Origin of the sequence: Neisseria sp. HMSC070A01 (assembly GCF_001810165.1) — a bacterium.
Taxonomy (GTDB): Bacteria; Pseudomonadota; Gammaproteobacteria; order Burkholderiales; family Neisseriaceae; genus Neisseria.
On record NZ_KV800119.1, the window covers coordinates 308,315 to 350,664 of the forward strand.

The following is a 42,350-nucleotide window of genomic DNA, read 5'->3' on the forward strand; positions in this document are numbered from 1 at the left end:
CCGTCTGAAACTTTCAGACGGCCTTTTATCATTTCAGTTAAAAACGGCGTTTCAGCTTGCAAGCCTGCAAAATATGGACGGCAAGTTCTTCCACAGATTTGTCCGTAGTATTGGTAAACGGAATACCGTGGCGTTTGAACATATTTTGCGCATCGGCAATCTCGCTGCGGCAAGTATCGATTTTGGCATAGGTCGAATTAGGACGACGCTCCTGACGGATAGCCTGCAGACGCTCAGGCTGAATGGTCAAACCAAACAGCTTGTCTTTGTAAGGTTTGACCATACGCGGCAAATCGGTTGATTCCAAGTCATCGGGAATCAATGGATAGTTTGCGGCGCGGATACCGTATTGCAGGGCCAAATAGAGACAGGTCGGCGTTTTACCCGAACGGGACACGCCCATCAAAATTACATCCGCTTCCTGCAGGTTTTTATCGCTGACACCGTCATCATGATTCAGTGAGAAATTGACCGCCTCCATACGCGCATCATAGCGTTGGGTATTGCCGATACTGTGGTGCCCCTGCTGGGCGGCAACCGCCTCCGTATTGAGTTCCTTTTCCAAAAGACCGAGAAAAGTTTCAAAGAAATTAATATGGAACGCATTGGCTTTCTTGATGATTTCACGGATTTCGTCATTGACCACACTGACAAAAGCAATCGGGCGCACTCCGAATTTCTCGGCGGACTGGTTGACTTTATCTACAACAGCACGCGCTTTTTCAGGCGTATCGATAAACGGATAGGTATGGCGTTTGAACTCAACATTGCCAAATTGGTTCAGCAAGGCTTCACCGATATTTTCGGCGGTCAGGCCGGTTCGGTCGGAAATATAGAAGACTTGGCGTGGATCAGTCATAATGAATCCTCTTGAGGGTAACGTTTCAGACGACAATCATAGCAGTTACAGCCTTTGCAATAAAGCGATTCCCGGCAGATTACACAGGATTACAACAAATTTGAACAATTTTTAGATTGGCACAAAATTTTATTTTTTGATTTTTTGTGGAATTTTATTCTAAAATTGCAAAATAAATCTTGTTTGTTAAATTTATTAACTTATTTTGTTTTCCATATTTAACAATAGGATAACTCACAAAAACATGAATCTGATATTCACATTTCAGAAGACTACACGCTTGAAAAGCACAGTATCACAGACGAATTTGTGATTTTAAAAAAGATAAAACACATGACAGCCATCAAACGAATGGCTACAATAAGCAGGCGGATTTGTTTCTTTTTTAACATTTTTGGATTGGATTGGACACACAAATGGCCGAAAACTACGTTATTTGGTTTGAAAACCTGCGTATGACTGACGTTGAGCGAGTGGGCGGTAAAAATGCCTCTTTGGGCGAAATGATCAGCCAACTGACTGAAAAAGGCGTACGCGTTCCCGGTGGTTTTGCGACCACTGCCGAAGCCTATCGCGCTTTCCTGGCTCACAATGGTCTGAGCGAGCGTATTTCCGAAGCCCTGAAACAACTGGATGTTGAAGACGTTGCCGAGTTGGCGCGCGTGGGTAAAGAAATCCGTCAATGGATTTTGGATACTCCGTTCCCTGAGCAGCTGGATGCTGAAATCGAAACAGCTTGGAACAAAATGGTTGCCGATGCCGGTGGTGCGGACATTTCCGTTGCCGTACGTTCTTCCGCAACAGCAGAAGACCTGCCGGATGCTTCTTTTGCCGGTCAACAAGAAACCTTCTTGAACATCAACGGCTTGGAAAACGTTAAAGAAGCCATGCGCCATGTATTCGCTTCCCTGTACAACGACCGTGCCATTTCTTACCGTGTCCACAAAGGCTTCGAACACGACATCGTTGCCCTTTCCGCAGGCGTACAACGCATGGTGCGCTCCGACAGCGGCGCGTCCGGCGTGATGTTCACCATCGATACTGAGTCCGGTTACGACCAAGTCGTTTTCGTTACCTCTTCTTACGGCCTGGGCGAAAACGTCGTACAAGGCGCGGTCAACCCTGACGAATTCTATGTATTCAAACCTACTTTGAAAGCAGGCAAACCGGCTATCCTGCGCAAAACCATGGGTTCGAAACAAATCAAAATGATCTTTACCGACAAAGCCGAAGCCGGTAAATCTGTCACCAACATCGATGTACCTGAAGAAGACCGTCAACGCTTCTCCATTACCGACGCCGAAGTTACCGAGTTGGCCCATTACGCGCTGACCATCGAAAAACACTACGGCCGCCCAATGGACATCGAATGGGGCCGCGACGGTTTGGACGGCAAACTCTACATCCTGCAAGCCCGTCCTGAAACCGTGAAATCCCAAGAAGACAGCAGCCGCAACCTGCGCCGCTTCTCCATAAACGGCGAAAAAGTTGTCTTGTGCGAAGGCCGTGCCATCGGTCAAAGAGTCGGCCAAGGCAAAGTACGCCTGGTGAAAGATGCTTCCGAGATGGATTCCGTTGAAGCAGGCGACGTACTCGTTACCGACATGACCGACCCGGATTGGGAGCCCGTAATGAAACGTGCTTCCGCCATCGTGACCAACCGCGGCGGCCGTACCTGCCACGCAGCGATTATCGCGCGTGAATTAGGTATTCCTGCCGTAGTCGGCTGCGGCGACGCAACCGATCTGCTTTCAGACGGCCAAGAAGTTACCGTATCTTGTGCCGAAGGCGATACCGGCTTCATCTACTCCGGCCTGTTGGACGTACAAATTACCGATGTTGCTTTGGACAACATGCCTAAAGCCCCTGTCAAAGTGATGATGAACGTTGGTAACCCTGAGTTGGCATTCAGCTTCGCCAACCTGCCTAGCGAAGGCATCGGCTTGGCACGTATGGAATTCATCATCAACCGCCAAATCGGTATCCACCCGAAAGCCTTGTTGGAATTTGACAAACAAGACGACGAATTGAAAGCGGAAATTACCCGCCGCATCGCCGGCTACGCTTCTCCTGTCGACTTCTATGTCGATAAAATCGCGGAAGGCGTAGCAACTTTGGCTGCTTCGGTTTACCCACGCAAAACCATCGTCCGTATGTCTGACTTCAAATCCAACGAGTACGCCAACTTGGTGGGCGGCAGCATTTACGAACCGCACGAAGAAAACCCAATGTTGGGCTTCCGCGGCGCGGCGCGTTATGTCGCTGACAGCTTCAAAGACTGCTTCGCACTCGAGTGCAAAGCCTTGAAACGCGTCCGTGACGAAATGGGTCTGACCAACGTCGAAATCATGATTCCATTCGTCCGCACTTTGGGTGAAGCCGAAGCTGTTGTCAAAGCCCTGAAAGAAAACGGTTTGGAACGCGGCAAAAACGGGCTGCGCCTGATCATGATGTGCGAATTGCCGAGCAACGCAGTATTGGCAGAACAATTCCTGCAATACTTCGACGGTTTCTCCATCGGCTCTAACGACATGACCCAGCTGACCCTCGGCCTCGACCGTGACAGTGGCTTGGTATCCGACTCCTTTGACGAACGCAATCCTGCCGTTAAAGTGATGTTGCACTTGGCAATCTCTGCCTGCCGCAAACAAAACAAATACGTCGGTATTTGCGGTCAAGGCCCGTCAGACCATCCGGACTTTGCCAAATGGCTGGTTCAAGAAGGTATCGAAAGCGTATCGCTCAACCCTGATACCGTGATTGAAACTTGGCTGTATCTGGCTAACGAATTGAACAAATAAGTTCGATGATACAAAAATCCCCTGCCCGTCTATCTCGGCAGGGGATTTTTATTGCCTTATTCAATGCCGTCTGAAAGAACTTTCACGTTCTTTTACCTTTTCAAAAAAGTCCCTTTGCATCAAAAAGATATAAAAATATTCAGCCATATCTACAAATTCTCAATGGTACTATATTGCCTTTCCGCATTTTATCCCATGCCTTTTGAGTGAACCTTTTTTCACTCTTCCTATCTATCATACACAGCATAACGATACATTTAGAAACAACCCATGAATACAACCTTTATTTCCACCTTTCAGACGGCCTTGAAACGTCTGGCACTCATCAGCACCATTGCCGTCTTAGCAGCCTGCGCCGGCAACAACACTTCTTCCAACCGCGCCGTACCCGACGGCTACTACAAAGTCCGTCCCGGCGATACCCTGACCCAAATCGCCAAACGCTACGGACAAAACGTCAATACACTGGTTGCATGGAACAATCTTCCCAACGCCTCACAAATCGAAGTCGGCCAAGTATTGCGCGTCCGCCGTCATGTTGCCTCCCGCAATACTGCTACGCAGCAACGCCAAGCAACCGCCGTTACCCCGATCAATCGGTTAAGCTTGCAATGGCCGACCGATAACGCCTCATCCTCCATTATCCAACGCTACAACGGCACAACCAGCAAAGGCATAGATATTGCAGGCACACAAGGCCAACAAATCCGTTCTGCCGCAGCCGGTACCGTTATCTACGTTGGCGAAGAAGTCCGCGGCTACGGCAAGCTAATTTTAATCAGCCACAACGACTACACCATTACCGCCTATGCCCACAACGACACGCTTTTAGTACAAAAAGATCAAAAAGTCCAAGCCGGCCAAGTTATCGCCACCATGGGCAGCAGCGATACAGACAGCGTCAAGCTCCATTTTGAAGTTCGTCTAAACGGCAAAGCAGTCGATCCCCTGCCTTATTTGACCAGAACAAATTAATGTCCCAATCAAAAGGCCGTCTGAAATACTGTTATTTCAGACGGCCTTTTGATTATCTTGCTATAACAGCTATTTCAACAAAATCTTTTCCTATTTAACTTATGTTGATTGAGTGTAAACGCCGTTATACAATAACAACTCTTTTTAACATTCCATTTCAGGTGTTCTACTATGTCTCCTAACCGTATCCTTGCAACCGCATTCTTGTTTGCATCTGCATTTGCCAGCGCGGATGTCCATATTGATGAAAGCATTCCTTACCGCGACAAAGAAGAAATCGATACCCGTATTGTTTCCGAGTGTTTAGAAGTGGGCAGCATCATGTCCAAATCTTTGCAAGAAACCGCAGCCAAAAGCGATGTAACGGTTGTCCGTGACGGTAAAAAACAAGGTACATACGCAGATATCGCCATTACTTCCGCCATGAGTGCAGGCAATGCCTTTATCGGCCACGCCAAAGGGATGGCTGTTTCTGCTACTTTGTATGTTGACGGTAAACAAGTCGGCAAAAAAACCTTTACCCGCAACTCTTCCGGTGGCATGTTTGGTGCTTATAAGAGCTCTTGCGCCGTCCTGAACCGCACTTCTAAAGTATTGGGTTCAGATATTGCCCAATGGGTGGTCCGCGAACAAAAAAATGCTCAAGACAAATAAAACCCCAATTTGATAAAGGCCGTCTGAAAAACCGTATTTCAGATGGCCTTTATATTTTCTATTTCTCTAGAAACAAAGAAATAAATTATCCATTAATCATTATCAGAAATAGAGAATTTTATTTCCAACGCCCTTGATTTTAGAATATCTACCCTCAATTATTAAAACTATAAGAATTTTGTATATGAGCAGTCAAAGGAATAACATGGCAGAAAAAAACTATTATGAAATACTGGGCGTTGCCAAAGATGCGGATGAGGCCGAAATCAAAAAAGCCTACCGAAAACTGGTGCGCAAATACCACCCCGATGTCAGCAAAGAACCTGACGCAGCCGAACGTACGGTAGAAATCAACCGTGCCTACGAAACGCTTTCCGACAAAGAAAAGCGGGCCGAATACGATGAAATGTTGGCTAATCCTTACGGACGCAGCGCCAGAGGCAATCCGTTCGGTCAAGGCGGCAATCCGTTTGGCAATGGATTTAACGGAGGCGGCTTCCGCTATGAACGTCATGAAGGCGAGCCGTTCGGAGCGGGAGATTTCAATTTTGAAGATCTTTTTTCATCATTCCGCCAATCCCACACTCGTTCCGAGCAACCCCGCGGCCCAATAAAAGGCGAGGATCAACATGCTGAATTGAGTATTGATATTTATGCAGCTTATGTTGGCGCAGAACGTAGCATGACTTTGAATGTGCCGACCCTAGACGAATACGGACGTGCGGTTTATCAAAATAAAACCCTCAACGTTAAAATCCCCAAAGGCATTGCAGAAGGCCAACAAATCCGTTTGGCCGGTCAAGGTTTGCCGGGATATAACGGCGGTGAAAACGGTGACTTATACTTAAAAATCAAGTTCCACGACCAACCTGATTTATACGTCAAAAACAGGAAAGACGTATATCAAACAATAGATGTCAAACCTTGGGAAGCCGTATTGGGCGGCAAAATCATCGTCCCTACCGCATCAGGCCGCTTGCAGGTCAATCTGCCTGCCAACAGCCAAAGCGGTAAAAGCATCCGCCTTAAAGGCAAAGGTATTCCAGCAAAAGAAGCCGGAGACCTTTATCTCAATATCCGCATTAATGTTCCGCCAGTAGAGAGCGAAGCCGACCGTGCCGCATGGGAAAAATTGGCCGAACACTTTGCCGCGAAACAAGCATAAGAGAAAGGATAAATTATGATTCAATCCTCCGATGTTACCCTTACTTTTGAAGAAATCGTTGCCGCCAGCCGCTGCCGTCGCGATTGGCTGTTGGAACTTATAGCAGAAGATATCATCAGCATCGATGGTGCTCCCGAAAAAAGCACCTTCAGTGGTTTTCATCTTGCCCGCATCCGTCGCGCACAACGCTTAAGCCGTGATTTTGAAGCCGGCATCCCCGCATTGGGGCTGATTATGCGGCTGTTAGACGAGGTAGAAGAACTCAGAAAAATACAGCGTCCGCTGGTACTGCTCGAAGAAGAGTAAATATTAGCAAGTTGTTCGCTTAAATATTGATGACAAGACAAAATCTTTGATGTTTATTGATATTCCATAATAAAAGGCCGTCTGAAAATATTTTCAGACGGCCTTTTTATGCCTTCATTAACAACAGCGTCCGCCGTTGCCGCCACAACGGCGTTTGCGGCAGTAGTCTTGGAATTGCAGCTCGGTCATGACCGGCGCATTGGGATTATGTTTGCGCTGGCGGGCAACGTAGTTTTCATAATCTGGGACACCGGCCATCAAGTTTGCTGTCAACTTGATGGTTTTCCACCAAGATGCGAGCTTATGCTTCATGCTGAGCCTCCGGCTGTTTACCGTCGCGGTACACTGCTGGAATTTCTTTAGCAGTTGGCCAACCGACTTTCCGGGCTTTCATGGCGGTACGCAAACCGTACACGGCGACAATCACGACAACTGCCAGGAACAAAGCGGTCAGGCCGGCATTGATTTGGTCGTTGAAGATGATTTGTGACATTTCGCCGATGTCTTTAGCAGGGGCAAGGACTTCGCCTGAAGCCAAGGCATCGCGGTATTTGCCTGCGTGCGCCAAGAAGCTGACGCGTGGATCGCTGTGGAACAGTTTTTGCAAACCGGCATAGCAGGTTACGAACAATACGCCGACAGCAGGAACCAAGGTTACCCAAACATAGCGGTCGCGTTTCATTTTCACCAAGACAACGGTACACATAATCAACGCTACGCCTGCCAGCATTTGGTTGGCGATACCGAACAGAGGCCAGAGCGAGTTAATGCCGCCCAGAGGGTCGGTTACGCCGGTATAGAGGAAGTAACCCCACAATGCCACGGCAAAGAATGTTGCAACCAGGTTGGCAGGGATAGAGTCGGTGTTACCGAATGGTTTGTAGAAGATACTGCCCAAGTCTTGAATCATGAAACGGGCAACGCGTGTACCGGCGTCAACCGCGGTCAGGATGAACAAGGCTTCAAACAGCAAGGCAAAGTGATACCAGAACGCCATCATAGCTTCGCCCGGAATCAGACGGCTCATGATGTGTGCCATACCGACTGCAAGGGTTGGCGCGCCGCCTGCACGGGACAGAATGGTGTTTTCGCCCACTTCTTTAGCAGTGTGCAACAAGGTTGCGGCATCAACAGGGAAGTTCAGTTTAGTGGTGATGACTTCGGCAGCAGTGTTGGCATCCGTACCAATCAGCGCAGCCGGGCTGTTCATCGCGAAGTACACGCCTGGCTCAAGCGAAGCGGCGGCAGCCAGCGCCATAATGGCCACAAAGCTTTCCATAATCATGCCGCCGTAACCGATCATGCGGACGTGGGTTTCGTTTTCCACCATTTTTGGCGTAGTACCGGAAGAAATCAGCGCATGGAAGCCTGAAACCGCACCACAAGCAATGGTAATGAACAAAAATGGGAACAATGCACCGGAGAATACCGGGCCTGAACCATCGATAAAGTGGGTAACTGCAGGCATTTGCAGGGTTGGGTTGACAATAACGATACCCAAAGCCAAAGCTGCAATCGTACCGATTTTCAGGAAGGTGGACAGATAGTCGCGCGGAGTCAGCAAGAGCCAAACCGGCAATACGGAAGCCACGAAACCGTAAATCATAATCGCCCAAGTCAGCTGAATGCCGTCAAGGTCGAACCAGTGTCCGACGGAGCTGCGGGCAACATCTTCACCGTAAATCACGGCCAACATCAGCAAAATAAAGCCGACGATGGAAATCTCGCCGATTTTGCCCGGACGGATATAACGGGTGTAAATACCCATAAACAGGGCAATCGGCATAGTTGCTGCGATGGTGAACGTACCCCAAGGGCTGTGAACCAATGCTTTCACAACAATCAACGCCAACACCGCCATAATGATGACCATAATCATCAAAATACCGATGGACGCGATCACGCCGGGAACGGTACCGAGTTCTTGTTTCACGATATCGCCCAAAGACTTACCGTCACGGCGCATGGAGACGAACAAGACCATCATATCCTGTACGGCACCGGCAAACACCACGCCGAAGATAATCCACAAAGTACCGGGCAGATAACCCATTTGTGCTGCCAATACAGGACCGACCAAAGGACCTGCGCCGGCAATCGCGGCAAAGTGGTGGCCGAACAGTACGCCTTTATGTGTGGGCACATAGTCCAAGCCGTCATTATGGCGTTCAGCCGGAGTCAGACGGTTAGGATCAAGCTGCATCACACGGTTGGCAATGTAAAGACTGTAAAAACGGTAGGCAATACAGTATACCGAAATGGCGGCCGTAACCATCCAAATCGCACTGACCTGCTCGCCGCGACTGAGGGCCAAAGTGGTAAAGGAGGCCAGGCCTACCAAAACCACAATGCCCCAAATCAAAAATGATTTGAGCGATTTCATTGATTTATCCTTAAAACGTGATACACGAAAGCTGGTTTTAGCAACAAACTGCCTTCATGCGCTTTAGAAAGACCAATCATTTTAGTCTTTATAGATTTTATGAGTGAAATGTCATTTCAACCCGAATTCGACAAAAAACAAAATGATTAGTTCGCCCGTAAGGTTAACACAAACAGACAATATACCCTTCATTTTTTACTTCAAATCCAAATATTCCTTAACATATAGCAAACGCAAGGCCGTCTGAAAACCCAAAAATTCAGTTTTCAGACGGCCTGACAAACGGTCAATGCTATAATCCGACATTCCCATTTCTTCTATATTGCCATACCATGCAAAACAACGATTCCGAAACCATGCGCCTCTCCAAACGCATGGCGCAATTAGGCTTATGCTCGCGCCGCGAGGCAGACAGCTACATCGAGCAAGGCTGGGTCAAAGTCAACGGCCAAACCGCCGTACTCGGTCAAAAAGTCACCGAGCGCGACCGCATCGACCTCAACAAACAAGCCCATGAAAAACAAGCCGCGCGCGTAACCATCCTGCTGAACAAGCCCGTCGGCTACGTCAGCGCGCAGGCAGAAAAAGGCTATAAATCCGCAGCCGAACTCATTACCGCCGACAACCATTGGGAAGGCGACGACAGCCGTATCCCTTTCAGCGAAAAGCACAAATTCGGTTTGGCCCCTGCCGGCCGCCTGGACATCGACTCTGTAGGATTGTTGGTACTCACCCAGGACGGCCGCATTGCCAAACAACTGATTGGCGAAAACAGCAGCAGCGAAAAAGAATACCTCGTCCGCGTCCGCGGCAAACTGGACAACAAAGGCCTCGCCCTACTCAACCACGGCTTGAGTTTGGACGGAGAAAAATTGCGCCCCGCCAAAGTCGAATGGCAAAACGAAGACCAGTTGCGCTTTATTTTGCGACAAGGCAAAAAACGCCAAATCCGCCGCATGTGCGAGCTGGTCGGCCTGCGCGTTGTCGGCTTGAAACGCATCCGCATGGGCAAAGTCAAACTCGGCAGACTGCCGCCGGGCAAATGGCGTTATTTACGCGCTGACGAATCGTTTTAATTGCAGATAACAAAAAGGCCGTCTGAAAACACATTTCAGACGGCCTGATTTTTGACTGCCTACTCGATATAAGTAAACTTCGCACGTTTAATATTGCAGAGGATTTCGTACGGAATCATACCGGCAACTTCGGCAACTTCATTAATATTAATCACATCGCCCCAAAGCTCGACTTCCGCGCCCAAGCCCTCTTTCGAGGCTTCCAGCTCAACCGTAATCATATCCATAGACACCCTGCCGATAATGCGGCTGCGTTTGCCATCGATGGCGACCGGAGAATTAGTGGAAGCGCGACGCGGATAACCGTCGGCATAGCCGCAGGCAATCAAACCGACACGGGTGGATTTGCTGGTGTAGAACGTTGCGCCGTAACCAATCGGAGAATGCGGTTGCAACACACGTTCGCCGAAAACGCGGGAAGTCAGACGCATAACAGGTTTCAAACGCTCATCCACGCTGCCGAAAGGCGAAATGCCATACAAGGCCAGACCGGCACGACCCCAATCGCGGCGCGCTTCAGGCACGTTCAAAATCGCGGCGGAATTGGCCAAGCTCTCTTCGCCTTCCAAACCCTCACACGCCAAATCAAACGCTTCAAGCTGCATTTCAGTCATGCCGTTTTCCGGCTCGTCCGCACAGGCAAAATGGCTGAATTTCACAATGTTTTCAACCGATTCGGATTGTTTCAATGCCGTATAGGCGGCGGCATAGTTATGCGGAAAGAAACCGGCACGGTGCATACCAGAGTCCATTTTCAGCCATACGGTTGTCGGACGTTGCCACTCATGATGTGCAAACGCCTCCAACTGCCATTGACTGCCGATTGCCGGCCACAAATCATAACGGTCAACATCCGCATACTCTGCAGCCTCAAACACGCCTTCCAATAAAACAATCGGGTTTTTAATGCCGTTTTGACGCAATTCCACGCCTTCATCTACCGTTGCCACCGCAAAGCCGTCGGCAATATCCGCCAACGCGTGTGCACATCTGACCGCACCATGCCCGTAAGCATCGGCCTTAATCACAGCCAACAATTTATTGCCGTGCAACTCTTTGAGAAAACGATAATTTTGACGTAAATTATCCAAACGGATTTGCGCATTGAGCGGACGCATAATGTATTCCTCTTATCGGCATCCGTTTCAGACGGCCTGCCCTATTACTTTGAAGCGAATATTATAGGTCAAAAACCATACAGGATTCCATGAAATACACAAGATTAATATCTTCCTTTTGCCTTACCTTTAAGGATTTATGCTTCTTCTGAGCCTGTTTTAAGGTTATGATGTCATCCAAATTGAAAACGACAAGCATCAAAGCCATGAAAGAACTCGACAAAACCGACTTAAAAATTCTCAAGCTCCTGCAACAAAACGCACGCATCCCCATGACCGAATTGGCTGAAAAAGTCGGCCTCTCCACTACGCCGGTAACCGAACGCGTCCGCCGCTTGGAACGCGACAACCTCATTACCGGCTATCACGCCCATCTGAATCCACATGCCTTAGGTCAAAGCCTCTTGGTCTTTGTCGAACTGAAACTGCGTTCCAAATCCGGCAATATTTTTGAAGACTTCAAACGCGAAGTGCTGAAGATTCCGCAAATTTTGGAATGCCACTTGGTCTCCGGCGAATACGACTACCTCATCAAAGTCCGCCTGCCCAATATGTCCGCCTATCGCGATATGCTCGGCAATATCCTGCTGCAACTGCCGGCAGCAGCCGAAAGCCGCAGCTATGTCGTAATGGAAGAAGTCAAAGAAGAAGTAGTATTAGACATCTAATTCCATTCAACCAACAGAGGCCGTCTGAAATATTACAACATTCAGACGGCCTTTGTTTTAAACAGGCAAAAAAAAATGCACACATCCGATAGAATGTGTGCCAAGTCTACAAAGGAGAAATAGAGGAGAAACTATTAACTGACTACTCGAACCAGCTAACGAAACGAATTATGCAACAAGAGATTCAACCGTGCAAGTATTTTTCTTGTAAAGTTTCTTAATTATCCAATTTACAGAACTTAAATGTAATCATGTTTCAATATAGACAAAAAAATGCGCATACCGTTTCGATATGCGCCAAGTCTACAAAGGAGAAATAGAGGAGAAAAATCAAGCTGCATCAAGCAACTCAACGGCGCGAATTATCCTAGCCTTCTACCCGACTGTCAACTGTTTTCCTACCTATTTTCAAGCATTTTGCCAAAAAACAACAAATCCGCTATTCCCCTCTTTTTCTGGCTATTTTCGCCCATATATAAAGGAAATTTAGGGCCGTCTGAAACACATATTGCCACTGTAGGCAAACAGCCCCATACTCACACATTCATAGCCCATATCCGTCCCAACCCACAACCATGACCACCCCACTTTCCCTTGCCGTCGTCGGCCATACCAACACAGGCAAAACCTCACTCTTACGTACGCTTTTGCGCGACAGTACCTTCGGCGAAGTGAAAAACGCGCCATCTACCACGCGCCATGTCGAAGAAGCCCTCATCAACGACGGTGACGACAGCCTAGTTTACCTCTACGACACACCCGGCCTTGAAGATGCCGGCGGCGTGTTGGACTGGCTGGAAACCCACACATCCGCACGCGATGACGGCATCGAGCGCATTCAGCAATTCCTCAACAACCATGAAGCGCATCACGAATTCAACCAAGAGGCCAAAGTGCTGCGCCAAGTCATGCAAAGCGACATGGCCATGTATGTCATCGATGCACGGGAGCCAGTCCTTAACAAATACAAAGACGAGCTGACCATTTTGTCTTGGTGTGCCAAGCCCATCATGCCCGTGTTCAACTTCACCCAAAATCAAGACCTGACTGCTTGGACCAATATGCTCGCCCGCCGCGCCCTGCATGTTTACGCCGGTTTCGATACCGTTGCGTTTGACTTTGAAGGCGAAATCCGATTGTGGGACAACCTTGCCACCATGTTACCTAAGCGCGACATCCTCGACCGCCTCATCAATATGCGCCGTCGCGAGTGGCAACGGCTGGATATGGAAGCACGCCGTGAAATTGCCGATTTTCTGCTGGATGCCGCCGCATTCACCCAAGAAATTGCCGAAAACGACGACCCTGCCCCGACTTTGGAAGTCATGCAATCGGAAATCCGCCAACTTGAGCGGCAAATGCAACAACGCCTGTTCACACTTTACCGCTTCTATCACGACGAAGTCGGCAGCGACAGCACATGGATGCCCAAAGCCTTCAAACAAGATCCGTTTGACAGCGAATTGCTCAAACATTACGGCATCCGTACCGGTACCGGCGCAACCGCAGGCGCACTCATCGGCTTAGGCTTGGACATTGCCACGCTTGGCGGTTCGCTTGGTTTGGGTACGGCCATCGGCGGACTGTTGGGCGGCATTTTGCCCAACGCCCAAGACATCACCGACAAAATCAACGGCCGACAAACCCTGCATACCGATCCGGAAACCCTTACCCTACTCGCTGCGCGCGCACTGGATTTGTTGCACGTCTTGCAAACGCGCGGCCATGCCGCCCAATCGCATATCGAGCTAAACGAACGCAAAGCGCCATGGAATGCGGCCAAATTGCCAAGCGAACTCAACAAAGCGCGCAGCAACCGCAAATGGTCTTCGCTCAACACACACCAGCCCGAACTCAGCCGTAATGAACGCGCAGCTTATGTCGGTTCTTTAAGCGAGAAATTAAAAGTTTAAAATCTCTGTTTAACAAAAAGGCCGTCTGAAACCCAAACGTTTCAGACGGCCTCTTGATTTTAGCTGACAAAACTTATTCGGCAGCTTTGGTTTCGCGTTTCAAACCGCCGCCAAGCGCTTTATACAAGTCGGCAAGGTTTTCCAGACGGGTCAGCTGATTGGCCAAAAGAGCAGTTTCTGCGCTGTAACTGCTGCGTTCGGCATCCAGCAAATCCAATGCGCTGGACACACCATGTTTGTAACGCAGGCTGACGAGGCGCAGGCTGTCGTTGTAGGCACGGCTTTGCTTGCTCAACGCTTCATAGCTTTTATCCAACTGTTCACGCGCAACCAAAGCATTGGAAACGTCTTTAAATGCGGATTGAACAGCGGCTTCATAAGCAACGATTTGTACCTGTTGGCGCAGTTTGGCTACGTCAAGATTGGCTTTGTTGGTACCCCAGTCAAAGATAGGCAGCGTGATGGACGGTGCAAACGCCCAAACACCCGTGCCGCTCTTAAACAGGCCGCTCAACTCGCCGGAAGCCGTACCGACCGAACCGGTCAGGCTGATGCGAGGGAAGAAGGCCGCACGTGCCGCGCCGATATTGGCATTGGCTTGTTTGAGCGAGTATTCGGCCGCGCGGATATCAGGGCGGTTGAGCAATACGTCCGAACTCAAACCGGCAGGCAGTTTGGTGATTTTGAACTGTTTGCTCAAAGGCAGACCGGCAGGCAAATCTTCGGGCAGAGGTTGATTAATCAACATGGCCAAAGAATTGCGCGCTTGCTCGCGGTTTTTCACCGCAGAGGCGTAATCGGCTTTGGCCGATTCAATCAACGCTTCCTGTTGGCGCAAATCAACGGCGGAAATCACGCCGGCCTTATGGCGCAATTGCGAGAGCTTGTACGTCGCTTCACGGGTTTGCAACACACGTTGTGCCAATGCCATGCTTTCTTCGGCGTAACGCTCGTTAAAGTAGGCTTTGGCCACGGTAGAAATCAAGGTCAGATGTGCGGCATCACGGTTAGCAGCCACATTAAAATAACCTTGCAAAGCGGCTTCGCTGGTGCTGCGGACTCGGCCGAAGAGGTCGAGTTCATAAGAGGTTATGCCCAAACCAACGCTGTATTGGCTGCTGACGTTGCCGCCGCTCAAGTTGCCTTGACGCGAACCTGTACCGCTGGCGTTAACGGTCGGCAGCAGGTTGTTGCGCGCAATCATGTGCTGCTTGCGGTAGATTTCGGCATTCAGCGCGGCGGTGCGCAAATCGGTATTGCGTTCCAATGCGATGTCGATCAAGCGGTGCAGGCGCGGATCGGCAAAATAGTCTTGCCAACCCAATTCAGCGGCGCGGATACCGTCGTCAACAGTGTCGTATTTAAACGTATCGGCTACGGCAACTTGGGGCTGCTCGTATTTCGGCATCATGGTACAGGCCGACAAAGCCACGGCGGCGGCAACGGCGGTCAGTACAGGTTTGAATGTAATCTTCTTCATTTTAGAATCCTTTAGCATTTTGAGGCCGTCTGAAAATTTTCAGACGGCCTTTGCTTTAGTGCTTGTCTGAATCGTGTTTACCGTCTTCAATCATGCCGGCTTCAGCGGCGTGTTTGGCGGCCATCTCATGCTCGTGTGCAGTTTCTTTAAAGAATTTGCGCACAACCACATAGAACAAAGGCACAAGGAACACAGACAGAATCGTACCGATCAACATACCCCAGAACACGGTCGTACCAATTGCACGTTGGCTGGCGGAGCTGGCACCGCTGGCAACATAGAGCGGTACCACGCCCAAGATGAAGGCGAACGAAGTCATGATAATCGGACGGAAACGCAGGTGTGCGGCGGCAAGTGCAGCTTCAAGCGCGCTCTTACCTTGCGCTTGCAAGTCTTTGGCAAACTCGATAATCAAAATCGCGTTTTTCGCACTCAAACCCATCACCGTAACGAAACCGACTTGGAAGTAGATATCGTTGGCATATGCCGGAATACTGCCCAGCAGTGCTTCAAACATGTTACGGCCGGTCACGCCCAATGCCGCGCCAATCAAACCCAACGGAATCACAAGGATAACCGCCAACGGGATAGACCAGCTTTCGTACAAAGCAGCCAATACCAAGAATACAGCGGCAGCGGCCAATGCGTACAACACGACAGTTTGTGAGCCGCCTTTAGCCTCTTCACGAGACTGACCGTCCCATTCCAGACTGTAACCGCCGCCCATTTCATCAACCATTTGCTGCACCGCAGCCATGGCCTGACCGGAAGATACGCCATTAACAGGCGAGCCGGAAAGCTCCATTGCCGGATAACCATTGAAGCGGACGCTTTGTTCCATACCGTTTTCCCAAGAAACAGTAGCAATGGTAGAAAGCGGTACGGCCACGCCGGATTTGTTCGGTACAGTCAGGTTCAGAATATCGGCAGGCTGCATACGGGCACTCGCATCAGCTTGTACCATCACGCGTTGCAGACGGCCTTGATTCGGGAAGTCGTTTACATAAGACGAACCCAAAGCAGAAGCCAAAGCAGTACGGATATCAGAGAACGAAATACCTTGTGCGGCTGCTGCGGCACGGTTGATATCGATTTTCAACTGCGGCGCATCTTCCAAACCGCTCGCACGAACGGTACTTGGGTTAAACAAACCGCTTTTGCGCATTTTGTCAATCAACTCATTGCGCTTGGCCAACAATGCAGCATGGCCGCTGTTGTTACGGTCTTGCAGGTAAATCGTTAAGCCGGAGCCTGTACCCAATTCCATAATGGCAGGAGGCACAATCGCCAAACCGAAACCGTCTTTCAGCGTAGCCATCATCATACCGGTCAACTTACCGGAAATAGAAGTTGCATCGCTGCCCGGAGCAGTACGTTCGCTCCAGTCTTTCAGAATGACAAAGCCCAAAGCCATGTTTTGGCCGGAACCGCTAAAACTAAAGCCGGAAACGGTAATAATGTTCTCGATCTCAGGTACAGATTTCGCCAGTTGAGTGATTTGAGCCAAAGTTGCATCGGTACGCTCTTTGGTCGCGCCGGCAGGCAGCTGTACGCTCAACATCAAGTTACCTTGGTCTTCAGTCGGCAAGAAGGAAGTCGGCAGACGCATAAACAGGAATACGCCCACAACAGTCAAACCAATATAGACAACCATCATGCGTAAAGTCTTGCGCAAGACTTTGGCAACCCAGCCTTCGTAGCCGTGTGTCCAGCTGTCGAATTTTTTGTTAAACCAACCGAAGAAACCTTTTTTCTCTTCGTGATGACCCTTCTGAATCGGTTTGAGCATGGTGGCACACAATGCCGGAGTCAGCGTCAAGGCAAGGAATGCGGAGAAGCCGATAGATGCCGCCATGGTCAAGGCAAACTGTTTGTAAATGTTACCGGTTGCACCGCTAAACATTGCCAGTGGCACAAATACGGACATCAACACGGCAGTAATACCGATAACCGCGCCGGAAATCTGACCCATCGCTTTTTTGGTGGCAGCCTTAGGCGACAAACCTTCGCTCGCCATAATACGCTCAACGTTTTCAACGACCACAATCGCGTCATCGACCACAATACCGATCACCAATACCATCGCAAACATGGTCAATACGTTAATCGACATACCCATGTATGAGATAAAGGCAAAACCGCCCAACAGGGAAATCGGTACAACAATAGTCGGAATCAGCGTATAGCGGATGTTTTGCAGGAAGAGATACATCACCAAGAATACCAAAACAATGGCTTCCAAAAGCGTATGGATCACTTTCTCAATCGAAATTTCCACAAATTTGGAAGTATCGTAAGGAACTTTCCAGCTCATACCGTCTGGGAAATACTTCTGCAAAACCGCCATTTTTTCTTTCACAGCAGTCGCTGTTGCCAAAGCGTTACCGCTGTTAGACAGCATCACTGCCATACCGGTGGTATTCACGCCGTTCAAACGAGTGGAAGTAGAATAGTCCTGCATACCCAAACTGACTTTGGCAACGTCTTTCAGATAGACATTAGAACCATCGGTATTGGATACCAGAATGATATTGCCAAACTCTTCAGCAGTGCTCAGCTGACCTTGCGCCGTCACAGTTGCTGAAATAGTCTGACCTGCAGCCGCCGGCAAAGAACCGATAGAGCCTGCAGAAATTTGGATATTTTGTGTCGCAAGCGCATTGGTTACCGTTGCAAAAGACAGGTTGTAGTTTTGCAGTTTTTTCGGGTCAACCCAAATACGCATGGCGCGTTGCGCACCAAACAATTGTACCTGCCCTACCCCGTCAATACGCTGCAGTTCAGGAATGATATTGCGCTGGGCGTAATCGTTCATTTCCTCAATGGATTGCTTTTCAGAAGAAAGCATGACCACTTGCAAGAAGTTGGAACGCGCTTTAGATACGGTTACACCATATTGCTGTACGGTAGACGGCAATGTGGACAACACTTCCGACAATTTGTTCTGCACGTCCACCTGCGCCAAATCTTCATTGGTTTCCGGTGTAAACGTCAGACTGACGCTGCCGCTGCCACTGGAATTGGCAGAAGTCGTCATATAGTCCAAACCTTCCACACCGTACATATTACGTTCGATAACGGCCAGTACGCTGTCTTCCATTACCTGAGCCGAAGCGCCCGGATAAGTAGCGCGCAAAGTAATAGTCGGTGCAGCAACGGACGGATATTGGGAAATCGGCAGTTTTTGAATGCCGAAAATACCCGCTGCGATGATAAAAATCGCAATAACCCATGCAAAGATGGGGCGGTCAATAAAAAACTTAGACATTCACGCGTTCCTTATTTGGCTTCAGAAGCAGCTTTAGCTTCAGGCTTGGCCTCGGATGCAGCCTGGCCGTCTGAAACTGCCGGTGTTGCTGCCGCAGCGTTTGCGGGCGGCGTCCATTCTTTCGGCGTTACCTGTTTAGCACCCGACATAGCGGCAATGCTGATGCCTTCAACAATCACTTTGTCGCCGTCTTTCAGGCCGTCTGTAATCACCCAATTGCTACCTTGCTGTTGGGCAATGGTCACGACACGCGCTTCCATTTCGCTCTTGTCATTCACCACCATCACCGTATCTTGCGAACCGCGGGTAACTGCTTGTTGCGGCACTACAAATGCATTATCTACTGCCACTTGCTCCATCAACACGCGCACATACAAGCCCGGCATCAAGATATTTCTGTCGTTAGGAATGGCGGCGCGCAAGGTAATTTGACCGGTCGTTTCGTTGACAGTCGGATCTGCAAACAGCAGACGGCCTTTTTCAGGGTAAACCGTACCGTCGTCAAATTTGATATCCACTGCAATCGCGCCGTTTGCCGCCAACAATTTGCCTTCGGCAACCTGTTGACGCAGTTTCATGACCTCACTCGCAGATTGGGTAACGTTGACATACATCGGATTGGTTTGTTGGATGGTGGCCAAAACAGTGGTATCGCCGGAATTCAGCAGCGTACCTTCAGAAACTTTAGATTGACCGATAAAGCCGGAAATCGGCGCAGTAATGCGGGAGCGGTTCAGGCTGATACCGGCAGATTTGATGGCTGCTTGAGCGGATTTGACGCCTGCCTCTGCTGAACGCTTGGCCGTTACGGCCGCATCATATTCTTGTTGGCTGATGGCATCGGCGGCAACCAGCGGTTTGTAGCGGGCCAGGTCGGCGTTCGCTTTGGCCAAAGTCGCTTGCGCACTTGCCAACTGGGCGCGTGCGCTTTCTAAGTTTGCTTCATAAGATGAGCTGTCGATTTGATATAAAGGCTGACCGGCTTTAACATAGCTGCCCTCTTGGAACAGGCGTTTTTGCAAAATACCGCCGACTTGGGCGCGGACTTCGGCAGTACGCAACGATTCCAGACGGCCCGGCAACTCGGTTGTCAATGCAACGGTTTCCGGATGCACAGTAACCACACGGACTTCAGGCGCAGGTTGTTTTTGCTGTTGCTGACTGCCTTGCGCCTGTTGACCGGCTGCTTTTTCATCGCCTTTGCCGCAAGCGGAAAGCGCCAACGCAGTAGCTGCTGCAATTGCCGCGACACGCATCATTTTAGAAGCATAAAGAGCCATAATTTTCCTATCTCTATGATAAATAAGGGTTTGACTAATTAAAAATTGATTACTTTAATCTCATATTTCACAAGCAGAAATTGCCTGCTTTTATAAAAAAACAGGCTGATTATTGATTATATAGTGTTGAGAAACACTATCAAGTATTGAATTGAATTATACATACATTCTTGCATGTTCAGAAGTAATTTTTTATAATCCGAACCATAAATTTACATTTCCTACAAAACAACTATGAGAAGAACCAAAACCGAAGCCTTAAAAACCAAAGAATATCTCATGCTTGCCGCATTGGATACGTTTTATCAGAAAGGCATTGCCCGCACCTCGCTCAACGAAATCGCCCAAGCCGCAGGCGTAACGCGCGGCGCGCTGTATTGGCATTTCAAAAACAAAGAAGATTTGTTTGACGCCTTGTTCCAACGGATTTGCGACGACATCGAAAGCTGCATGAAAGAAGACTCGAACAACAATAACGAACAGGCCTGGCCAAGCTTCCGACTGACCCTGACCCGTTTTTTTGAGCGACTGCAACACAACGAGCTTCACTATAAATTCCACAGCATTTTGTTTTTAAAATGCGAACACACCGAGCAAAACGAGGCAGTCATCGCCATCGCTAAAAAACACCAATCCATATGGCGTGAAAAAATCGTTGCGGTACTGACCGATGCGGTACAACAAAAAGCCCTGGCGGATAACTTAGACATCGACATGGCGGTCATCTTCATCAAGTCTTCACTAGACGGCTTGATTTGGCGTTGGCTCTCTTCCGAGCAAGGATTCGATTTGGCGCAAACCGCCCCCCGCATGATTGAAATCAACATTGATACTTTGGAAAACCATCCTCAATTAAGAAAACAATCATAAACATCAAAAATAAAAGGCCGTCTGAAACATTAAAAGTTTCAGACGGCCTTTTGGTTCAAATCTAATTAACGTGTTACCGGTTTGTAACGGATACGTTTCGGTTTCGCGCCCTCTTCGCCCAAACGGCGTTTTTTATCGGCTTCGTATTCCTGATAGTTGCCGTCGAAGAACACCCATTTTGAATCGCCTTCGCAAGCCACGATATGCGTGGCGATGCGGTCGAGGAACCAGCGGTCGTGCGAAATCACCATTACGCTGCCGGCAAATTCCAGCAATGCGTCTTCCAACGCGCGCAAGGTTTCCACGTCGAGGTCGTTGGATGGTTCGTCCAGCAGCAACACATTGCCGCCGCTCAACAAGGTTTTTGCCAAGTGCAAACGTCCGCGTTCGCCGCCGGAGAGCTGCCCTGCGATTTTGCTTTGGTCGCTGCCTTTGAAGTTGAAACGTCCCAAATATTGGCGGGCGGGAATTTCAAACTGCCCGACCTGCAAAATGTCGCGGCCTTCGGCGATGTTGTCGAACACGGTTTTGTCGTTTTGCAAACCTTCGCGGCTTTGGTCAATCAGGCTCATTTTCACGGTTTGGCCGATTTTCACTTCGCCGGAATCGGGCTGCTCTTTGCCCGAAATCATTTTGAACAGCGTCGATTTACCCGCGCCGTTCGGGCCGATGATGCCGACAATCGCGCCCGCAGGTACTTTGAAGCTCAAATCGTCAATCAGCACTTTATCGCCAAACGACTTGGAAACGTTCACAAATTCAATTACTTCATTGCCCAAACGCTCGGCGACGGGAATGAAGATTTCCTGAGTTTCATTGCGTTTTTGGTATTCGTAGTTGCTCATTTCTTCAAAACGCGCCAAACGCGCTTTGGACTTGGCTTGGCGGCCTTTGGCATTCTGGCGTACCCATTCCAATTCCTGCTTCATCGCTTTCACGCGCGCGGCTTCGGATTTCGCCTCGTTTTCCAAGCGTTTTTCTTTCTGTTCCAGCCAAGACGAATAATTGCCTTTCCAAGGAATACCGTGGCCGCGGTCAAGTTCCAAAATCCATTCGGCAGCATTATCGAGGAAGTAGCGGTCGTGCGTTACCGCAACGACTGTACCGGGGAAGCGCACCAAGAATTGCTCCAGCCATTCGACCGATTCCGCATCCAAGTGGTTGGTCGGCTCGTCCAGCAGCAGCATGTCAGGCTTGCTCAACAAGAGTTTGCACAAAGCGACGCGACGTTTTTCACCACCGGACAGATTGCCGATTTTGGCATCCCATTCCGGCAGACGCAGCGCATCGGCGGCGATTTCCAATTCATGTTCCGCACCGCCGCCCGTGGACGAACCTGCCGCAATAATCGCTTCCAAGCGGCCCTGCTCTTCCGCCAGCGCGTCAAAATCCGCATCGGGATTGGCGTACTCGGCATACACTTCTTCCAAACGTTTCTGCGCCGCAGCCACTTCGCCCAAACCGCTTTCCACTTCCTCGCGCACGGTTTTCTCAGGATCAAGCTCCGGTTCTTGAGGCAGGTAGCCGATTTTGATGCCGCCCATCGGCACGGCTTCACCCTCGAATTCCTTATCCACACCCGCCATAATCCGCAGCACGGTGGACTTACCCGCGCCGTTCAAACCGAGCAGGCCGATTTTCGCGCCGGGGAAGAAGGAAAGGGAAATATCTTTAATGATGGTTTTCTGCGGCGGCACAACCTTGCTCACGCGCAGCATAGAATAGACGTATTGTTGGGACATGGTTTTTTCTCGATTCGGTCAAACAAATTTCAGACGGCCCATTTTAACCGATTGCTCAAATACCTGCTTGTTCAAATGCCGTCTGAAAATAGAAATCGGCATCACAATATGCAGCAAAGCCGAACCAATGCTTTCATTCTCCAAAATTTTCAACACGAAACCGTAAAAAATTTGATTTAAGCCAGTTTATCTTTGAACAAACATTGCCAATATTCAATACGCTCCATAAAATGCGCCTATATCCTTGAAAGTACATAAACAAATAATAACGACAAAGAAACACCGCGCTAAAAACAATTTCAGATTTCCCAATACAAATACTTTTAAAATAAGGATTTGCCTCATGTCTGAACATACGCAAAAAACAACAAAACAAGGTTTGCCCTCACTGGCAAAAAGTACGATTTGGATGCTGAGCTTCGGCTATCTCGGCGTTCAGACGGCCTTTACCCTGCAAAGCTCGCAAATGAGCCGAATTTTTCAAACGCTAGGCGCTGACCCGCACAATTTAGGCTGGTTTTTCATCCTGCCGCCGCTGGCCGGTATGCTGGTTCAACCGATAGTGGGCTACTACTCAGACCGCACTTGGATGCCGCGCCTGGGTGGCCGCCGCCTGCCCTATCTGCTTTACGGCACGCTGATTGCGGTTATCGTGATGATTCTGATGCCGAACTCGGGCAGCTTCGGTTTTGGCTACGCTTCTTTGGCGGCTTTGTCGTTTGGCGCGCTGATGATTGCGCTGTTGGACGTGTCGTCGAATATGGCGATGCAACCGTTTAAGATGATGGTCGGCGACATGGTCAACGAGGAGCAGAAAAGCTACGCCTACGGGATTCAAAGTTTCTTAGCGAATACGGGCGCGGTTGTGGCGGCGATTCTGCCGTTTGTGTTCGCGTATATCGGTTTGGCGAACACGGCCGAAAAAGGCGTTGTGCCGCAGACCGTGGTCGTAGCATTCTATGTGGGCGCGGCGTTACTGATTATTACCAGTGCGTTCACCATCTTCAAAGTCAAAGAATACGATCCGGAAACCTACGCCCGCTATCACGGCATCGATGTCGCCGCGAATCAGGAAAAAGCCAACTGGTTCGAACTTTTGAAAACCGCGCCTAAAGCGTTTTGGACGGTTACTTTGGTACAATTCTTCTGCTGGTTTGCCTTCCAATATATGTGGACTTACTCGGCAGGCGCGATTGCGGAAAACGTTTGGCAGACAACTGATGCCTCTTCCGTAGGCTACCAAGAAGCAGGCAACTGGTACGGCGTTTTGGCGGCGGTACAATCCATTGCCGCCGTTATCTGCTCGTTTATTCTGGCAAAAGTACCGAATAAATACCATAAAGCCGGTTATTTCGGTTGCTTGGCTTTGGGTGCGCTCGGTTTCTTCTCCGTTTTCTTCATCAGCAATCAATACGCGCTGGTGTTGTCTTACACCTTAATCGGTATTGCGTGGGCCGGTATCATTACCTATCCTCTGACGATTGTGACCAATGCCCTCTCAGGCAAACACATGGGTACTTATTTGGGCCTGTTCAACGGCTCTATCTGTATGCCTCAAATCGTCGCTTCGCTGCTGAGTTTCGTCCTCTTCCCTATGCTGGGCAGCCATCAGGCAACCATGTTCTTGGTTGCCGGCGCAGTCTTGCTGATGGGGGCTTTCTCAGTATGCCTGATTAAAGAGACCCACGGCGAATAATCCGTTTCAACACCATCGGCAAAGGCCGTCTGAAACCTTTGCCGATCTGACAATTTTAATAACAGGAGCTTCATAAATGTACACGAGAATCATGGAAGTCAGCCCTTGGACACTGCGTTCGACAAAACTGGAAAAAGAGCACAAACGGCTGCAAGAGAGCCTGACCAGCTTGGGCAACGGCTATATGGGCATGCGCGGCAACTTTGAAGAAACCTATTCCGCCGACAGCCACTTGGGTACCTACATCGCCGGCGTGTGGTTCCCCGACAAAACCCGCGTCGGCTGGTGGAAAAACGGCTATCCTAAATATTTCGGCAAAGCCATCAATGCGCTCAATTTCAGCAAAGTCAAAATCTTTGTCGATGGTCAAGAAGTGGACTTAGCGAAAAACGACGTTGCCGACTTCTCCGTCGAACTCGATATGCAGCACGGCGTGTTGCGCCGCTCATTCACCGTATTCGGCGTGCGTTTCGATGTGTGCAAATTCCTGTCCGTCGCGCAAAAAGAGCTGGCTCTCATCCGCTGGGAAGCCGTATCTATTGACGGCAAAACCCACCAAGTCCGCATCGATTCCATCATCGACGCCGACGTGAAAAACGAAGACTCCAACTACGAAGAAAAATTCTGGCAGGTATTGGACAAAGGCGTTTCAGACGACCGCTCCTACATTGCCACCCAAACCGTCGCCAATCCTTTCGGCGTGGAACAATTCATCGTCAACGCCGAGCAAACTTTTGCCGGCAGCTTCAAAGCCCTCGGCGGCAGCCAAACCGACTGGCAAGTCTCCAATTCTTTTGAAGCCGAAGTCGGCGGCACGCCCGAAACCTTTGAAAAACGCGTGATTGTTACCACCAGCCGCGATTATCAAGGCTTGGAAGCGGTGAAAGCCGCAGGTCGCGCCTTGTCGGAAAAAGTCGCAGGCGTTGCGTTTGAAACCTTGCTGGAGGCGCACAAAGCAGGCTGGCTGCACCGTTGGGAAATCGCCGACGTGGTCATCGAAGGCAGCGACGAAGCGCAGCAGGGCATCCGCTTTAACCTGTTCCAACTGTTCTCCACCTACTACGGCGAAGATGCACGCCTGAACATCGGCCCCAAAGGATTTACCGGCGAAAAATACGGCGGCGCGACCTATTGGGATACCGAAGCCTATGCCGTGCCGCTCTACCTCGCACTGGCGGAACCCGAAGTTACCCGCAACCTGCTGCAATACCGCCGCAACCAACTGCCGCAGGCGCAACACAACGCGCGCGAACAGGGTTTGGCGGGCGCACTCTATCCGATGGTGACGTTTACGGGCATCGAGTGCCACAATGAATGGGAAATCACCTTCGAGGAAATCCACCGCAACGGCGCGATTCCTTACGCCATCTACAACTACACCAACTACACCGGCGACGAAAGCTATCTTGCCAAAGAAGGCTTGGAAGTTTTGGTCGAAGTGTCCCGCTTCTGGGCGGACCGCGTCCACTTTTCCAAACGCAACGGCAAATACATGATTCACGGCGTAACCGGCCCGAACGAATACGAAAACAACATCAACAACAACTGGTACACCAACACCCTCGCCGCATGGGTATTGGACTACACCCGCGAAGCTCTGGCGAAATATCCGCGCCCCGATTTGAACGTGAGTGCCGCCGAGTTGGAAAAATGGGCGGACATCAGCGCAAATATGTACCGTCCGCATGACAAAGAACTCGGCGTATTCGTGCAGCACGACGGCTTCCTCGACAAAGACATCCGCCCCGTGTCCGCGCTTTCGCCCGACGATTTGCCACTCAACCAGAAATGGTCGTGGGACAAAATCCTGCGTTCGCCCTTCATCAAACAGGCGGACGTCTTGCAAGGCATCTACTTCTTCGGCGACCGTTTCAACATGGACGAAAAACGCCGCAACTTCGACTTCTACGAACCGATGACCGTGCACGAAAGCTCGTTGTCGCCGTGTATCCACGCCATTCTCGCCGCCGAACTGGGCAAAGAAGAAAAAGCCGTGGAAATGTACCAGCGCACCGCCCGCCTGGACTTGGACAACTACAACAACGACACCGAAGACGGCCTGCACATCACCTCCATGACCGGCTCGTGGCTCGCCATCGTCCAAGGTTTCGCCCAAATGAAAACCTGGGGCGGCAAACTCAGCTTCGCACCGTTCCTGCCGAGCGCATGGACAGGCTACGCCTTCCACATCAACTACCGCGGCCGTCTGATTAAAGTTGCCGTCGGCAAAGAAAACGTCGTCTTCACCCTGCTCAAAGGCGAGCCGCTCGATTTGCAGGTGTACGGCAAAGACATCACACTCAACAGCAGCCACACCGTCGCGTTGGAAAAATAAGGAGGGCGAAAAATGACTTTTACCGCAGTCCTCTTTGACCTCGACGGCGTCATCACCGATACCGCCGAATACCACTACCGCGCATGGAAAAAGCTTGCCGAAGAACTGGGCATCAGCATCGACCGCAAGTTTAACGAGCAACTCAAAGGTGTGTCGCGCGACGATTCGCTCAAACGCATCCTCGCGCACGGCGGAAAAACCGTCAGCGAAGCCGAGTTCGCCGAACTGACCCGCCGCAAAAACGACAACTACGTCGAGATGATTCAGGCAGTCAAACCCGAAGACGTGTACCCTGGCATTTTGCCGCTGCTGGAAGCATTGAGGGCAAACGGCAAAAAAATCGCCCTCGCGTCCGCCAGTAAAAACGGTCCGTTCCTGCTCGAACGCATGGGGCTGACCCACTTCTTCGACGCCATTGCCGACCCTGCCGCCGTCGCGCATTCCAAACCCGCCCCCGACATCTTCCTCGCCGCCGCCGAGGGCGTGGGCGCGGACATCCGCCGCTGCATCGGCATCGAAGACGCAGCAGCCGGCGTCGCCGCCATCAAAGCCGCCGGCTCCTTGCCCATCGGCGTGGGCAAAGCTGAAGACTTGGGCAGCGACATCGCGCTGGTGTCCGGCACCTCAGAGCTGACCTACACCTACCTGCAAACCGTGTGGGAACAGTCGGGTAGATAAAATATTAAGGAAGTAAAAGGCCGTCTGAAAAACATTCCAGACGGCCTTTCTGCTTTTAAAACAGAGTGATAACCCAACTTACGCAACCATAAAGACTGAATACCAACTTTTCAACCATGCTATTCAAATTTATTTGAACGATTTTTACTGGCCAGCCAACCTTAACAATCACTATTAAAATGCGCGCCGATGTTTTGCCGTCTAGCGTATGCGGCTTGGGCGACGGCGAGGCTGCATTCGAGTAGGTTGCGGTTTTCGTATTCGGACGCGGTGTGCGGTTCGGTTTGGTTTTGCTTCCAAAGCTGCAGTTGGGCGATGGCGCGGCGTAGGTCAGTATCGTTGCGGAGGATGCCGAGATGGCGTTGGTTGAACGCTTGCAGGGTGGGGCGGCTGAATACGTTTTGGAGGCCGTCTGAAAAGATGTCTGTTTCGGCGGAGGGGCTTTCAGACGGCCTTTGGAATGGTTCGGTTTGGAACGCTTGTCCGTCCGCGATGGTTTGGGCGGCAAGCCTGGCGGTCACGACGCATTCGAGCAGGGAGTTGCTGGCGAGGCGGTTGGCTCCGTGCAGCCCTGTGCAGGCGGTTTCACCTAAGGCGTAGAGCTGCGGCAGGGAGGTTCTGCCGCCGGGGTCGGTTTGGATGCCGCCGCAGGTGTAGTGTTGCACTGGGCGGACGGGGATGGCTTGGTGCGTGATGTCCAAGCCGCATTGGAACAGGCAGTGCCGATGGATGGACGGGAAATGCTGACGGACGAACTCTGCGGGTTGATGGCTGATATCGAGCGAGACGAAGTCTTGCGTTTGCTTGGCGATTTCGGCGGCGATAGAGCGGGCAACGATGTCGCGCGGCGCGAGTTCGGCGCGGCGGTCGTAATGCGGCATAAACCGTTCGCCTGCTTGGTTGGTCAGGATGCCGCCTTCGCCGCGCACGGCTTCGGAAATCAGGAAGGTACGTCCGTTTTCAGACGGCCTTGCTAAACCTGTGGGGTGGAATTGGATAAATTCGAGGTTTTCGACTGCGCAGCCTGCGCGTATCGCCATGGCGATGGCGTCGCCCGTACATTCAGGTGGCGTGGTGGTGGCGGCGTAAATTTGTCCGAGGCCGCCGCCTGCGAGTACGGTATGGCAGGCGTGGATGCGGTAGGTTTCTTGCGTTCGGCAGTCGAGGACGGTCAGTCCGCACGCTGCGCCTGATTCGGTTTGGACGTCCAACGCCATCTGCCGCTCGCAAACGCGGATGTTCGGGCGGCGGCGTATTTGGGCAATCAGGCTCTGCATGACGGCTTCGCCCGTGTAGTCGGCGACGTGGGCGATTCGGCGGCAGGTATGCCCGCCTTCGCGCGTCAGGTGCAGGCCGTCATAATTTCGGTCGAACGCCACGCCCTGTGCCAGCAGCCATTCGATTGCCGGTTTGCCCTGCGACAGGATGGTGCGGACGGCGGCTTCGTCGCACAAACCCGCGCCCGCTTCCAAGGTGTCGGCAACGTGTTTTTCGATGTCGTCCTCTCCCGACCACGCCGCCGCAATCCCGCCTTGCGCATGACGGCTGGCGGTGTCGTCCAGCCGGTTCTTGCACAAAATGACGATGCGGAACGATTCAGGCAGCGACAGGGCGAGTGTCAGTGCCGCCAGCCCGTTTCCGGCAATCAATACGTCGCAATCGGTTTGCATGGTGTTGTCCTTGTTTGAGAGGTCGTCTGAAACGGCAATATGGACGGCAAATCAGGCGGGCCCCATGCCGTTGAACACATCTTTTTTCTTCAGTCCTGCCGCGAAGTCGAGCATACGTTGCAAAGGCAGTTTGGCGGCTTCGCCCAGCTTTCTGTCCAACAGGATTTCGTTGTGCCCGCTTGTCAGGGCGTGTTTGATGCCGCCCAGCGAATTCATTGCCATCCACGGGCAGAACGCGCAGCTTTTGCAGCTTCCGCCGTTGCCCGCCGTCGGGGCTGCGATAAATTCTTTGTCGGGCGCCTGCTTTTGCATTTCGTGCAGGATGCCCAAGTCAGTTGCCACGATGAATTTTTTTTCAGGGCGCGATACGGCGGCTTTGAGTAGTTTGCTGGTCGAGCCGACCACGTCGCCCAGTTCGATGACGCTTTGCGGCGATTCGGGATGAACCAGCACCACCGCGTCGGGGTGTTCCGCCTTCAACGCCGCCAATTCCTGCCCTTTGAATTCGTTATGGACGATGCACGAACCCTGCCACAGCAGCATATCCGCGCCCGTTTCGCGGCGGATGTAGTCGCCGAGGTGGCGGTCGGGTCCCCAAATCAACTTCTCGCCGCGCGATTTCAAATACGACACGATTTCCAACGCCACCGAAGACGTGACCACCCAGTCGGCACGCGCTTTCACGGCGGCGGAAGTGTTGGCGTACACCACCACCGTGCGGTCGGGGTGTTGGTCGCAAAACGCTGAAAACGCCTCTTCCGGGCAACCCAAATCCAAAGAACATTCTGCTTCCAAATCAGGCATCAGCACTGTTTTTTCAGGGCAGAGGATTTTCGCGCTCTCGCCCATGAAGCGCACACCCGCCACCACCAATGTATCGGCTTCGTGTTCCGCACCGAAACGCGCCATCTCCAGCGAATCGCCCACGCATCCGCCCGTTTCCAAAGCCAAATCCTGAATCAGCGGATCAACGTAATAATGCGCCACCAAGACCGCGTTTTTCTCCTTCAACAAAGCCTTGATTTCATCTTTCAGACGGCCTGCCGTCTCGCGGTCGGGCGTGTCGGCAACCTTAGCCCACGCCTGACGGATTTGGCAGGCAGAAGTCGGCGTCTGGATAAGGGGCATATCGTAATCGAACGAGCGGCGGGCGGCGGTTTGCATGATGTTTCCTTGTGGCTGTTTTTCAGACGGCATAAAGGTTTGCCGTCTATGTTTCAAATAGTTTTTATATTATGCTCAACTTGAGTATAATATGCAAGGTCGTCTGAAAACCGCTTTGGTTTACAATAAGGTTTTCTCTTGAATGAAAGCCACGCATGGATGCCTATCCTGAAACAGCAGCCAATACGCAAAGTATCGTCGAGCTGGTTCCTGTACTGATCGCCATTACAAACAGCAGCTTGAGGGTTTTGACCGTCGCCCAAGGAGCGCTGCTGCCCAACGGCCTGCTTGCACCGCTTCGCCACTCTCTGCAGGCAGGGGTCAGGATGTGGGTCGCCAAGCAGACATCTCAGCCCATGGGTTATGTAGAACAGCTTTACACCTTTGTCGATACGCGCCGTCAAAACGAGCAAGGCCTGCCTGTCTTGTACGTCAGCTATCTGGGGCTGGTGCGCGAGGCCGCCGACAGCATCCTGCACCCGGATGCGAAATGGCAGGACTGCTACGGCTATTTCCCGTGGGAAGATTTGCGCACCGACGGCGGGCAGCGCGACGCCATCGTCAGCCGCCTGCGCATTTGGGCAAACTCGGCGGACACGGAGGAAGTGCGCCAAAAGCGGCTCAAGCGCATTCATTTGTGTTGGGGGGTCGAGCCGGAAAACTGGTCGGAAGAATACGTTTTGCAACGCTATGAAATGCTGTATGAAAGCGGCCTGATAGCGGAAGCCGCCGAGCCGCAGGCAAACTTCGACTTCGCGCTCACGGGGCAGCCCATGTGCCACGACTACCGCCGCGTGTTGGCAACCGCCCTGTCCCGCCTGCGCGCCAAAATCAAATACCGCCCCGTGATTTTCGAACTGATGCCGCCCGAATTCACGCTGCTGCAACTACAAAACAGCGTCGAAGCCATCAGCGGCAGATTGCTGCACAAGCAAAACTTCCGCCGCCAGATTCAGCAGCAAAACCTCATCGAGCCGTCGGATACCGGCGTATCGGGCAGCAAAGGCCGTCCCGCGCAGCTTTACCGCTTCCGCGACGACGTCCTGCCCGACAGGTTGATTTCGGACATCGGACTGCCGCTGGGCAGCCGTTAGCCCGTTTTCAGACGGCCTATAGTGGATTAACAAAAATCAGGACAAGACGACGAAGCCGCAGACAGTACAGATAGTACGGAACCGATTCACTTGGTGCTTCAGCACCTTAGAGAATCGTTCTCTTTGAGCTAAGGCGAGGCAACGCCGTACTGGTTTAAATTTAATCCACTATAAAATGAAGTTTTACCCCATCGGTGCAACACCAATATTTTTCAACAAAGGAAACCCCATGCCGTCTGAAAACACCCTCTTCCCCCTGCCCGACACCCTGTTGCGCCCTATGATCGAACAAGCCTTGAGCGAAGATTTGGGCAGGCGCGGCGACATTACGTCCGCCGCCGTCATCGCACCCGACAAAACCGCCAAACTCTTCCTCGTCAGCCGCGAAGACGGTGTCATCGCCGGCATAGACTTGGCGCGCCTCGCCTTTCAGACGATAGATCCGTCCGTCCGCTTCCAAGCCGAAATCCAAGACGGACAAGCCGTCCGCGCAGGTCAGACGCTGGCCGCCGTCGAAGGCAACGCCCGCACCCTGCTCGCCGCCGAACGCACCGCGCTCAACTACCTTACGCACTTGAGCGGCATCGCCACCGCCACCGCGCGTGCCGTCGCCGAAGTCGCCGAATACGGTACAGACATCGTGTGCAGCCGCAAAACCATCCCCCTGCTGCGCGTCCTGCAAAAATACGCCGTTAGGGCGGGCGGCGGCGTAAACCACCGCATGGGCTTGGACGACGCCGTGCTCATCAAAGACAACCACCTCGCCTATTGCGGCAGTATCGCCCAAGCCGTGCAGCAGGCAAAACAGGCAGTCGGACCGTTGACCTGCGTGGAAATCGAAGTGGACACATTGGCACAACTGGACAAAGCCATCGCGGCGGGCGCGGAACGGATTTTGCTGGATAACATGGACGACGAAACCTTGAAAGAAGCCGCAAACCGCTGCCACACGCAAACCGCCCACCCCCACACCGTCTATTGCGAAGCATCGGGCGGCATCGGCTTCGACCGCCTGAAGCGCGTGGCGCAAACCGGCGTGAACGGCATCGCCCTCGGCTATCTGACCCACAGCAGCCGCTCGTTGGACATAGGTTTGGATTTCGTGGCTTAAGTTTGAGTTGGCTATAAAAAAGCAAAGGCCGTCTGAAATTTCAGACGGCCTTTAATATTACCCATCAACCCAATGTAACCATTTCGATCTGCTCCATACTTCTGCCCAAAAAGCGTTCGCCGATGGTGCGGAAGCGCAGTGGGATGTCGCTGACGTAGAAGCGGTAATCCGGATTGTCGTTTTCTGTATTCAGCAAACCTGCTTGCGCCAAGGCTTTGGCGGTGGCTTCGGCGGTAGTAATGGCGGAATCGACCAAGGTAACGTTTTGCGCTTCGCGGCCGATAAGCGGTTTGAGCAGTGGGAAGTGGGTACAACCCAACACCAGCGTGTCGATGTCGTCAGCCAAAAGCGGCTTGAGATATTCGCGCACGGTCAGGCGGGTAACTTCGTGATCAAGCCAGCCCTCTTCCACCAATGGCACAAGCAGGGGCGCGGCTTGCGTGCGCACCAGTGTGTCGTTGTTTTGCGAATGGATGGCGCGTGCGTAGGCGTTGCTGTTGACGGTGGTATTGGTCGCGATAATGCCGATTCGGTTGTTTTTGGTGGTTTGCAAAGCGGCTTCCGCACCGGCGGAGATGACGTCCAATACGGGCATATTGCCTGCTTTTTGGCGGATTTTTTGTCCGGCAACGGCGGCGATGGTGTTGCACGCGATGACGAGTGCTTTAACATCGTTTTCCAGCAGGAAATCGACAATCTGCATGGCGAAGGTTTCGATGGTGGCGCGGGATTTGGTGCCGTAGGGAACGCGTGCGGTATCGCCGAAATAGATGATGTTTTCCATCGGCAGGCGTTCCATCAAGGCGCGGACATTGGTCAAGCCGCCGACGCCGGAATCAAATACGCCGATGGGGCGTTGTTTGCTGGTACTCATGGTTAATTTCTTCAATATAAAGTCGAGGCCGTCTGAAACCGTTTTTCAGACGGCCTGAAGGTTAAACATATTCTTTTTTATCGTTTTCCATCCAAGCCTGATGCGAGCAAACCCACAACAGTACGATACCGCACACGGTCGAACTCAACATCATACCGGCCATTACCAAGGCAGAACCATTATGTAGCCAAGTCGTTGCCATACCGACCGATGCGCCGATAAGGGATTGGAACACGCCTAAAACCGCATTTGCGCTGCCGCCCTCTTCGCTAAAATAGCCCATAAAGCAGGCTTGAGTGTTCGCACCGACCAAGCCTTGCGTACCGACTGAAAACATCACGCACAACACCAAAGCCCACAAAGGCGGTAAAGACAGCAACAACACCAAAACCGCCATCAGTAGATTGGCGACGAATTGGACGATAATGCCCCATTTGAGGATGTTTTGCGGATGCGTACCGGTTTTCAAACGCCATGCGGTAACGCGGTTAAACGACATCATGGTAATGATATTGAGCGCAAATATCCAAGCATATTGGTTTGGCGAAGCATGATACAGTTGTTGGTACACGAACGACGATTCGGTCAAAAAGGCAAACATCGAACCGAAACTGAAAGCTTGGAAAAACAGATAGCCCATCGCGGCACGCGTCCTCAAAACGCGTTTAAACCTGCCGGCCACCACGCCGAACACGTCCATGCTGATTTTGCCTTTTTGGTGCGGCTTGGGCAGGAAATACCACATCAATCCCCAAAGCAGCAGCGAATAGCAGGCCAGAAAACCGAAAATCATGCGCCAGCCGCCCAAATTCTGCAAGCCCGCACCAATCATCGGCGCCATCAGCGGCACAATCATCAAAATAATGCCGATTAAGGCAAACATCTGTGCGGCTTTGCGTCCGGAATAATAATCGCGCACCATCGCGCCGGAAATCACCACGGTCATCCCCGCACCAAACGCCTGCACGGCACGCAAGTTCAGCAGCTGCTCGACATTATTCACCATCGTCAAACCGACAACGGCGGCAAAGTAAATGCTCAAGCCCACCAAGGCGACCGGTTTGCGGCCTTTAATATCCGAAATCGACCCACCAACTACCTGGCCAAACGCCACGCCAAACATAAAAAAGCTCAAGCTTTGCTCGATGCGGTGGATGTCCGAACCCAGCGACTTCGCCATTTCGGGAATCGCAGGCAGATAGGCATCGACAGAAAACGGCATCAGCGCGACCAACATCGCCATCAGCACGGCCATGGTTTTTTCGCCCAAAGGGGCTTGTTGTGCAGTCATTCCGATTTTCGCTTTCGTAACAAATATTCAAAAAACAAAGAAAACAACCGCCTTGTCAGACGGTTGCGTGTTGGATGGAATTATAGCAGATTTCAACCCTATCCAATCACTGCAAAAAAAACCTTTGCAAAACTTAAGGCCGTCTGAAACTTTGCTTGGTTGAATCCCCTCGCCGCAAACGTTAAAATGCTTGTTTTTTAAGACAACAAATTGTTTCACATCACGGATTCTAAGGAATAATCATGACTACATTTCAAATTGCGCGTGCCGACGGGAAAACGCTCGAAATCCAAGGCAAAATGGCCAACCGCCACGGCTTGATCGCCGGTGCGACCGGTACGGGTAAAACCGTGACCCTGCGCCGCATGGCGGAAGCCTTTAGCAGCGAAGGCGTCCCCGTATTCTTAGTCGATGTCAAAGGCGATTTGTCGGGCATCGCGCAAGCGGGTGCCGCCAGCGGCAAGGTGGGCGAACGCATTGCCGAGTTTGATTTAGGCGAACATTGGCTGCAAAATTTCCCCGTGCGTTTTTGGGATGTTTACGGCGAAACCGGTATTCCCGTACGCGTAACTGTTTCAGAAATGGGCCCTATGCTTTTGGCCCGCCTGATGAATCTGAACGACACGCAGGAAGGTCTGTTGAACCTCGTGTTCAAAGTCGCTGACGACAGAGGCTGGCACATTCTGGACTTGAAAGACCTGCGCAGCATGCTGAAACACGTTTCCGACCACGCTTCGGAATACCGCACGCAATACGGCAACGTCTCCGCCGCCAGTATCGGCGCGATTCAACGCCAACTGCTGACTTTGGAAAACGAAGGTGCAGAAAAATTCTTCGGCGAACCTTCCCTCAACCTGCAAGACTGGATGCAAACCGACAACGGTAAAGGCATCATCAACATCCTCAACTCCGAAAAACTGATGCGCTCACCGCGTATGTACAGCGCGTTTTTGCTGTGGATGTTGGCGGAGTTGTTTGAAACCCTGCCCGAAGTCGGCGATTTGGACAAACCGAAATTTGTGATGTTCTTCGACGAAGCGCATTTGATGTTCGACAACGCCGCCAATGCACTGGTCGAACAAATCGAACAAGTCGTGCGCCTGATCCGCTCCAAAGGCGTGGGCGTATATTTCGTCACCCAAAACCCGCTCGATTTGCCCGACACCATCCTAGGACAGCTCGGCAACCGCGTACAACACGCCCTGCGCGCCTTCACGCCGCGTGACCAAAAAGCGGTTAAGGCCGCTGCCGAAACCTTCCGCAGCAACCCAAACATCAAAGTTGCCGAAGCGATTGCCGAACTGGGCGTCGGCGAAGCCCTCGTTTCCTTCCTTGATGAAAAAGGTATGCCCGAACCGGTAGAGCGCGCCCTCGTCCTGCCGCCGCAATCTTCCTTGACCCCGCTTGCCGCAGAAGAGCGCAACCGTTTGTTCCAAAACGACGATTTGTATCCGACCTACAAAGACATGGTGGACAACTATTCCGCCTTTGAAGCCTTAGCCGAAGCAGACAGCCAAGCAGCCGCTGAAAAAGAAGCCGCAAATGCTGCCAAAGAGCAGGAAAAAGCACAAAAAGCCGCAGAAAAAGAAGCCGCAAATGCCGATCCAGGCATCCTCGGCGGACTGCTCGGCGGCTTGAGCGGCGGACGTAAAAAATCCGGCCAAGGGTTGGGCTACAACGTTGCCGACGCCATCGGCAGTCAAATCAACCGCCAAGTCACCAACGCCATTTCCCGCAGCGTAATGGGCATTATTAAAAATATGTTCAAATAATCAGCCTGCAAACATAAAAGGCCGTCTGAAAATCAATTTCAGACGGCCTTTTATTTATCAATCCAATCAATTCTTCATCGATTGAACCGGCGCAGGGATTCTGCCGCCTCGGTTGACGAACACTTCGCACGAACCTTCTTTAACCGGCATTACAGGCGCGTAGCCCAGCAGGCCGCCGAACTCGACACTGTCGCCGACGGTTTTACCGGTAACCGGAATAATGCGCACGGCAGTGGTTTTGCTGTTGATCATGCCGATAGCGGCTTCGTCGGCGATGATGCCGGAAATGGTATGAGTAGGCGTATCGCCGGGAACGGCAATCATATCCAAACCAACGGAGCAAACGGCGGTCATCGCTTCGAGTTTGTCCAACGTCAACACTCCGGCTTCGGCAGCGGCAATCATGCCTTCGTCTTCGGAAACAGGGATAAATGCGCCGCTCAAACCGCCGACCGCGCTGGAAGCCATCATGCCGCCTTTTTTCACGGCATCATTCAGCAAGGCCAAAGCCGCTGTTGTGCCGTGCGTACCGCAGACGCTCAAACCCATTTCCTCAAGAATGCGCGCCACCGAGTCGCCGACGGCAGGGGTTGGTGCCAATGATAAGTCGAGAATACCAAACGGGATATTCAACATTTTTGAGGCTTCGCGGCCGATGAGTTCGCCCACACGGGTAATTTTGAAAGCAGTTTTCTTCACTACTTCCGCAACTTCGGTCAATGTCGTTGCATCTGAATTTTCCAACGCAGCTTTTACGACACCCGGGCCGGATACGCCGACATTGATAATAGCATCCGCTTCGCCCGAACCGTGAAACGCACCCGCCATAAACGGGTTGTCTTCCACTGCATTGCAGAACACGACAATTTTGGCGCAGCCGAAACCTTCGGGCGTGATTTCGGCCGTGCGTTTGATGGTCTCGCCTGCCAGCTTGACCGCATCCATATTGATACCCGCACGCGTACTGCCGATATTGATGGAGCTGCACACGATATCGGTAGTCTTCATCGCTTCGGGAATGGAACGGATCAGCACCTCGTCCGAAGGCGACATGCCTTTTTGCACCAGCGCGGAAAAGCCGCCGATAAAGGACACGCCTATCGCTTTGGCAGCCTTATCCAAGGTTTGCGCCACGCTGACATAAGAATCAGCATGAGTGGCCGCGGCGATTTGGGCAATCGGCGTAACGGAAATGCGCTGATTCACAATCGGTACGCCGTATTTGGCAGACAGATATTTTGCCGTCGCCACCAAGTCTTTGCCGACAGTGGTAATTTTGTTGTAAATGTTTTGGTTCAACACATTGATATCGCTGCTGATGCAGTCGTGCAAATCAATGCCGATGGTAATGGTGCGGACATCAAAATTCTGGTCGGCCACCATTTTGACGGTTTCTAAAATCTCGCCGGATTGAATACTCATGGCTCTCCCTCCGACTTAAATACGGTGCATGGCTTGGAAAATTTCTTCGTTTTGCATGCGGATATCAAGCGCGAGTTTTTTGCTTTCTTCCGCAAACAAATCCAAAACTTCTTGACGCGATTTGGTGCATTTTGAAGTATCCACCAAAATAATCATGGTAAAAAAATCGTCCATCAGCTGTTGGCTGATGTTGAGAATATTGATTTGGTTTTCCGCTAAAATTTTGGAAACGTCGTACACAATGCCCACACGGTCTTTGCCGATGACGGTGATGACTGAATTGTTCATAACTCTGTTTCTCCTGATAGGATATTTGAAAAGTGTTGACAATTATAACACTCAGGCCGTCTGAAAAACTGTTTCAGACGGCCTGAGTATTCAAATTTCAATGTTCATTATCGCCCTGCTTTCAAAGCCTGCCACAGGCGAACGCTGAGCCTGCTTGCATCGGTTGACTTGGGAGAGACGATGAAACTTTTTTCCATCAATTTCTTACTTGGGAAAATCGATTCGTCAGAGGTGTATTTTTCATCCATCAAATCCCGCGCCGGACGGCTGGCCGGGGCATAAGTCACATAGTTGCCGTTTTTGGCCGCCGTTTCCGGATTGAGCGTGTGATTGATGTATTTGTGTGCATTGGCCACGTTTTGCGCATCACGCGGAATCATCAGCGAATCCACCCAAATACCGACGCCGTTTTTCGGTGTCAATACTTCGATTTCTACGCCGTTTCCGGCTTCTTTGGCACGGGTTTTGGCAATATTGAGGTCACCGCCATAGCCTACCGATACGCAAAGGTTGCCGGCCGCCATATCGTCGATATAGCCCGACGAGGTAAAGCGTTTGATGTCGGGACGCACTTTTTTCATCATATTGACGGCGGCTTTGATGTCCTCAGGGTTTTCGCTGTTCGGATCTTTGCCCAAATAATGCAAAGCCAAAGGAATCTGCTCGATGGCGCTGTCGAAATAGCTGATGCCGCAGGATTTCAGTTTTCGGGTGTATTCAGGGTTGAACACCAAATCCCATTCGTTTTCAGGCAGCTTGTCCGTACCCAAAGCCTTTTGAACCTGCTGCTTGTTAATCGCCAGCGTATTGATGCCCCAGAAATAAGGGACGGCATATTCGTTGCCCGGATCGACGGTTTCCATCATTTTCAACAAATCGGGATCGATATTGGCATAATCGGGAATTTGCGATTTGTCGATTTTTTGATATGCGCCGGCTTTAATCTGGCGGCCGACATTGGCAATAGACGGCGCAACCAGGTCATAACCCGACTTGCCGGTCAGCAGCTTGGCTTCCAGCGCTTCGTTGCTGTCGTAGTAATCGTAGCGGACGTTGATATGCGTTTTGTTTTCAAACGCAGACAGCGTGGCCGGATCGACATAATCCGACCAGTTGTAGATATTGAGTTTATCGGTTTGGGAAGAGGAAGTTTGAGATGCGGAAGATTCTGCGGCGGTTCCTTGTCCGCCGCTGCACGCAGTCAAGACGAGGCTCACGATTGCCGCCGCCATCAAAGATTTTTTCATGGTTTCAGACCTTTTGTTCGGGGGGTAAAAATATTGCAGCGGTGGCAGATGCCACTTACAAAAGGGAAACTGTGGGGGCGGCCGGCATGTGTCCTTTGCCCTTGATTCAGCAAGGTTCGCATTAAACGGCAAAAAGCTTTTGAATGCAAGACCTTAAAGCAGAAAAAATTCTCCCTTTTCAGACGGCCTGAAGCTATGGTTTTATTCATAAACAACATTTTTTTCAGAAACGGTTTCATGCCGTCTGGAAAAAACTGTGTGCTTATTCAGACGGCCTCAAGATTTGTCAAAACTGCCCAATTTGTGGGAAAATTGCACGATTGAATTTAATGAAGGGCGACCCCGTGTTAGACAGAGAAGGCTATCGCCCCAATGTCGGTATTATCCTGATTAACGAACGTAACGAAGTCTTTTGGGGCAAACGCGTACGCGAACATTCTTGGCAGTTTCCGCAAGGCGGCATCAAGCCGGGCGAAAGCCCTGAGACCGCCATGTACCGCGAGTTGTACGAAGAAGTCGGCCTGCTGCCGCAACATGTCAAAATTATCGGCCGCACGCGCGACTGGCTGCGCTATGACGTGCCCAGCCACTGGGTGCGCCGCGAATGGCGCGGTTCGTATCGCGGACAAAAACAGATTTGGTATCTTTTGCGTTTGGTCGGCCGCGACAGCGACGTCAACCTCCGCGCCTGCCATCATCCTGAATTCGACGGCTGGCGTTGGCATCAATACTGGGCGCCGGTTGACGAAGTCATCGACTTCAAGCGCGGCGTGTATTTGGGCGCATTGACCGAACTTTCCCGTTTCTTGCGCGGCATAGAAAGCTATGAAGAATTTATCCGTCGCAATCCAATAGAAAACCTATAACCCCAACGCTTTCAGGCCGTCTGAAAGCGTTGTTTTTCTTCCTTTCAGACGGCCTTTACATTATTCCTATGGCTAAAAACAATCAATACAGCGAATCCAGCATTACCGTCCTCAAAGGCTTGGAGCCGGTCAAAGAACGTCCCGGCATGTACACCCGTACCGACAGCCCGACCCATATCTGTCAGGAAGTGATTGATAACGCGGCGGACGAGGCGTTAGGCGGTTTCGCGACTGAAATTGACGTGCAAATTCATGAAGACGGTTCGCTTTCCGTGCGCGACAACGGCCGCGGTATTCCCATCGGTCTGCACCCTGAAGAAGGCGTACCCGTAGTCGAACTCGTGTTCACCCGTCTGCACGCAGGCGGCAAGTTCAATAAAAAAGACGGCGGCAGCGCGTATGCCTTTTCGGGCGGCCTGCACGGCGTCGGTGTATCCGTGACCAACGCCCTCTCCACCCGCCTTGAGGTAACGGTCAAACGCGAAGGCAAAATCCACCGCATCGTCTTTTCCGGTGGCGACGTCATCGAGCCTTTGACTGAAGTGGGCAAATGCGCCGTCAAAGACAGCGGCACCGAAGTGCGCGTATGGCCGGACGGCAAATATTTTGAAAGCCCGAATTACAGCATTCCCGAACTCGAGCGATTATTGCGCGCCAAAGCCGTGTTGCTGCCCGGTGTGCGCGTTTCCCTAACCCGTCCGGTCAAAGGCGAAGACGAAGCGCATACCCAAACTTGGCACTATCCAGACGGCTTGAAAAGCTATCTGACCGACCTCATTGCCGACGCGCAGGAAGCCGTGCCTATCTTTTCCTGTGAAAACTACATTTCAGACGGCCACAACGGCGATTTCAGCATCGGCGAAGGTGCAGCATTTGCCCTGACTTGGCTGGAAGAAGGTTCGTGTGCCAACGAAAGCTACGTCAACCTCATCCCCACCCCGTTGGGCGGCACGCACGAAGCAGGCTTGAAACAAGCCGTGTTCAACGCGGTCAACAACTTCATCAACCTGCACAACCTCTTGCCGCGCGGCGTAAAAGTGCAAAGCGACGATGTGTTCAGCAAAACTGCCTTCGTCCTCTCCGCCCGCGTCCTCGACCCGCAGTTCCAAGGTCAGACCAAAGACAAACTGACCAACCGCGACGCGTTGAAACTTGTTGCCGCCGTATCGGGCGACCCTTTGGAATTGTGGCTGAACCAAAACGTGGACTTCGGCAAAAAAATCGCCGAACTCGCCATCCGTCAGGCACAAGCGCGGATGCGTTCGGTTAAAAAGATTGAAAAGAAAAAAGGCAGCGGCGTCGCCGTCCTGCCCGGCAAACTGACCGACTGCGAAAGCGAAGACATTCGCGAAAACGAACTCTTCCTCGTCGAAGGCGATTCCGCCGGCGGCTCCGCCAAACTCGCCCGCGACAAAGCCACCCAAGCCATCCTGCCCCTGCGCGGCAAAGTGCTCAACAGCTTCGAAGTCCACCCCGACCAACTTTTCGGCAACGCCGAAATCCACGACATTTCCGTCGCCATCGGCGTCGATCCGCACGGCATCAACGACAATCCCGATTTAAGCGGCCTGCGTTACGGTAAAATCGCCATCCTGTCCGATGCCGACGTGGACGGCTCGCATATTCAAGTTTTGCTGTTGACCCTGTTCTACCGCCACTTCCCGAAACTGATTGCCGACGGACACATCTACGTCGCCCAGCCGCCGCTGTTCCGCGTCGATGTCAACGCACAAGGTAAGAGCAAACCCGCCCGCAAATTCTACGCCCTCGACCAAAACGAACTCGACAGCATTTTGGAGCGACTGCAAAAAGAAGGCGTTAAAGAAACCGCCTATTCCATCAGCCGTTTCAAAGGCTTGGGCGAGATGAACCCCGACCAGCTCAAAGACACCACCATGCACCCCGACACCCGCCGCCTGTTGCAGGTACAAATCCCCGAAGGCGCAGATGATGAAACACGCGACATCTTCGTCAAACTGATGGGCAAAGGCGAAGCCGCCGCCCGCCGCGCATGGATGGAAAAAGAAGGCGATACGGCAGAATTGGATATTTAATCCATTGTTTCAATAGACTAAAGGCCGTCTGAAACGTTAAAAGTTTCAGACGGCCTTTTTTAAAACATAAGAAAATTAAGATTAAACAGTATTTCAATTTCTATACACTGTGGTTATTTACCGGTTTCTATTTTCGCGGCTTAATTTTGCCTTTAACCTTTAATAAGACAAACAAAAAAGCACTGATATAATCAGTGCTTTTTAAATAATGGCGCGGCGGACGGGGCTCG

At 51.5% G+C, this 42,350-nt stretch carries 32 protein-coding genes; 17 read left to right on the forward strand and 15 right to left on the reverse strand.

Translation table 11 applies throughout. The annotated features are described in order from the left end of the window. Positions 1-37: 37 nt before the first annotated feature. Positions 38-859 carry a posphoenolpyruvate synthetase regulatory kinase/phosphorylase PpsR gene (locus HMPREF2711_RS02700; RefSeq protein ID WP_003747435.1) on the reverse strand — a complete coding sequence of 274 codons (822 nt, stop codon included), beginning with the start codon at positions 857-859 and terminating at the stop codon, positions 38-40. Positions 860-1,275: 416 nt separating this feature from the next. Between HMPREF2711_RS02700 and ppsA the strand changes: the two genes are divergently transcribed. The 5 genes from ppsA (at position 1,276) to HMPREF2711_RS02725 (ending at position 6,760) form a co-directional block, all read left to right on the forward strand. Continuing rightward, positions 1,276-3,660 carry a phosphoenolpyruvate synthase gene (ppsA, locus tag HMPREF2711_RS02705; protein ID WP_003747437.1) on the forward strand — a complete coding sequence of 795 codons (2,385 nt, stop codon included), beginning with the start codon at positions 1,276-1,278 and terminating at the stop codon, positions 3,658-3,660. Between the two features lie 270 nt (positions 3,661-3,930). After that, positions 3,931-4,635 (forward strand): peptidoglycan DD-metalloendopeptidase family protein, encoded by a 705-nt coding sequence (locus HMPREF2711_RS02710; RefSeq protein ID WP_036491300.1) that lies wholly within the window; start codon positions 3,931-3,933, stop codon positions 4,633-4,635. Positions 4,636-4,806: 171 nt separating this feature from the next. Then, the gene (locus HMPREF2711_RS02715; protein ID WP_003747439.1) at positions 4,807-5,289 is read left to right on the forward strand and encodes a hypothetical protein; all 483 of its coding nucleotides are present in this window, start codon (positions 4,807-4,809) and stop codon (positions 5,287-5,289) included. Between the two features lie 205 nt (positions 5,290-5,494). After that, a complete protein-coding gene (locus tag HMPREF2711_RS02720) occupies positions 5,495-6,454 on the forward strand; it encodes a DnaJ C-terminal domain-containing protein (RefSeq protein ID WP_003747440.1) in 960 nt (319 codons plus the stop codon). 15 nt (positions 6,455-6,469) lie between these two features. Then, the gene (locus tag HMPREF2711_RS02725) at positions 6,470-6,760 is read left to right on the forward strand and encodes a chaperone modulator CbpM (protein ID WP_003747441.1); all 291 of its coding nucleotides are present in this window, start codon (positions 6,470-6,472) and stop codon (positions 6,758-6,760) included. Between the two features lie 117 nt (positions 6,761-6,877). Here the strand turns inward: HMPREF2711_RS02725 and HMPREF2711_RS02730 are convergent, their stop codons facing one another. Both HMPREF2711_RS02730 and HMPREF2711_RS02735 read right to left on the reverse strand, forming a co-directional pair. After that, on the reverse strand, positions 6,878-7,072 hold the full coding sequence (locus HMPREF2711_RS02730) for a YbdD/YjiX family protein (RefSeq protein ID WP_003747442.1): 195 nt from the start codon (positions 7,070-7,072) through the stop codon (positions 6,878-6,880). Beyond that, a complete protein-coding gene (locus tag HMPREF2711_RS02735) occupies positions 7,062-9,143 on the reverse strand; it encodes a carbon starvation CstA family protein (protein ID WP_003747444.1) in 2,082 nt (693 codons plus the stop codon). Before HMPREF2711_RS02735 ends, HMPREF2711_RS02730 begins: the two co-directional genes overlap by 11 nt. Before the next feature lie 332 nt (positions 9,144-9,475). Here HMPREF2711_RS02735 and HMPREF2711_RS02740 point away from each other — a divergent pair, with 332 nt between their 5' ends. Then, on the forward strand, positions 9,476-10,219 hold the full coding sequence (locus HMPREF2711_RS02740) for a pseudouridine synthase (RefSeq protein WP_003747446.1): 744 nt from the start codon (positions 9,476-9,478) through the stop codon (positions 10,217-10,219). A 59-nt stretch (positions 10,220-10,278) separates the two neighbouring features. Here the strand turns inward: HMPREF2711_RS02740 and alr are convergent, their stop codons facing one another. Next, complete coding sequence (gene alr / locus HMPREF2711_RS02745; protein ID WP_003747447.1) at positions 10,279-11,337, reverse strand: alanine racemase; 1,059 nt, start codon at positions 11,335-11,337, stop codon at positions 10,279-10,281. Positions 11,338-11,543: 206 nt separating this feature from the next. Here alr and HMPREF2711_RS02750 point away from each other — a divergent pair, with 206 nt between their 5' ends. Both HMPREF2711_RS02750 and HMPREF2711_RS02755 read left to right on the forward strand, forming a co-directional pair. Next, positions 11,544-12,005, forward strand: coding sequence for a winged helix-turn-helix transcriptional regulator (locus HMPREF2711_RS02750; protein ID WP_003747450.1), 462 nt, complete (start codon positions 11,544-11,546; stop codon positions 12,003-12,005). A gap of 575 nt (positions 12,006-12,580) precedes the next feature. Continuing rightward, on the forward strand, positions 12,581-13,918 hold the full coding sequence (locus HMPREF2711_RS02755) for a GTPase/DUF3482 domain-containing protein (RefSeq protein WP_070615400.1): 1,338 nt from the start codon (positions 12,581-12,583) through the stop codon (positions 13,916-13,918). Positions 13,919-13,991: 73 nt separating this feature from the next. Here HMPREF2711_RS02755 and HMPREF2711_RS02760 read toward each other — a convergent pair whose 3' ends face one another. Genes HMPREF2711_RS02760 through HMPREF2711_RS02770 form a run of 3 tightly spaced genes read right to left on the reverse strand, consistent with a single transcriptional unit; the run spans position 13,992 to position 19,946 of the window. After that, a complete protein-coding gene (locus tag HMPREF2711_RS02760; RefSeq protein WP_141745644.1) occupies positions 13,992-15,398 on the reverse strand; it encodes an efflux transporter outer membrane subunit in 1,407 nt (468 codons plus the stop codon). Between the two features lie 55 nt (positions 15,399-15,453). Continuing rightward, the gene (locus HMPREF2711_RS02765; protein WP_070615407.1) at positions 15,454-18,666 is read right to left on the reverse strand and encodes an efflux RND transporter permease subunit; all 3,213 of its coding nucleotides are present in this window, start codon (positions 18,664-18,666) and stop codon (positions 15,454-15,456) included. 11 nt (positions 18,667-18,677) lie between these two features. Then, entirely contained in the window at positions 18,678-19,946 is a 1,269-nt protein-coding gene (locus HMPREF2711_RS02770) for an efflux RND transporter periplasmic adaptor subunit (protein WP_070615410.1), read from the reverse strand. Positions 19,947-20,180: 234 nt separating this feature from the next. Here HMPREF2711_RS02770 and HMPREF2711_RS02775 point away from each other — a divergent pair, with 234 nt between their 5' ends. Next, positions 20,181-20,816 (forward strand): multidrug efflux system transcriptional repressor MtrR, encoded by a 636-nt coding sequence (locus tag HMPREF2711_RS02775; protein WP_070615413.1) that lies wholly within the window; start codon positions 20,181-20,183, stop codon positions 20,814-20,816. A 65-nt stretch (positions 20,817-20,881) separates the two neighbouring features. Here HMPREF2711_RS02775 and ettA read toward each other — a convergent pair whose 3' ends face one another. Next, positions 20,882-22,558 carry an energy-dependent translational throttle protein EttA gene (gene ettA, locus HMPREF2711_RS02780; protein WP_070615416.1) on the reverse strand — a complete coding sequence of 559 codons (1,677 nt, stop codon included), beginning with the start codon at positions 22,556-22,558 and terminating at the stop codon, positions 20,882-20,884. A 343-nt stretch (positions 22,559-22,901) separates the two neighbouring features. On the opposite strand from ettA, the gene HMPREF2711_RS02785 reads away from it, so the two are divergent. The 3 genes from HMPREF2711_RS02785 (at position 22,902) to pgmB (ending at position 27,267) form a co-directional block, all read left to right on the forward strand. Further along, a complete protein-coding gene (locus HMPREF2711_RS02785; RefSeq protein WP_036493892.1) occupies positions 22,902-24,254 on the forward strand; it encodes an SLC45 family MFS transporter in 1,353 nt (450 codons plus the stop codon). Positions 24,255-24,330: 76 nt separating this feature from the next. Further along, on the forward strand, positions 24,331-26,589 hold the full coding sequence (locus HMPREF2711_RS02790) for a glycoside hydrolase family 65 protein (RefSeq protein ID WP_070615418.1): 2,259 nt from the start codon (positions 24,331-24,333) through the stop codon (positions 26,587-26,589). Between the two features lie 12 nt (positions 26,590-26,601). Further along, positions 26,602-27,267 (forward strand): beta-phosphoglucomutase, encoded by a 666-nt coding sequence (pgmB, locus tag HMPREF2711_RS02795; protein WP_070615421.1) that lies wholly within the window; start codon positions 26,602-26,604, stop codon positions 27,265-27,267. A gap of 161 nt (positions 27,268-27,428) precedes the next feature. Here pgmB and nadB read toward each other — a convergent pair whose 3' ends face one another. Together nadB and nadA are read right to left on the reverse strand one after the other, a co-directional pair. Then, positions 27,429-28,937: an L-aspartate oxidase gene (gene nadB / locus HMPREF2711_RS02800; RefSeq protein ID WP_070615425.1), complete on the reverse strand. Its 1,509-nt coding sequence runs from the start codon at positions 28,935-28,937 to the stop codon at positions 27,429-27,431. Between the two features lie 51 nt (positions 28,938-28,988). Continuing rightward, positions 28,989-30,101, reverse strand: a complete 1,113-nt coding sequence (gene nadA / locus HMPREF2711_RS02805; protein WP_003747473.1) for a quinolinate synthase NadA — start codon at positions 30,099-30,101, stop codon at positions 28,989-28,991. A gap of 155 nt (positions 30,102-30,256) precedes the next feature. On the opposite strand from nadA, the gene HMPREF2711_RS02810 reads away from it, so the two are divergent. Then, complete coding sequence (locus HMPREF2711_RS02810; protein ID WP_003747477.1) at positions 30,257-31,195, forward strand: NUDIX hydrolase; 939 nt, start codon at positions 30,257-30,259, stop codon at positions 31,193-31,195. Positions 31,196-31,424: 229 nt separating this feature from the next. Continuing rightward, positions 31,425-32,306, forward strand: coding sequence for a carboxylating nicotinate-nucleotide diphosphorylase (gene nadC / locus HMPREF2711_RS02815; RefSeq protein WP_070615427.1), 882 nt, complete (start codon positions 31,425-31,427; stop codon positions 32,304-32,306). A 64-nt stretch (positions 32,307-32,370) separates the two neighbouring features. On the opposite strand, the gene murI is transcribed toward nadC, so the two are convergent. Both murI and HMPREF2711_RS02825 read right to left on the reverse strand, forming a co-directional pair. Then, positions 32,371-33,180, reverse strand: a complete 810-nt coding sequence (murI, locus tag HMPREF2711_RS02820; RefSeq protein WP_003747483.1) for a glutamate racemase — start codon at positions 33,178-33,180, stop codon at positions 32,371-32,373. Between the two features lie 61 nt (positions 33,181-33,241). Beyond that, positions 33,242-34,471: a multidrug effflux MFS transporter gene (locus HMPREF2711_RS02825; protein WP_003747485.1), complete on the reverse strand. Its 1,230-nt coding sequence runs from the start codon at positions 34,469-34,471 to the stop codon at positions 33,242-33,244. Between the two features lie 242 nt (positions 34,472-34,713). Between HMPREF2711_RS02825 and HMPREF2711_RS02830 the strand changes: the two genes are divergently transcribed. Next, the gene (locus tag HMPREF2711_RS02830) at positions 34,714-36,243 is read left to right on the forward strand and encodes a helicase HerA-like domain-containing protein (protein ID WP_003747487.1); all 1,530 of its coding nucleotides are present in this window, start codon (positions 34,714-34,716) and stop codon (positions 36,241-36,243) included. A gap of 66 nt (positions 36,244-36,309) precedes the next feature. On the opposite strand, the gene HMPREF2711_RS02835 is transcribed toward HMPREF2711_RS02830, so the two are convergent. The 3 genes from HMPREF2711_RS02835 to HMPREF2711_RS02845 all read right to left on the reverse strand — a co-directional run bounded on the left by HMPREF2711_RS02835 (position 36,310) and on the right by HMPREF2711_RS02845 (position 39,200). After that, on the reverse strand, positions 36,310-37,665 hold the full coding sequence (locus HMPREF2711_RS02835; RefSeq protein ID WP_003747489.1) for a PFL family protein: 1,356 nt from the start codon (positions 37,663-37,665) through the stop codon (positions 36,310-36,312). 15 nt (positions 37,666-37,680) lie between these two features. Continuing rightward, positions 37,681-37,953 (reverse strand): ACT domain-containing protein, encoded by a 273-nt coding sequence (locus HMPREF2711_RS02840; protein WP_003680574.1) that lies wholly within the window; start codon positions 37,951-37,953, stop codon positions 37,681-37,683. A gap of 107 nt (positions 37,954-38,060) precedes the next feature. Then, on the reverse strand, positions 38,061-39,200 hold the full coding sequence (locus HMPREF2711_RS02845; RefSeq protein ID WP_003747491.1) for a polyamine ABC transporter substrate-binding protein: 1,140 nt from the start codon (positions 39,198-39,200) through the stop codon (positions 38,061-38,063). A 329-nt stretch (positions 39,201-39,529) separates the two neighbouring features. On the opposite strand from HMPREF2711_RS02845, the gene HMPREF2711_RS02850 reads away from it, so the two are divergent. Next, the gene (locus HMPREF2711_RS02850) at positions 39,530-40,066 is read left to right on the forward strand and encodes an RNA pyrophosphohydrolase (protein ID WP_003747493.1); all 537 of its coding nucleotides are present in this window, start codon (positions 39,530-39,532) and stop codon (positions 40,064-40,066) included. Between the two features lie 68 nt (positions 40,067-40,134). After that, the gene (gene parE, locus HMPREF2711_RS02855) at positions 40,135-42,120 is read left to right on the forward strand and encodes a DNA topoisomerase IV subunit B (RefSeq protein ID WP_003747496.1); all 1,986 of its coding nucleotides are present in this window, start codon (positions 40,135-40,137) and stop codon (positions 42,118-42,120) included. The last annotated feature ends 230 nt before the right edge of the window (positions 42,121-42,350 follow it).

Excerpts from the sequence above, each read along its gene's own strand:
- HMPREF2711_RS02700 (WP_003747435.1), bottom strand. The coding sequence starts at position 859 with ATGACTGATCCACGCCAAGTCTTCTATATTTCCGACCGAACCGGCCTG.
- ppsA (WP_003747437.1), top strand. The coding sequence starts at position 1,276 with ATGGCCGAAAACTACGTTATTTGGTTTGAAAACCTGCGTATGACTGAC.
- HMPREF2711_RS02710 (WP_036491300.1), top strand. The coding sequence starts at position 3,931 with ATGAATACAACCTTTATTTCCACCTTTCAGACGGCCTTGAAACGTCTG.
- HMPREF2711_RS02715 (WP_003747439.1), top strand. The coding sequence starts at position 4,807 with ATGTCTCCTAACCGTATCCTTGCAACCGCATTCTTGTTTGCATCTGCA.
- HMPREF2711_RS02720 (WP_003747440.1), top strand. The coding sequence starts at position 5,495 with ATGGCAGAAAAAAACTATTATGAAATACTGGGCGTTGCCAAAGATGCG.
- HMPREF2711_RS02725 (WP_003747441.1), top strand. The coding sequence starts at position 6,470 with ATGATTCAATCCTCCGATGTTACCCTTACTTTTGAAGAAATCGTTGCC.
- HMPREF2711_RS02730 (WP_003747442.1), bottom strand. The coding sequence starts at position 7,072 with ATGAAGCATAAGCTCGCATCTTGGTGGAAAACCATCAAGTTGACAGCA.
- HMPREF2711_RS02735 (WP_003747444.1), bottom strand. The coding sequence starts at position 9,143 with ATGAAATCGCTCAAATCATTTTTGATTTGGGGCATTGTGGTTTTGGTA.
- HMPREF2711_RS02740 (WP_003747446.1), top strand. The coding sequence starts at position 9,476 with ATGCAAAACAACGATTCCGAAACCATGCGCCTCTCCAAACGCATGGCG.
- alr (WP_003747447.1), bottom strand. The coding sequence starts at position 11,337 with ATGCGTCCGCTCAATGCGCAAATCCGTTTGGATAATTTACGTCAAAAT.
- HMPREF2711_RS02750 (WP_003747450.1), top strand. The coding sequence starts at position 11,544 with ATGAAAGAACTCGACAAAACCGACTTAAAAATTCTCAAGCTCCTGCAA.
- HMPREF2711_RS02755 (WP_070615400.1), top strand. The coding sequence starts at position 12,581 with ATGACCACCCCACTTTCCCTTGCCGTCGTCGGCCATACCAACACAGGC.
- HMPREF2711_RS02760 (WP_141745644.1), bottom strand. The coding sequence starts at position 15,398 with ATGAAGAAGATTACATTCAAACCTGTACTGACCGCCGTTGCCGCCGCC.
- HMPREF2711_RS02765 (WP_070615407.1), bottom strand. The coding sequence starts at position 18,666 with ATGTCTAAGTTTTTTATTGACCGCCCCATCTTTGCATGGGTTATTGCG.
- HMPREF2711_RS02770 (WP_070615410.1), bottom strand. The coding sequence starts at position 19,946 with ATGGCTCTTTATGCTTCTAAAATGATGCGTGTCGCGGCAATTGCAGCA.
- HMPREF2711_RS02775 (WP_070615413.1), top strand. The coding sequence starts at position 20,181 with ATGAGAAGAACCAAAACCGAAGCCTTAAAAACCAAAGAATATCTCATG.
- ettA (WP_070615416.1), bottom strand. The coding sequence starts at position 22,558 with ATGTCCCAACAATACGTCTATTCTATGCTGCGCGTGAGCAAGGTTGTG.
- HMPREF2711_RS02785 (WP_036493892.1), top strand. The coding sequence starts at position 22,902 with ATGTCTGAACATACGCAAAAAACAACAAAACAAGGTTTGCCCTCACTG.
- HMPREF2711_RS02790 (WP_070615418.1), top strand. The coding sequence starts at position 24,331 with ATGTACACGAGAATCATGGAAGTCAGCCCTTGGACACTGCGTTCGACA.
- pgmB (WP_070615421.1), top strand. The coding sequence starts at position 26,602 with ATGACTTTTACCGCAGTCCTCTTTGACCTCGACGGCGTCATCACCGAT.
- nadB (WP_070615425.1), bottom strand. The coding sequence starts at position 28,937 with ATGCAAACCGATTGCGACGTATTGATTGCCGGAAACGGGCTGGCGGCA.
- nadA (WP_003747473.1), bottom strand. The coding sequence starts at position 30,101 with ATGCAAACCGCCGCCCGCCGCTCGTTCGATTACGATATGCCCCTTATC.
- HMPREF2711_RS02810 (WP_003747477.1), top strand. The coding sequence starts at position 30,257 with ATGGATGCCTATCCTGAAACAGCAGCCAATACGCAAAGTATCGTCGAG.
- nadC (WP_070615427.1), top strand. The coding sequence starts at position 31,425 with ATGCCGTCTGAAAACACCCTCTTCCCCCTGCCCGACACCCTGTTGCGC.
- murI (WP_003747483.1), bottom strand. The coding sequence starts at position 33,180 with ATGAGTACCAGCAAACAACGCCCCATCGGCGTATTTGATTCCGGCGTC.
- HMPREF2711_RS02825 (WP_003747485.1), bottom strand. The coding sequence starts at position 34,471 with ATGACTGCACAACAAGCCCCTTTGGGCGAAAAAACCATGGCCGTGCTG.
- HMPREF2711_RS02830 (WP_003747487.1), top strand. The coding sequence starts at position 34,714 with ATGACTACATTTCAAATTGCGCGTGCCGACGGGAAAACGCTCGAAATC.
- HMPREF2711_RS02835 (WP_003747489.1), bottom strand. The coding sequence starts at position 37,665 with ATGAGTATTCAATCCGGCGAGATTTTAGAAACCGTCAAAATGGTGGCC.
- HMPREF2711_RS02840 (WP_003680574.1), bottom strand. The coding sequence starts at position 37,953 with ATGAACAATTCAGTCATCACCGTCATCGGCAAAGACCGTGTGGGCATT.
- HMPREF2711_RS02845 (WP_003747491.1), bottom strand. The coding sequence starts at position 39,200 with ATGAAAAAATCTTTGATGGCGGCGGCAATCGTGAGCCTCGTCTTGACT.
- HMPREF2711_RS02850 (WP_003747493.1), top strand. The coding sequence starts at position 39,530 with ATGAAGGGCGACCCCGTGTTAGACAGAGAAGGCTATCGCCCCAATGTC.
- parE (WP_003747496.1), top strand. The coding sequence starts at position 40,135 with ATGGCTAAAAACAATCAATACAGCGAATCCAGCATTACCGTCCTCAAA.